Origin of the sequence: Aliidiomarina sp. (assembly GCF_022565475.1) — a bacterium.
Lineage (GTDB): Bacteria > Pseudomonadota > Gammaproteobacteria > Enterobacterales > Alteromonadaceae > Aliidiomarina.
On sequence record NZ_JAIUMR010000002.1, the window covers coordinates 230,686 to 287,282 of the forward strand.

Here is a 56,597-nt window from a genome sequence, read left to right on the forward strand (position 1 = left end):
ACAGTAACTTTGCCGCGCATGCGGACTTGTTTCCCAAAGAGAAAGTGGTGGAGTTGCAACATGGCGGTCCACAGCTGCCGCTGGCAGCCGTACTGGAGGAGCTAAGCATACAACTAGCGTCTGCTTTGTTGGCGCCATATGAAGTACGTTTATTGCAGGCACAATCAACGGACGAGGCTGCAGCATTAAGCTTAACCGCGACTTCAGTGGTGCAAGAGCTTGACCGGGTATTAAGTGACGGCCAGCAACTGGTTCCCTTTGTTTCTGACGTGGGTGATTGCTTGTTTGCGTCGTTACATGCGAAACCGTCGCTGCTGCTTGCGCCGGCATTTTATGCGTCAATGGGCTATGCGGTACCTGCTGCGCTTGGTGTGCAAGCAGTGACTGGCCTGCGGCCTGTGGTTTTGGTGGGCGATGGTGCGTTTCTGATGACAGGTTTAGAGCTCGGCCACTGTCGGCGTTATGGTTTTGCGCCCGTAGTCGTGCTGTTTAATAACAAGCGCTGGGACATGATCAATGCGTTTGCACCGGATTTGAACTGTACCGAGCTGAACGACTGGGACTATGTGGCTTTGGCTAAAGGTATGGGCGGAGCAGCCTATCGCGTGACGTCGCTGGACCAGTTTGCCCCGGCGTTGGAGCTAGCCTTGCAAGATGAATCGCGATTTAGCTTGATCGAAGTGATGCTCGACGCAAGCGGGCGTACTGCACGATTAAACAATTTTGCCCAAGGTTTTTTGCAAGCGGGAGCGTCGTGTTAAATAACTGGTGTTTTTTCGGAATGGGTAGTAAAGATAATACATTACGTATTCTTTGGTGCTCTCATCCATGCAGTTTCAACCGATTGTCAGGCCGAATGTAGATCCGAAGCGTCATCAACGCACGCTACTGCGTATTGTGTTAGTGGTGATGTTTGTGTTTTCTGTCTTGATTGGTAGTCTGAATGTTTTTCTGTTTCAGGCTTACCAAGTCGGCACTTATAATTTCATCAGTGCTGCTGCAAGTGTGATTATTTGGTTTTACTATCAAGCCACGCGTAACTTAAAGTTCGCATCTTGGTTATTAACGTTCGCTGTTATCTTTAATTTAAGTGCATTCATTGTTTCAGCAAAAGGGGCTGCCTATTCAATTATTTGGGTGACGGTCCTTCCGCCACTTGCATTCTTTTTACTGGGGCGCCGAGCCGGCTCTTGGGTCACTGGAATTGCATTTGTAGCAACGATCGCTTTTCTTATAATTAATTTGCCCGACTTACCGGTTCTCGCCTTTACAACCGGAACCATCCTCAATATTACAGAAGTGTTGATTATTCTTTGGCTGATCTTTCGATTTTATGAGGGGTCGCGGCAGTCTGCCTATCAAGAGTTAGAGCGACTTTCGGTGGTTGATAAACTGACGGGATTATATAATCGCGCAAAGTTAGATGACCTTCTCGAAGCAAACATTCACTTAAGCTCGCGCACCTCACTACCTTTGGTGGTGATGCTCTTGGACATTGATCATTTTAAGCGGATAAATGACCAGTATGGACACGTTGAAGGTGATGCGGTCTTGCAACAAGTTGCGGTGACATTGAGTAAGCGCGTTCGGTCGACGGACGTTCTTGGGCGTTGGGGTGGCGAAGAATTTCTTCTGATCTGCCCGGCAACGCGTTTATCTGAGGGACTGCAGCTAGCAGACATGTTACGGCAACATGTCGCGGACGATATAAAACGGGCGACAGACCCGCTCACTTTAAGTATCGGTGTGACCGAAGTATGTCGTCAGATACAGCCTAACGATGTGATTCGTCAGGCCGATTCTGCGTTATATAAGGCCAAAAATAGTGGGCGCAATCGCGTTGTTCATTTTACAGAAGAACGTCCAGTTACTTAGTGGGCTTGTAAAATCCGATCAAGATGGTTGGCAAATCGCTGTCGATCGGCTTGATTTAGGGGCGGTGGCCCGCCGCTTTGAATGCCACTTGAACGCATGGTGTCCATAAAGTCGCGAATATTCAAACGTTCACCGATATTTTCTTTGCTAAATAACTCACCACGCGGGCTCAGGGCTTGTGCGCCTTTTTCGATCACTTCTGCTGCGAGTGGAATATCACTGGTAATGACTAAGTCATTTGGTTGTGCTAGGCGAACAATTTCGTTATCGGCGACATCAAAACCAGCACTGACTTGAATGCTGGTAATCAGACCGCCAGGTGGTGTTTTTATGCGTTGATTAGCCACCATGGTTAGGGGAATTTGTTTACGCTGCGCAGCACGAAAAAGAATATCGCGAATAACCACAGGGCATGCGTCGGCGTCGACCCAGATGGTGATGCTCATGAACTTTGCTCGCGAAAGTAGATAGCAGGTGCCCACAGGTCATGCGCATTTTTCATCATGAGCTTAATCATGATCGGGATAATTTGGCCGAGGATTTCTGTCGCATTTTTCAATTGCTTGCGATTTAGGCTGCTGCCATAGGTCGCACCGCCATGAATAAGTTGATTACGAAGTGTGTACATGCGGTCGAGTAAAATACTCAGTGAGACGGTGATTTCTTGCTGCGCAAGTGCTTGGTTTGCGCGCTGCTTGGCCTTTTCAAAGGGCTCCTTCCACGCTTCTGGGTCTGTGCGTCCGTTGATGGAGTCCCAATACGGTTGATAGACAAACTCATTATTCATAAAGCTGCGAATGGCGGCTGGATAGTGTGTCCAAATCACATTATAGAGTTCGCGATCTTGGTCATAGGTGACTAAGCGATTGATAAATTGTTGAAACGTATCGCGTGCGCCCGATCGTATTTCATTGGCGTAGTCGTTCGCATAAGCGGCATTGAAGGCGATCCACAGGGCGATAAACTCACCGTCGAGATCTTTGTTTTCACGCTCCTTTTCGGCCTTTTGCAGCCAGCTTAGTGCACGATGAACCCGTAGATTAATGCCCTGAGCCCAGTTGTCTCGATAGCCCCGTTGATAGGCTTTTAACTGCTTAAAATTTTGCATGCTGCCTCCATGCCAAGTTGCTTTCCGACACTATAGCAGAATTCTGGCTCGGAGCCGCAATAGCCATTCCGGCTCCGAGCCAGAATTCTATGTGCATGATATTGTAGATGTAATTTTGCGGTGGCATTTGTTTTTTGGCGGTGGTAGGTTTTGTCAGAAAAGGAGGAATTGTGCGCAAGATAATTTTGACGGCATTGTCCTGTGCGTTATTGGCTGTCTTTTTTGGTTGGCTGGTAACTGCACAAGCAAACGCGAGTTCGTCCAACGACAGTGCATCGCTGTTGATTGCGTTGGTTTCGATTCCGCTCGTGTTGGCGTCGGCGGTGTTTTCTGTTGGCGCAGGATGGGTATTGCGCACATCGGAACGTCGTCATGAGCACAAAATCAACTCGCCTATGTGGTTGTTGGCCTATGTGTTAAATGTGCTCCTGGCCGTGGGTTACATCCTTGGGTTGCTATATATCATTATTCTGATTGTTCGCTAGCGCGCTGCCGTTGGGCTTCTAATCGGGCTAAATAGGACTCAATGTCACTATATGCGGAGCTCCAGAAACGTAGCGGACTGGCGAGGCTAGCGACCATATCGACATGGCGAATTCGTGGGTAAAAGTGTGTTTCCACGGCGACACCGAGCTCTTGCAAGCGTTCGGCATAGCGTTCGCTGTGCGCGGGCTTTGCTACTGTATCGGCTTGTCCATGAAGGAGTAGGGTCGGTGGATGTGAAGCGCTTGCCAGCTCGATGGGGTTCGCTTCGTTACCTTCAACACGGCTAAACTTCTCGCCCACGCGCTCATGTTCAAGCGGCAAGTCATAAGGGCCGGAAAGACCGATGAGTGCAATGATTTGTTCTTGCAGATTGCCAAGATAACGATTATCCGTTGCGAGCATTGCGGCACTGTGGGCACCTGCCGAATGACCAACCAAAATCAAGTCAACAGCGCTGTCGTAACGTGATGAAAAGGTCGTCATGGCAACCGCAACATCGTCAATAAAGTCCGGAAACTCAACCTCGGGAAACACCCGGTAATCGGGGATTAGTGTGGTGTAACCCAAGCGAGTAAACGCTTGGCCAATGAATTCAAAGTCTTTTTTATCACCTTCTTCCCACGCGCCACCGTAAACAAATACAACCACGGCGCTATGTTGCTTGTCTGTCGGATGGTAGATGTCGAAACGTTGTCGCGAGCTTTCTCCATAGGCCACATCGCGCTCAAGTGTGTATGCCCCACTTGGCGTCACAGCATTCAGTACGCGAGTAGGCTGGCATCCCGTCATGACGACAAGAGCACCGAGAAGTAAAGCAACAAGATAAAAATTCATCATTTTCCGTTTTATAGTTTCATTATTTCTTTTACTCGTTTTCACCATAAATAGTTTATTTCTGTTTTAAATTCCGTTTTTCGTCTGGAAAACGATGGATACTCAGCGTAAATTGAACACAAATAATGTGATTTTGTGCCAGTTTGGAGGCATGCATGAATATTTCTCGGTTGCTGGTCATCGTGCTGTTTATGAGTGTCTTATCCGGTTGTGTGATTCAGTATAATTCAGGCCGATACTATACAATCTCGACGATTGTTGGTGGTTCTGGAGAAATCACGCCCCGTTCTGCAACGGTCGCTGAAGGCGAACGCCTGACCATGACACTCAGACCAAATTCAGGCTGGACGATCGGGAATATTAGTGGCTGTGATGGCCAACTTGATCAACTGACTTATCGCACTGGGCGAATTCGAGCGGATTGCACAGTGCGCGTTGAGTTCGTTGAAATCGTCGGTGTAGCCTATGAAGCGCGCAGTTGGACCGAATCAAATGGTCATACGGTGACAATAATACAGCCTGTTAGTTACTGACTTTTGACTTTACTTGAGGCCAAGGTTGTTGCCATGGCTGCTGCAGCCCGTCGATTAATCGCCAGTCATAATCGATGAAACCTTGGTCGCTTGCTGGTAACGCGATGAAACTGAATGACTCATTATGCCAGTGAAAGCGCAAAGCCATGGCATGCAGCATCAAGCGTGGTGCAGCGTCGCCACCGTAACGACTATCCCCCCAAATGGGTGCACTTAAACTCTTTAATGCAACGCGCAGCTGATGGGTTTTACCTGACAGCGGTCGCAGTAAATACACGCGAAAGCCCAGTCCTGTGCCATAGCTGAAAAACTGCGTGGTGGCTGGGTTGTGCATGGTTTTACACAACATCCAGCTACCATTGCGACTTTTGGTCATGTCACCCTGAATGAGCCCCTGTTTCTTTTTCGGTTTATTACCGCCGATGGCCAGGTAGTACTTGTCAATCGCATGAGCCTCAAATAGCCGACCGAAATCGCGAGCTGCGGACTTATTCCGAGCAACGATCAACAGCCCACTGGTTTCCTTGTCGAGCCGATGCACCGGAAACAGCGATTCACCGATTTGGCGTTCCAGCAACACGATGACTCCCGCTGTATCACCCTCCGAATGCATCCCGAGCCCCGATGGCTTATTGACCACATAGAAGTCCGGATGACTTTTCAGAATCTCAATCATATCAATAAGCTACCTTTCCGGCTCGGAGCCGCAATTCATTTCCTATCTGGCTCGGAGCCGGAATGTTTGTCGTTGTTAATTTAACGCACTAAGTGCCACTGGGTTTGGCGGCCGGCGAGGTAAATGACCCGTTCACCGTTGAAGTACGCGCTTTGTTCCAGCTTGACTTGGACGAGTTGGTTATCCCACTCCGGCACGGCTTGCTTGATGTAACCTTCGATGGCATAACCGGTATTGGCATAAAGCGGCCAGTCACCTTGAATCGGGGTTGGACCTTGGTTGTCCCACATGCCGATGGTGGGACCCGGTGCGTGGCCGAAGAACCCAAGTGGGTGGGTGTAGGTGCTACTCAAAATACCCTCCGCGCGCGCTTTTTCCTGAGTCGCAGCAAGAATTTCGTTGCCGGTTCTACCGGTCACAAACTCACCCGTGAGAATGTCCTGCCAACGATTACCAGTGGCTAATGCAGATTTGAACGACTCTGGGATATCGTCTTCGTCAGCACGCAACACATACGCCATTTCCTGCGTGTCGGTGCACAATTTGAAATAGCAAATGCCAACATCCGTATGCAGCACGTCGCCGCGCTGAATTACGCCACTTTCACCGCAGAACGGCGTGTCTTCTTCACAGGTAATACCTGGGCGCTGGTAGGTCACATATGGCATAAACCAAATTGGCAATTCGAGTTCACTGAAACGCTCGCGAATGTACCAAGCGACGTCGTCTGTAGTAGTGACACCTGGGGTAATTACGCGAGAACTAAAGGCTTCGCTAATCACGCCGCGGGCAATTCCAACCACGTGCGGATACACCTCGAGTTCTTGCTCGGTGCGCTGTTCGATCCAACGCACGACGAGATTTTCGGCTGAAACTAACCGGCTTTCGAACTCGCTGGGTAAGACTTCGAGCAAGCGCGCATGCATACCTTGCGTTAGACCGTCGGCCACTGACCAGTCGCGAGAAACGTTAATACCAATGCGCTGCGGATTCTTCGCCACAATTAGCTCGCCTAGCGCTTGCCACTGTTCATCGAGGCTGCCGCCTTGCCAAGCTGCGTCATATGGACCGCCAAGTGGATAGGTATTTACAGTTTCGCGAGTAACCGAGCCGTCCGCTTGGCGATGAAACACCAGCATGGTGGTGCGGCGGGCGGCAAATGTCGGTTGTGGGACTAAAGTAAAGTACACCGGATCTTCCGCTTTTTCGCGATTAATCACTAACCACATGTCGAGATCTTGCTCAGCCATGAGGGCTGGTAGCAGGTTGTCGAGGCGGTCGGTCAGCATGCTGTTTTCAGGTCCAATGCGTTCGCGGTGCGGCACGATGGAAAAGTCGGTGGCATTCTCGATGACGCGGCCTTGGTCGAATTCTGTCGCCTGTACAGCGGTGAGTGCCGGCAGTGCAAGCCCGGCTAATATTGCTAAAGTGAGTCGCTTCATAATTATTGTCGTGACGCCTTCGCGCCCGTCCTTTGTTTTTGTCCGAATTAACGGAATTATCCTACCGCAATTCGGCGCGGAAGGGGAATGCATGATATTCTGCAGAAAGGAAACGGGAGCAATGAGACGAACATGGCAATTTTAATTTCCCAACGGGTGGAAATTCCAGAGCAAGAAATTGAGTGGCAATTTATTCGCTCCAGCGGGGCTGGTGGTCAGAATGTAAATAAAGTTGCTACCGCAGCGCAACTGATCTTTGACATTCAAGCGTCGTCACTGCCTGACTTTTATAAGGAACGTTTGCTGAAACTCAGTGATCATCGAATTACTGCAAGTGGCAAAATTATTATTAAGTGCCAAGAAACGCGCAGTCAGTTGCAGAACCGTGAGTTGGCACTGGAGCAGTTTATTGCTTTGGTGCGTAGCGTCAATAAAGTCGTGAAAAAACGTATCGCGACAAGGCCCACCCGGGCGGCAAAAGAGCGACGTTTGCAGAGCAAAAAGCAACACAGCGCCAAGAAAGCGCTGCGTAAGAGTAAAGACTTTTAAGCGAGCTTGAGTCAGTCCGCAGCGGTAGTGGCGTTCCAGTTCACCGCTTGCCAGCGCTCTTCACGAAACACCAATACGCCGGTATTGAAGTGCCGGCCGATCACGTCACCGTCGGTATTCTTGCTAATCAGCGTGAAATTAATCACCACGGTTTCACCATAGTTTTTCAATTCAACGTCTTCGGCACTAAACCAAGTTGTCACTGCATCTTCGGCGATGGGCGTACTGCCCTGCATGCCCGCCATGAGTTCGGCGCGACCAAAGCGAGTGCCTCGCGAACTTGTATAGGTCAGGTCGTCAGCCCAAAATGAGCCATGAATTTCGGCATCATTGATGGAAGCACCATATAGAAAATGATCGACGGCGGCTTTCGCAGCGGCCGTATCGGGCGCTTGAGCAATGGCTGACGTTGACATGGTGGCGATAACAAAAAATATTCCAATGACCTTGCGCATAGACTAAACCCTATTGGTGAACGAGAAAGACTCATAGTAGTCATGCTGACGTCGAATTTGCAATTCTGCGCAGCTGTCCTAGGCTTACCCCGACGACAACAAGGAGGAAACAATGGATAACAAATCGCAGATTCAAGCGGTCTATCTGGCGTTTGCGCATGTTTGGACATTAGCGGACGGTAAACTTAAACGCTTTCAGCAATTTGTCGACACTCATCTGCATAACCAAGTGTTACCCTAGCTGCTCAGCCGCTTGAGCTTGGGTTAATAACAATAACTCGGCAGCGGCTCGAGCGTCATCAAGTGCGCGGTGATGGTTGGTAAGCTGAATGTCGAAGGACTTACATAACGCACCTAACGAGTAGGAGTCGCAGCCGGGGAAATAGTGCCTCATGCGCTGCACCGTACAGATTTTCGGTAAGCGAAACACGTGACCTAAACGCTCATATTCGCTGCGGAAAAAGCTGTAATCAAAATTAACGTTGTGGGCGACGAAAATCGCGTCAGCAAAAAAGCGCTCTAAATCAGGCATCACCTCATGAAACCTTGGCGCATTCGCAACCATGTCATTATTAATGCCGGTAAGCTCGGTGATAAATCGCGGAATATGCCGCTCTGGGTTAATCAGCGACTGCCATTCCTCGATAATCGCACCCTTACAGACCTTCACTAAGCCAATTTCGATAATGCGATGATAACCTTGGGCGCCGCCGGTCGTTTCAACGTCAACGACAATATAGGGTTGCTCAGGGTCGACTTGCCATTGCACGGTTTGCACGACAACATTGAAACCGGCTTGTTGTAAACGGCGCATACTCATCAGCTGGTTGCGTCGCAAACTGTCCCCGGGTGCTTTGATCTCTTCAAACCGCAGCTGACCCTTGTCGATAACCAGTAAGTCAGGATAACCATCGTTGCGCTGCAAGAAATCTTGGCTCATGTCCATGAGAACCTGCGCCAAGTCGTCCACGGGTGTGTATTGCAGCAGGTGGGAGAAAATTTCGAGCAAAGCGCTGTGCCAACGAAATACGCCATTGGCGGTTCCATAAAACTGAGCGGCGATCGCCATAAGATGTCGCAACCACTTTCCCGGCGTATCCAACTCTGCGAATAAAGCGCGGATTTCAGTTTCATTGTCGCGCCAGAAACTTTGTTCGCGCAACGCCAAGGGTAAGCGGTCAAACTCATTACAAAAGCCATTCCCTTCACGAAATAGAATAGGCCAGTACGTCATGCCAAATAATGCGCGCCATAAGCGGTTTTCAGTTCTCCATACGAGTGCACCACGCCGCTGATAATGCTGCTGGATGCCTTTCTCTACTTGGTCTTTGTGCGCTTCATCGAGAATAACCGGTGTGTCACAACTGCGAAGAATGTCGGTCAGGATACTGGTACGTTTTTTCTCAAATTTTCGTTGGAGGAAATCCAAGGCGAAATAAAGTAAGTGCTCACTTTCAGGGTTTTCGACTATCTCGTTGAGCTTCTCTTCGACTATCGCGGTATTACCCGCTTGATAGAGTAAGCGTAAATACTTTTCAATAGCACGTGGATCGGGCGAACGTTGCAATAACTGAAGTGCTAAATCGCCTTCTGTTTCGTTCAATGCAAACTTTCCGAGCTGGTACAGCAAGGCACCATACTCTTGTTCCGCCAAATAACCGGTCGGCCGTTGCAGGGTCAAGCAATGTTCAGCAAAGGCGAGCCGCTGCGCTGTGCTACTATTTTTAAACGCGGCTAGCTCGGACGCCCAAAACCACGCGTCTTTGCCATCCGTCAATTGTTGAAAGCGAGCTTGGAGGTTCGAAAAATCATCATCATTGCCCTTCAGCAACGCTTGGCGCGTATTCATGACGCCTAAGTCCCGCATGGAAAACTGGTTCAACGTACCGCGCACATGACCGAAGTAGAGGTAGCGAAAATAATGGAAGGTTCGATGCTCCGCGACATAGAGCCACGACGCTAGACTCGGCGCTGATGACCATGACGCCAGAGCGGCAGAATTGCCCGCTAGGTCTTGAGCGGGCTCTGCGAATGAGGTACTTGCTAACACGGGCTCAAAAGCTTGCAACCAAGCCGCTTTGGTCGCTGATTTATTCGGTTGCTGCGGTAGCTCAAGTTCCGCGGCTAGCTGTTGTAACTGCGGCTTAGTGAGTTGGTTTAAAAAGAGTGCTTTTAGCGGCGTCTGCAAACTCGTCGGTTCGGGGCGTTGTAAGACTTGTGCCATAGGTAAGGCAAAACCAACCCGTTCAAGCTCGATGAGTGCCGCGGAAATATCACTGATTTCTGAATAATTCAGGGTGTCCAAAGCGACACATGGCCACTTGCGGTTCAGCATACGCACTAACAAACACAAGCCGTCTTCGGACAGCGCGTGAATTTTCTTTACGATCGCGTTATCGTGCGGATCGAGTAGGTGCGCACAAACCTCTTCAACGTAGCGAAGAAATTCGAGAAAATGATCACGATAATATTTTTCGGGAAGCGTCTTCATAGCGAACCAGTCGATTTCGATTTCTTTATACTGTTCTTTTATACAGTATTTGGCAAATAATTTTTAACGAAAATTGTAAGAAAATCGATCGACAGCCACAGGAATTAAGCATGATACAATTAAAAGCTGGGATTTATCGGCACTACAAAGGCAATGAATATCAGGTCATCGATATTGCGCGGCACTCGGAAACCGAAGAGTTATTGGTCGTGTACCGACCTTTGTATGGTGAGCGGGCACTTTGGGTGCGCCCGCTCGATATGTTTGCCGAAGAAGTCGAAGTGAATGGTGAACTACAACCGCGTTTTAGCTTCCTCCGCGACTCGTGATGGTTTCCAAACCATGCGCATTCGGGCCAGTTTCGCTGCGCCATAGTTTATAGGCGAAGACCAAACCAAAGGCGGCTAAACCGGTATAAAACCACATACTCGGTGCATAGCCGGCGATATTCTCTGGCCCTGCACTGTTGATGTCATTTAAACGACCGACGATAAAAGGCACTACCGCCCAACCGAGTTGCTGACACATGGTCATGAGTGCAAACGCGGAGCCTAGACGGCGCGCGTCGACGATGTAAGCGACGGAGGGCCACATGACCGCAGGTATCAAGGAAAAGACTGCGCCGAGCATGAAAATCACCACGAACAAGGTCAGCGGCACCATAGCGCTGCCGATGAAGGGGATGACCAGCGGCACATCGGGGCCGGCAGGTAAGTAGGTTACCGCTAAAAACAGGGGTAACATCACCAGTGCGCCGACAGCCATAAACAATGAGCGCCGCCCCACGCGATCAACCCAAAAGCCAAATAACGGCGTGAGAATGATCGCGGCAACAGGCAATAAGCTGCTGAGCAAACCAGCCGCTTCGCGTGTGATGCCGTGCGCTTGTTGAAAGTAATCAATTGCAAACGTGCGGAATGGGAAAACGACTGCGTAAAACACCACGCAAAGCGCGACGATATACCAATAAGAAGCGGAAAATTTATAAAGTGACTTAAGTTCGATTTTCTCCGCAGCTTGGCTACTACCTATCTGATAGCGGCCTTCCGCACGCTTTTCCATCATCCAGTACAGCAAGGCAGCGGAGACGGAAATACCCGCCACTGCGGTTGCTAACCAGAGGGGATCTTGCCAATTCATATACAGCGGGCTTGCGAACGACGTTGACCAATCTGCCGACGCTGAGCCGAGGCGTGAAATGGATAAGTTAATCCCAAAGGCGAAGCTGAGCTCCTTGCCTTTAAACCACTTCGCCAACACGGTTGTCGCCGCAACAATGAGCGGCTCGGCACCGATCCCTAATAAGAAACGTCCAGCAAAAATCATTTCGTAATGTGGCGTCGCCGCGGTCAGGAAGGCAGCGAAAAGACAAATCAGCGCAAAAACGGTGATGGCCTTTTTGGTGCCGAAGCGATCGATGATGTAACCGCCTATAAGCAGGACACACAGCGCCGCGACGTTATATGCGGTGGAGAGCAAGCCAATTTGTTGGTAACTGAAGCCCAAATCGGTGCGCATCAGATCGATGACCGGCCACATCGAGTCATAGACATAATAGTTACCGAACATGGCGAGACTGACAAACAGCAAAACAGCCCAGCGATAAAACGGTGTGGGTTCCGGTAGTGCTTGAAAATCCTGAGATTGCGACATGAATAGACTCTTTCTTGTTATTGTTATTCCGCCCTGTGAACGACTGCGCTGACTACCAGCAATCATTCACCGCATCAGCAAAACATTATGCCCGACCCCGCAAAGAGATGGAATGTTAAATGACATTCCGGCTCCGAGCCGAATGCAAAAACAATTCCGGCTCCGAGCCGGTAAGGTAACTCTTTAAGTTTGTGACAGTTTTGTGAAAGCTTACGTTTGCGGTAAACTGTAAAGATTGGGCTTTGATGAGGTGTAGCGATGAAAAAGGTGGTTTGGTTAGGCGCGGTTGTCGCACTATTAATGGGGTGTAGTGAGCGTCCTGACCCAAGTGTGGTCCCGGAGCCGTTCGAGCTGATCATTGCCCATATTAACGACACCCACTCTGCTTTTGATCCGGTGCCCGCAAGCTTTCGGGCCAACGAACTCACGGTTTATAATGAGTTTGGCGGCCATCCACGCTTACTTGAACAGGCCAACGCATACCGTGCTATCGCGACGGAAGAGAATACCGCCCTATTATTTTTACACGGTGGTGACGCATGGCAGGGCTCCGCTTATTTTAAGATCAACGAAGGGCGTATGAATGCGGATATTCTGAGTCGTATGAATATCGACGCCATGGCCTTGGGAAATCATGAGTTTGACCTAACGAATGCGCATCTCAATGAGTTTCTTAACCGCATTAACTTCCCGTTGCTCGCAGCCAATATTGATACCAGCCGGGATCCGGATTTAAAAGACCAAGAAAACCTTCGCCCCTTCACGCTTTTTGCTTTCGATGGTTATCACAAGCAACGCGTAGACGATTTTACTGAGCTCCAGCATGTCCCTGAACATTATCAAATTGTCGGGGTTTTTGGCCTCGCCTTAGATGATATGCCGAATATTTCTCCTCATGTTGGTGAGGTTGAGTTTTTCGATGTGGTGACCAGTGCACAGGCTATGGTTGATGAGTTTCATGCGCATGGTGTGTACAACATTGTGGCAGTCACGCACTTAGGTCATTCGGTTGACGTCGCGATTGCTGAGCAAGTGAACGGCATCGACGTGATTGTCGGCGGCCATTCGCATACATTGCTCGGCGACTTTACGGATTTAGGCCTAGGTCATGCGGGTGATTATGCGCAATGGATACAGAACCCCAACGGTATCGACGCGACCTGCATCGTTCAAGCCGGTGAATACGCCCAAGCGATGGGTAAGGTCCGCGTGCACTTCGCCAGCGATGGACGCTTGACCAATTGTGCGGGACAAAATGTGTTGCTGAGTAATGACGACTTCTATCAAAGTTCGTCTCGTCACGCGGACTCTCGTATGACCGAATCGCAAAGCCAGCGTGTTCTCGATTTTATTCATGGCCATCCAGCTATTCAGGTGACACATGAACACGCGGATCTGCGCGCACATATTGATGCGGTGTATAAACCGGCCGTTGAACAGGCCTATGGCCAAGTGGTTGGGATGCTGCCTGACACCCTCGTGCATGTGCGTCGTCCGGGTGACAGCGACAGTGATCAACATGGCTCGCAAGTTGCGCCGCTCATTGCACTGGCGCAATTTGAATGGGCAAATAGCCCAGCCGTGCAGGACGTGACGGGCATCCACGTCGACTTTTCGTTGTTAGGTGCGGGTGGTATTCGACAAAATCTGGCGGAAGGTGAATTGCGCGAAGGTGATATTACTCTCGAGCTTTTACCTTTCTCTAATTTCCTGTCGATCTTGCCACTCACTGGAGCGGAAGTGAAAGCGTTATTGGAAGAAACGATTATTGCAACACTCCCCCCAGGTTCTCATGCGGGTAAATTCCCCTATGGCGGTAACTTGCGATTTACCTTTGAGGAAACCGAACGTCATCGCGATGGTGAGATTACCCAACTCGAAGTAAATCGAGGCACATGGCAGGAGCCAGATTGGCAGCCGTTGGATTTAGACGCGCGTTATCAAGTACTCATGAATAGTTATAGCGCAACTGGCAATGATGGTTGGACAACGGTGTTTCGCAGTCAGCAGCAACGCAGTGAACGTCTCGACCTTGCATACATGAACGGACAACTGACAACGTATCCGGTTGCTCGCCTCAGTCAGCAAGACAACCGCCTTGTTATTCACTACGCTGACGAGGCGCTACAATGTGACCTCGCGACTGTGCAATGCAATACCGACGCTCTTGCTGTCGTTGAGTTTCTTCGCGATACATACATGCCTGCGCGTGGCGCCATTCTGCCTATACCTTATCCGGTAGTGACTTTAAAAAGATTGGAATAAATCCGAACCGCCGCCGTTTATTCTGTAGACGAGGACGATGACAGAAGGGCCAACAGGTGACAACGAACACGCATCCCTACTTGCAGTGGTACAACGGCGGATTAGCCCTAGCTCGGAGCATCTTGCGCTGTAATCAAGCTGCGCAAGATATATTGCAAACCGCGTTTACGAAAACGCTCACCGGTAGCCGCTTACCCACGGATGAAGCCGCTCAGCGGGTGTGGTTTTTTAAAGTCATTCGCAATGCGTGTATTGATAGTTTGCGCTTTCAACAACGCTTTCAAGCGGAAGAAAGTGCAGAACTCTTTGCCACGACCATTGATGAAATCGACCCGATTGAGCAATCCGAACGCCAACAATGGGTGCGTCAAGCGCTGTTGCAATTGACCTCGGAGCAACGAGAAATTCTCGTTCTGCGCGACGTCAATGAACTTAGCTATGCAGATATCGCCCAAGTCTTGCAGCTGAATAGTGGTACGGTCATGTCCCGCTTACACAGGGCTCGATTAGCCATGCGCGAGCAACTGCTCAATCTCGACCGTCAGTCCTCATTAGTTCAACGTTAACGCGGAGGTTACTATGAATTCGAATCAATCCCCTTGCCTAGATGTACAGGAAAAACTGTCCGCATACCTTGATGACGAGTTGACGCAACAAGAGCAACAGCGTATTTATTTGCATCTACAAAATTGCCCGAATTGCAAAGCATTAGCGGATGATCTTCTGCAAATGCGTGGTGATTTGAAGTCAGCTGTATTGACCTCGGTCGACACAGAACATTTACCCAGGGTATTGGCTGACCGTCCAGCGCGGCGACTCGCGTTTGTGGGTTGGGCATTAGTGATTGCGGCCGTACTGTTATTGGGCGGTATTGTCAGCTGGCAATTTATCCGTGAAGTTTTTAGTGAGTCGGGGGTTGGCCGCTGGCTCGGTATCGGTGTGATTGCTTTTTACGGTGGTTTATTTTTACTTTTCCTCAGTGTTCTACGACAACGATTGATTGCCCGTAAAACCGATAAATATAAGAAGGTACAACTATGAAACCCATGCCCGTTGTGACAACAGAAACGATTGCTGGTGAAGAGATTGTCGCTAGTTTAGGACTGGTGCGCGGTAATACCATACGCGCCCGCCATTTAGGCCGCGATGTGTTGGCAGGTCTGCGCAACCTTGTCGGTGGAGAACTACACGACTACACCAAGCTCATGGCTGAGTCTCGCGAACAATCGATTGACCGCATGATTGACGAAGCGCGATCGCTTGGCGCCGACGCGATTGTCGGTGTCCGCTTTTCGACATCGGTCGTCGCCCAAAGCGCTGCAGAAATCTTGGTATTTGGTACTGCAGTAAAACTTGCACCTAAGTAAACAAAGTGCGACAAATAAGGTGTTGGTGAAAACACCTTATTTGAAGGACTTAGGTCATGTTGGAAAAAAATCGGATTGAAGTGAAGTGGGGCATCGTGTTCACGTTGGCGATGTTAGTTTGGATGTTGCTCGAGCGTTTTTCGGGGTTACATTCGACACATATCGCTTATCATCCATTACTCACAAACTTATTTGCGATCGTCGCGATTGCGATTTACGTGTTTGCTTTGCGAGAAAAGCGCGAGCAGCATTTCGCAGGTAAAATGAATTGGACGCAAGGCTTTTTCACTGGCTTGTATTTAACCATGGTGATTGCCATTTTGAGCCCTTTCGCTCAGGTCTTGATTCACTTTGTCATCACGCCAGAATTCTTCACGAACGCGGCGACCCATGCCGTGGAGGCCGGGGCGATGAGTGTTGAAGAGGCTGTCGCCTATTTCAACTTCCGCTCGTATGTGGTGCAGGCCTTTATTGGTGCAATTCTACTCGGTATTGTGACCAGTGCGGTGGTTGCAACCTTTGTCCGCCGTGCCTAACTAAACAGGGGCTCAACGCTTCCGGCGTTTTTCAAGTTAGTTGAGCCCCTGCTTTCACCCAGAATTAAAACGGTAACACCTCAAATGTGGCGGTATAGCTACCAACTCGCTGTGTAGCTGGCGCTTTCGCACGGTCATCACGATAGCTCGCATTGAGCCAGTAAAGTCCGGCTTGTGGCCAGGTGATGGTAAAATGACCTTGATCATCAGTTGCGAGCTCAATCTCTTCTTGGTTGTCGCGAAAGCGAGTATGCGCGCGAATGATAACAATCTCGGCACCAACCGCGGGTTCACCGTCAATCAGCAGCTGAAACTCGGCCATTTCACCCGCGAATAGATCATTGGGGTGGGTGATGGGGTGTAACTCTAACCCAACACCACTCGGTGTAAGTGCTTGCAAACTTGGTGCACCAGCAGTGACAAAGGTTTCGATACGCCGCGAAGACTCGCTGATGGTGAGCTCTTGAGCGTTAGCTGGGAGTGCCGCTTGTAAGCCTGCTACTGTTGCTTGTTGCCCTCGAGGAGGATACATCCCGCGTTGGCCGTCGGCATCGACCCAGCGTGCAGTCAGCGCATGCGAGGCAGTATAGATCCTGTAGGTACCTGCGTCACTTAATTGCAAGTCAGCTTGGCCACGTAACTCACCTAGCGCGTGGTTGACGAGCGTGTAATTCGAACCAGTCGGCCCAATGACCTGAAAATTCTCGATGCTCATTGGCCGATAGTCGAAGTGAAATATCTCGTTGGATACGGCAGCGTCAAACGTCACCCAGCTGTCCTCAGTCGCTAGCACAGTGCTGGACGGCACCAACCAAGCACGATGCGCCTCTGCGCTTGGAATTGTGGCAAGTAGTGCCAAAGGCAGCGCGGCAAGCAGTAATTTTTTCATCAAAAATCTCCTTCGTTCTGGATCGTGAGTTGGACTTTGCCCAGCTCGTGTTGACCTTGTTGGCTATAGGTGTTTGTCGATAGTGGGAAGGTCACAGGGAAACTCAGCATTTCGCGGCCGCCGACTTCGCGAACCGCCTCCACGTGAATGAAATATTGTCCCGGTGGTAACTGTGCAAACACAGTTCCATCGCCGGCCATTTGTGTAAATGAAACCTGATGCACACCGGGTGCTCGAGTCGCGCCGCTAACGCCATCCACCGGTAGGTCCAATGTACGCCCTGACCGCCGCCACCATTGCCGCAAATCTTTTAGCCAGGTTTCACCTTCTTGATTAGCCATGCTGATGTCATACCAAACATTGAGATTCGCAACGGCCTGATGACGCTCATCGGCGAGCCAAATGGCAACATAAGGTCGATGATATTCGGCAACTGCGAGACGCGGTATTTCAATATCAAGCGTCATGCTGGGTATAGCCTCGGCACTAGCGCTTAAACTCAGTGTACCCACGAAAGCCGCTAAACACGCTTGGTGTGTCAGCCTCACCATGTGATGTTACTCCTCTTTTCTAAATATAAATGAGAATTATTCTCAAAATCTCTAGACAATATAAATGAGAATCAATATCATTTGCAACGAGTTTTTAATTCACTTTGGGGAAAGAGAATGAAATCAGGTCACTTCACGCTGGTAGCAAGCGCGATTCTTAGCGCATTAAGCGCCAGCGCCGCAGCAAATACCGAAACTTTAGAAACAGCGCCACAAAGTCAGCAGTTAGAACATGGTGCGGTAATGGAACGCATTGTCGTCACCGCCAGCGGTTTTCAGCGGAACTTGGTCGATGCGCCGGCAAGCGTCACCATCGTTACACGAGACGATCTGCAGCGTCGACCGTATGCCGGAATCGCTGATGCACTGCGGGATATTGAAGGCATCGATGTCGGCTCTGGGCAGGATAAAAACGGCAACATAAGTATCACCATGCGTGGTTTACCGGCTAATTACACCTTGATTCTTATCGACGGAAGACGGCAGAGCGATATTGGCGATATTGGCCCGAACAATTTTGGTAATAGTCAGTTTATGTACATGCCACCACTCGAAGCAATTGAACGTATTGAAGTCGTGCGCGGCCCAATGTCGACCCTGTATGGTGCCGACGCAATTGGCGGTGTTATCAATATTATCACGCGTAACAATCTCGACAGTTGGCACGGCAGTGTAACGCTTGGAGCGACGCTTCAGGAAGACCGGCAGTACGGTAACGACGATAAAACCGACCTGTATGTGACTGGCCCACTGACCGATAACCTCACACTTGCGCTCTATGGTTCCTTATTTACGCGGGGCACGACCGAACCTTCTTATCAAACGTCATTACCACTGCCGGATGGTACGTTATGGGAAGATTCAGGGAGCTTCGGTGACCGTAAAATTGTCGCCGCAAAAAACTGGAATGGCGGAGCGCGTCTTAACTGGCTCGTTAATGAAGGACATACCTTTGCGCTCGGCTATGACAGTGCCAAGCAGCGCTATGATAATCGCCTCGGTCAAGTTGGTACGCTCGATCAACCGGAAAGTCTATGGCGGGCGAGTAACGGGCAAGTACAGCCGCGCGTCGGCTATTCCGAGCATCAACGTGTTGAACGTGAACAGTGGGTGTTGTCGCATCGGCTCGAGCTAGCCGCGGGTACATGGAGTTCTGATCTGACTCAAAGCCGCAGTGCTAATTTGGGGCGTTCATTGCCGCTGACTGTGAGTGAACGGCAAGCGTTACAGACGATTTGGGATCGCGAAGTGGAACAACAGAACAGCACCCGGCCAGCCCTTACTGACCCTATTCGAGCAGAGCTCGATGCACTGTTTTTACCGCGACAGATGCGTGTCCTGGAGATTGACAACCTCATCATTGATACCCGTTTTGAGTCGATGATCGGTGACCATGCGTTTATTCTTGGTGGCCAGTGGTTTGATGCCGAAATGGAAGATGGTGTGTTTGGCATGTACGGCGATGACTATGCGACGGGAACGACACAAAATCACCGGCAATGGGCCTTATTTGCCGAGGACAACTGGGACCTAACACCGCAGTTAATTCTGACTTATGGTGCGCGTTTCGATGACCACTCGGTTTTTGGTTCGCAGTGGAGTCCGCGCGTTTACCTAAACTGGCGAGCGCACAGTGACTGGACGTTTAAGGGCGGTGTCAGCACTGGCTACAAAGCACCTGAACCCAATCAATTGTTTCCTGGCATTGTCGGCTTTGGTGGCCAAGGCGTGATCCCGATGGTCGGTTCTCCGCATTTGCAGCCGGAAACCAGTGTGAATTATGAAGTCGCCGCCTATTACGATAATGGCGATAATTTGAGTGCTAACCTAACACTGTTTATTAATGATTTCCGCGACAAAATCATTCGTCAAGACAACTTACCACATTGCGAGGTCGCCATTGGCAATGAGCCCTGTGTCGATATTGGTGAAGGCTGGGCCGAGCTTGGCTTTCAGCGCTTCGCACAGATGCAAAACGTTGATAAAGCGGAAACCCGAGGTGTGGAAATTGCCGCACGTTATCAATTACTGGATTACTGGACACTCAGTGGCAACTATACTTATACCGACAGTGAAGTGAAGAATGGCATCGACCGCGGCTTGCCACTGGTGAATACACCGAAGCACATGGCCAATGGTCGGCTAAGTTGGCAAGCAACATCAGCCTTAGATCTCGCGCTCATCGCCGAAATTCGTGGTGAACGTTATCGCGGAGTCGCGAACGTCAGTGGCCCGAGCGGACCAGAAACACAGAAGCTTTATTATAAAGCCTATGAACTCATGCACTTGAGCGCTAGTTATCAAATTAATGAGCAGTTACGAATCAACGCACGGGTGAATAATTTACTCGATAAGGATTTAACCAGCCGCTCATGTTACTTGGCGGAAACGCAAACTGAGTATGTCTGTTCACCCGATTTCAATACCGCTGAACGTGCCCGCAGTTTTTGGGTGTCAGTGAGCTATCAATTTTAATGTTCGTCAATCTAAATGACTAAGGATATACCTATGTTGAAAAAGCTAATGACCATCACGATCTTCAGTGCGTTATTTTCGATGGCTGTGTTTGCTGATCAAGAGCGGATTGATCACTACAAAGGGGAGCCGTCACCCACACTTGCGGTGGCGATGAAGAATTTTGTTGAATACAACCAGCGTTTACAGGCGGTCCTCGCTAAAAACGAATTAACGGTTGAGGATATGGTGTTAATTCATGAGCTAACCTACACCTTAGAAAATGCTTTGGAGCGTATTCGTGAGGACTTGGAAGAACTTGCTGAAACTTTAGAAGATGTACATGTGGCCTCGGAAACGATGGATTATGACACCGCTCAGAAGGCTGGAGCATTGTACTTAGAGACCGCTAAAATTGTCACTTCTGGTCAATAACAGACCAAGACGTTTAGCAGGGTAAAATTACAGTAAGTAGGCTTTGGTTTTATCCTGCTTTCGCCGACAATAGCGGCTCTATATGGTAAGGAGTGATGGTGATGAATAAATGTCTTGGTTTACCCATTCTGGCGTTTGCCGGCTTCAGTTTGATGGCGTGTTCGGCAATGAACGAGAACGACAGCGCCACAACGAACGAACCGGTTGAGCGTTTTGCTGCGCCGGGTGAGCAACAATTGCGAGCTTCAGGGAATGAGCCTTTCTGGTCACTTCAGGTGTTTGCTGAGCAGATCCACTTTCACCGCATGGGTGAAGAAGCCGAGGTATTTGCGCTGACGTCGCAAACGCAGTCGCCAGAAACGAGCCGCTATCGCTTTAGCAGTAATGCCTACGCCGGCACACTCGTGGTTCAAGCCGAAACTTGTCATGACAGCATGACCGGCATGCCTTATCCCTATACGGCATCGGTGCAAATACCGGGCGAGACGCTGCACGGCTGCGCAGGTGATCCTAGCCAATTATTACAGGTCAACCCATGGCAGTTTTATCAGCTCGATACCCATGCAGTCGCGGATCTGGTGTTAGTTACCCTGTATTTTGACGGTGAGCGAGTGAGTGGCAGTACGGGCTGTAATCGTTACTTTGGCGGTTATGAACTGACCGGTGAAAACCTCGTTTTCGGTAACCTAGGGGTGACCAAAATGGCCTGCGATGGCCCGCGCAATGAGGCCGAACAAGCGTTTTTAGCTGTCATTAACGACGTTCACCGTTTCGACATTGACGCTGAGGGTCATTTAATTCTGCACAGTTCGCATGGGCAAACCCTCAAAGCAAAACCGTATACGCCAGAAAAATAGCAAAAGGGCTCAATGTGAATTGAGCCTTTTTTTATAACCTGCTCAATTTAAGCGGTGTGTAAGGCAATCTTCATCATATGGGTAAAGGCTTGCTCACGGTCCTCGGCGCTTGCGGCTTCATGTGTTACCAAATGGTCGGAGACTGTCAAAATACAGGCCGCTCGTTTACCCAATACTTGCGCATTGTGAAAAAGCGCAAATGACTCCATTTCCACAGCGATTGTTGCTTGCTCGCGAAAGAGGCGTTCGTGAGCATCGACTTCGGCACGGTAGAACACATCACTGGAATGCACAGTGCCGACAGTCAAAGGTATATCGAGTTGTTTCGCGGCAAGCGTTAATGCTTCATTCAAGCTTGCGCTCGGGTGCGTGACTGGACTGACATAACCATTTTGTGTCCGTGCATAACTCGACTCGCTCCAAGCAGCTTGCGCTAAAACGACGTCATAGAGTTTAAGGTCGGAGGTATAGGCACCACAAGATCCAACCCGGATAATGGACTGCACACCGAAATGGGTAAACAATTCCCATGAATAAATTCCGATACTCGCCATGCCCATACCACTACCCATCACGGACACCGGTTTGCCTTGATAGGTGCCTGTGTAGGCGAGCATGTTGCGAACATGATTCACTTCACGGACATCTTGCAGAAACGTTTCGGCAATAAACTTGGCGCGCAGCGGGTCGCCGGGCATTAAGACCGTTTCAGCAAAATCACCGGGTTCAGCATGGATATGTGGGGTCATGGATACTCTCTAGGTTATTCGTGAAGCGCTCAGTATAACGAATGGGTCACACAAGTGCCTTGATCTGCGTCACTTTGCGTACGAGCGAATTTCGCTTACGAGTAATTCTAAAGGTTTTAGATCGGCCGCAATCTCTAACTGTTGTTGGGCGTGCTCGAGCGCAACCAACGCGCTTTGAATGGCGGCATCGCGTAAGTCTTGTTGTGGAAATTGAGCCAACGCCAGTAATGCTTTCTGCAAGCGCAGTTGTACTTCAGCGAGTGCCGCCCCATCGCGCGCAATGGGCCGATAGAGATCCGCCATGAGATCGCTAATTTGCAGTCGTTTGACATACAGCCGAGTGCATTGACAGTCAGCCGTATCCACTTCTTCGGTTGTCGCCCAAAGGCTAAGAATACGCACACCACGACCGATGATATCAATTGCCGTGCCAGGATCATTGACCGCCGGCGATAACGCTCGAGAGGCAATTTCCGCTAAAACACAGAGTCCAAATCGAGGATCTTGTTCATAGCTGCGCTCCTGGTCAATGGTAAAACAGGCCAATAATTTGTTTGTGTCTTCATCGCTCAGCGCTTCAGCGTCGTCTTTCTCGCTCATAACCCAAAGAATGGTCGTGTGCTCATGAACGAAGGCACCGGGTATCGCTGGTAAAAAGAGCTTTAACGATAACGATTCTGCGAGGTTTTGTAAGGCCGGTGAATCGATATGTTGAATGTAGCCGATTTCACGGCTGGTCAAGGCCGCTGCGTTGGCAGGTGGTTCTTCAAAGCTATCAATTCCGATTCCGCCCAAACAAGGTGTTTGCAAATAATGGCGTAGCGCTTGACTGGCTTCTTGCTCAACGCGATTAGTCGTGGCTCCAACTCGTCCTAACAGCGACAGGTGTTCAATCCAGCGTAAAATTGTAATGACGATCAGCGCAATCACAACCAGTGTGGCAATAAACAAAACAAACCGACCGTTGTGCCCATAACTGTCCGTTTGCACGGCGATAATGCCAACGAGACTGAAGAGGAACGAGCCGATGAACGTCGCTAACACATTCTGCGTGGTGGTGTCTTGGCGAATTAACTTTGTGGCGCGCGGGGTAACATTACTCGTGGCAGCGCTGTAAGCGGAAACCATCACCGTCAGCGAGAATGTGGTAACCGCCAGCATACTTGAGGCTAGGATATTGAGAATGTTATCCAGCGTATTCTGTTCGGCTTCAAACGGCAGTTCAAATGGCAGCAGGCGGTCGGCCAACATGGCAGTGAAAACGACAACGATGGCTAACAGTGCCATCAGTGTTGCACGCAACCAAAGTGCGCGGGTGAGGTGACCGAGAATCCATTGCCATTTTGAAAACATCCTGATTCCCTCAGTGACTAAACTAAACGTTTATGAGCAGACTAATACGCCATTACTGGGTTCGTTAACGATGCGCGGACGCTTCAACACCAGCTCAGCGGCTGGTTCTGGCCAGCGCTCATGGAATGACATCCGGCCCCGTATGGGACAGGTGCTGACGCGGTAGGTTTGGCCATCGACACTTTTGATTTCTACATCGAATAGCACCGGCCGTGTCAGCGGATTTCGTAACGACATGAGCATGCCATAGTTGCCACGGATTTGCGTGAAGTAAAACTCGAAAGTGCGTTCGGGATTTGTACGCTCGGTGACGTGACGCATGTGTTGTACTTGTTGGAATTCATCAAACTCAATCTCAACCAACACGCGTTCACCGGGCAGAATGGTGATCTCATTGTCGTAGACGACCGGCCAATATTGGTCATAGTCGAAAGACACTTCACCGCTTGGTGTTGCTAAGAGCACCTGCGTTGAAGTACGACAGTTGCGCTGCGTGTCACAAACTTCCTCGATAGTCGGTTCAGGTGCTTGGACCTCTGCAACTTGGCTAGGCGTTTGCTCTTCAGACGTCGACATACAGCCCGATAACACGAGCAAAGCGAGCGTGGTGCCAAGAAAAGACTTAGTCGATACGTTCATTGGTTATTCCATATTCGGTTAGAGTTCACGGGCTAGACCGGTCTGACTTTGACTACGGACAAACTGTTTAAGTGTATCAGTCGCCGCAGGTAGATTGCTGACAAACGCACTTAACTCACTCACATTCATTGGTTTCGCCATGAGAAATCCTTGGACTTCATGGCAACCATGCTTGAGCAAAAACTTCAACTGCTCGGTGTTTTCGACGCCTTCGCCGACAACTTTTAAGTCAAGCGAGTGTGCCATGGCTAATATCGTTCTGACAATTGTCCGGTCATCGTCATCGTGCTCAATGTCGCGAATGAAAGAACGATCGATTTTCACTTCATGAATGGGCAAACGACGGAGAATATTCAAGGACGAATAGCCAGTTCCAAAGTCGTCGATAGACAGGTGGATCTTTGCTTGCCTCAGTGCTGATAGAGCTCTCAATGTTTCTTCAAAATTATTGATCACCGCGGTCTCCGTCAGTTCCAACGTCAAAAGTGACCAGTCGTTGAGGTGAGCAAGGCGTTGATAGAAGCGCTCAACCGAATTGGCTTCGGCAAAGTCGATCGCTGATACATTGATGGACAGCTGTGGCACTTGGGTCCCTAAAAGGTCGGATGCGGTGAGCTCAGCGATTGCATGTTCAAAGACGTAGTCCGTAATTCGGCTAATCAAGCCTTGTTGTTCAGCCAGCGCAATAAATGTATCAGGACGGATCGGGCCCAAGTGGGGATGATTCCAGCGTAGTAGAGCCTCAACACCCGTTAACTGCATGGAGTGTGTTGCAAACATGGGTTGGTAGGCAACAGTCAGCCCCTTATTTTCAATGGCGTGGCGAAGATCTGCGGTTAACTGTAAGCGCGAGTGGATGCTTTCACCAAAGAAATGGTCATACAGTCGCAACTGCCCGGGGCCAAGGTTCTTTGCTTCTTCTTGGGCGAGGTTCGCGCACGCAAGCAGGTCCTTCAAGTTATCGGCGTCGCTCGGGAACATTGCCAACCCGGCGCCTATCATCAATTCACTTTGGTAGCCCTCGACTTTGAGTTTTTTAAAGTCTTCTTGCAACTCGCGAACAAGTAACACGGCATTCTCGGTATTTTTTACATTCAGCAGCGCAACTGCAAACTCATCGGCACCGATGCGAGCGATTAAGTTTGGCTGTTCGGCAAAAAAGTCATGCATAAGATTAGCAAAGTCGGTCAGTAATTGATCACCGACGGCGTGGCTACAGACATGATTGATACGACGAAAATCGTCAATGTTAAATGTAATTAGGGCTACTTTTTGTTGGTTTTCGCTGGCAAAAGCCAACTCACTTGCTAATTCACGCCGAAACATGTGTTGATTAAGGAGTTGGGTCAGCTCATCACGGGAAGACAGCGTTCGTTCCTTTTGTAAGCCATGATAAAGCAATACGTATAGAAGCACGGCGGTAATTGCTACATAGCTCCAGCCTTTATAGGTTTGTAGTTGGGTGAGTGTTTGCACATCATCAACAATAGTTTCGAGGAATCGGTCGGAATAAAGAATCCAAACAACCCCAAAAACCAAGTAAATCATTGTTCGCCAAAATGCGCTATGTCGAGGAGACTGCAAGAGATTAACCCTTTTTATTGGACGTTAATGTAAAGATAGCAGCGGTTTGGTAGAAAGGAAATTATCTTCTGCGATTCCGGTGGCTATATTTTAGTAGGCAAGCTAGGTTAGAATATCCGCCCCAAAATGAGGTGAAAAACATGTCTGACGTCGAATTATTTGTGCCTGGCCAAACCCCAGCGAAAGCATCCGCTGACCGAGTCGCTGCAGATGGCAAAGCGACCATTGGTTTTGTGAGTCTTGGCTGCCCGAAAAACCTCGTCGATTCTGAGCGAATTCTAACTCAGTTGCGGACCGAGGGGTACGACATTGTGCCAAACTACGACAACGCAGACATGGTGATTGTGAACACCTGTGGGTTTATTGATTCTGCGGTTCAAGAGTCACTCGATGCCATTGGTGAAGCGCTCAAAGAGAATGGCAAAGTATTGGTCACTGGCTGTTTAGGCGCTCGCGATGATGAGATTCGTGAAGTGCACCCGAACGTGTTGGCCATTACCGGGCCGCATGCCTATGAAGAAGTCATGAGCCAAGTGCATGAGCACTTACCAAAACCGGAATTCATTCCATTTGAGCAGCTCGTTCCAGAAACTGGCGTTAAACTAACGCCGAAACATTTCGCCTATTTAAAGATTTCAGAAGGCTGTAATCACCGCTGCACATTCTGCATCATTCCGTCGATGCGCGGTGACTTAGTCAGTCGCCCAGTCGGCAATGTCTTGGATGAAGCAAAGCGTTTGGCCAATGCTGGGGTGAAAGAGTTACTGGTGATTTCGCAAGACACCAGTGCGTATGGTGTTGATGTGAAACACAAGCTCGGGTTTTGGGATGGTCGCCCAGTAAAAACACGCATGCTTGAGCTGTGTGAAGCGTTAGCTGATTTAGGTGTTTGGGTGCGACTCCATTACGTTTACCCGTATCCTTCCGTTGACGATGTGATTCCGCTGATGGCCAGTGGCAAAATTTTGCCCTACTTAGATATTCCGTTTCAGCACGCCAGCAAACGAATTTTGAAATTGATGAAGCGACCTGGTTCTTCTGACCGCGTGCTTGAGCGGGTGAAGAAATGGCGCGAAATGTGTCCAGACTTGGTTATTCGCAGCACCTTTATTGTTGGTTTCCCGGGTGAAACGGAAGAAGATTTTGAAGAATTGCTGGAGTTCTTGCGTGAGGCACAACTCGACCGTGTCGGTTGCTTTACCTATTCACCGGTCGAGGGAGCGAAAGCCAACGAACTTCCAGATCCAGTGCCGGAAGCGATTAAGCAAGAGCGTTATGAACGGTTTATGGCCGTCGCCCAAGAAATTAGTGCTGCAAAATTACAGGCGCGAGTCGGCCAAGAAATGTTGGTTCTGATTGACGAAGTCGGTCCTGACGGAGCTGTGGGGCGGAGCTATGCTGACGCGCCAGAAATTGATGGTGTCGTCTTTTTAACCGACGAAACAGACGTCAAGCCAGGGGACAAAATCTGGGTTGAAATTATTCATACCGATGAATATGACTTGTGGGGCGTTCGCGTCGACGACGACCCAGAGGCTTAACTAAATGAATCCCGCTCGGTTTGCCTAGCGGGATTTTTTAAAAGTGAAAGCTTAAACCAATCCGGCCGCTACGGTCGTTCGCATAAATGCCGACAGCGGCATAGATATCCAACCGACGCCACGCACGGTAGCGCCCCTCGCCGTGCCAGCTGGTCGTACTCATACCGCCATTTTTCTGCCATTGAAAATAGCTGGTAATATCGACGTTCGGTGTCAACATCCCGCGCATACCAAACTGAGTGATGATTCCGTGGCGATTGAGATTATAGTCGTTCGTTTCAAACTCGACGCGTGTCACGCCACCGAGTAAAAAGATGTCAGCCTGCGGACTGGCAGCATAACGAACACCACCCATAAACGACTGTTGATAGCCATTGTAATCGCGCTTCACGCCATTGATGCGATTCTTAATCGAGCCACCGTTGGTTTCAATTCGAAAAAGACCATGCTCACGGACATTGGAGCTAGCACGAATACCCAAAAAATCGGCTTCGCGGTTATCGTGTCGATTGAATTCATGGTGATAATAAAGATCGACGATACGCCAGTTTGGACCCGCGTCTGAGTCTTGGGCGCCAGCGGTCATCGAAACGGATGCCATGAGAAGAGCGATGAAAAGCCAGCTGCCGATAGTGTTCCTGTTCAATGTCCCGCACCTATGGATTGCTTATTACCAAGTTGGTCTCTTGCGATTGTAGCAAAAAATGAGATCTAGTTTGTATTAGTTTCGAACATGACCACCCGGTTGCGTCCTGCTCGTTTTGCCTCGTACATCGACTGATCGGCAAAGCGTAATAACTCATCGACGGATTGCGAATGCTGAGGATAAAGTGCAATGCCAATACAGGCGGCAATCTGAATACGGTGTTCCTGGACGAGGATGGGTTCACAGACGGCTTGTCGAATTTTATCAGCGACGCGAAGAGCGGTTGATTCCGCGGCTTGATGATCATAAAAGCCGGGCAAAGCGATAACGAATTCGTCACCACCAATGCGTGCAATGAGGTCCGACTGACGCAAGTTTAACTGCAGTCGCCGCGCAACTTCTTGCAAGACTTGGTCGCCAATGGCGTGGCCGTAGCTATCGTTGACGGGTTTAAAATAGTCGAGATCGACAAAGAGTAAGGCAAGACAGTAATTCTCGCGCTGACTAATTTTCAGTTGCTGATGCAATAACTGAGTAAACAATGTGCGATTAGGCAGCTGGGTTAGGACGTCATAATGGGCGAGTTGCTGAATGTACTCTTGATGTAGCTTCTTGTTGGTGATATCTAACGCATAGCCATGGAAAAGGATGCTGCCGTCGGGGAGCTTTTCGAAGACGTCGAACGCTTCGACCCAAACAAGACTGCCGTCGGGCTTCACAATTCGAAACTCTTGGCTCCACGCGGTGTTCTCTCCTATGGCTTGTTGACTGGTCGCAAACACTCGTTCGCGGTCATCTTTGTGAATGCGGTTTAACAAAGCGTCACTGCTTGCAAGCACTTCTTCGGGGGCAATACCGAGGACTTTTTTGGAGTTCTCAGATGCATACAGGTACTGAAAAGTCCCATCGGGATCTTGCTTCAAGGTGTAAAGAAAATAGGGCAAGTGCTGCGCGAGTGCATGCAGCAGTCCGAATTCACGTTGGTTCGATTGTGCTGGCGTCATGTGTCGTTTACTCTTCGGGTCCGTGAAGCCCTTGGTCTAAGCCCAGCATATCGGATTACAAAGTAAACGCAAAGTATAGGATTGATACAGAATAAAAAAAGCCGGAATAAATTATTCCGGCTCTTCAATCTGTCGGTGATTAAGCGCTCAACGACGCGATTTCTTGACTCGCAACTTCAATTGCTTGCGTCCGTGCTTCCGGGCTTAAATTTACACCTTCGGCGCGAATAATGGTGATATCGTCAACACCAATAAAGCCAAGAATGGTTTTTAAGTAGCTTTCCTGATATTCCATCGCTGCTGCTGCGCCTTCCGAATAGATACCGCCGCGTGCAGATGCAATATACACCTTCTTGCCCTTGACTAGGCCTTCTGGACCGTTTTCAGTGTAACGGAATGTGCGACCGGCTTGAGCAATGCGATCGAGCCAAGCTTTTAACTGGCTTGGAATCGAAAAGTTATACATTGGTGCGCCGATGACCAAGACATCAGCAGCAAACAGTTCTTCTAACAGCGTTTCGGTTAGCGCTAGTTCAACCTGTTGCTTCTCGGTGCGCTGTTCTGCTTCTGCACCACCGGCCAGCAGAATTTCTGCATCGAGGTGGCTAATCGGCGTATTAATCAAATCACGATCAATCACGGTTGCCGCTGGGTTTTCTTGCTGCAAGCGGGCAACAATTTTATCGCTCAGTTGACGACTGACAGACTGGTCACCGAAGAGACCTGTTTGTAAATGTAAAATGTTCATACTTCACCTCGTTGGGGGGAATCGGTTTAACAATTTTGATGATGGACTGATTATAAAGTTGTTCCATTTAACTAACTAGATGGCTAATATGAAAACTGTCGTTCCAAAAATGGAACAATGACGAGGTTATCATGAAAGACATCACCAATTTGGCGCTGTTTGCTCACGTCATTGAAGCGGGCAGCTTCAGCGCGGCGGCACGGCAATTACAGATGCCTAAATCTACGTTAAGTCGGCGTATTTCAGATCTCGAAGAAGAGTTGGGTGTGCGGCTATTGAATCGGACGACACGGAAATTATACCTGACGGATGTCGGACGAGAGTTTCTCGTCCATTGTCAAACTGTCGTTGCTGCCGCAAACGCTGCGGAGCAGATTACCCAGTTCGTACAAGAAAAGCCGCGCGGAAAAGTGCGCATTAGTAGTCCCTACCCAATTAGTCAGTCGTTGTTGGTGCAAATACTTCCTGCCTTTATGGAGCGCTATCCGGACGTCACCTTAGATTTAGTGATGACCAACAATCCAGTGAATTTGATTGAGCAACAAGTGGATATCGCTTTACGAGTGCGCCCAGAAATCGAAGAGTCATCGCTGATTGCTCGTGAGCTGTTGCCGTCAGCAAGTGCTTTGTATGCGAGCCCAGCTTTGATTGCTGAATACGGCGCCCCGAAAGAACCCACTGATTTGATGAACTGGCCCGCATTATCGATGCACTTCTCGTCAGGCCGGTATGCATGGCAATTCAGTGGGCCTGCGAATGAAACCATCTCATTAAGTTTGCAGCCGCGATTGATTACCGACGACTTATGGATGCTGCGCGAAGCGGCTCGCCATGGTCAAGGGGTGGTGGCATTGCCGACTTACCTTTGTCATGAGTACCAAGCGCTTGGGTACTTGCAACGCGTGCTGCCGGCTTGGAAGCTTCCGGTTGGAAAACTGCACATGGTGTACCCTTATCGTCGCGGTTTATTACCTGCGGTTCGTGTGTTGATCGATTTTCTTGTAGCGGAAATGCCGAAAGCAGCGGGAATCGCTGGGATTGGACGTGAAAGTGATGGCTAGCAAAAAGCGACGAGCACGGTGGCTCGCCGCTGTAGCGGCTTAAAGATGTTTCAAAACGTGTTCAGCGCTACTGACGTCAAATTGTTTTTCTGATTCGACGAACAAATTGGCCACCACACCGTCTTTGATAATCATGGCGAAGCGTTTGCTGCGGACGCCACCAAACGCACCTGTGTCCATACTCAGGCCAAGCTGCTCAACCCAGACGCCATTGCCATCGGAGAGCATGGTTACTTTGCCCTCTGCACCTTGTTCTTTGGCCCACGATGCCATAACAAAAGCGTCGTTAACGGCGAGGCAATAAATACCTTTGACACCTTTGCCCATAAACGTGTCAAAGTGCTCGATATAGCCCGGCAAGTGCTGCTCTGAACAGGTTGGCGTGAATGCTCCGGGGACGGCGAAAAGTACGTAGGTGCCTGATTTAAAAGTTTCTGCAGGATTCAGTTGATCCATGCCAATTTGACCTTTCGTGGTTAATACGCCTTCGGGAATCTGTTGTTGTTCAGTAATCATGTCAATTTCTCGCATTTAAGTATGAAGTCATCAAGTGAGTATAGATAATTTCTAGGGTTCTGCAGCGAATCCGCGTCGATGAATACGCCCGTCGTGCTAGTCCGGTTTAAATTGCCAAACTTTCTCTTCAAGGAGTTGCAGGTAAGGAACTTCTCCGGGGTGATTTTCAAACCAACGTAAGAGGCTTTTAAGAAAGCGCGGGTCACGTCGAATGGTGTCGATATGCGCGTTTATCTGTTCGGTCATTTGCTGCCCCCATGCATTGTTGGTGCAACCAATTGCTCCGAGCACGTGAGTTCCGGCGGTTTCTTTGATTTCCAGAAAGACCAATGACGAGTCACCTTGTTCGACGTTGACCTGATGAAGAATCTGATAGTCAATGGTGTAATCAATACGATTGGCTTTAATCATGGCCAGAATCGCTAGCGTCGCATTCTCGCCCGTATGAATGAGCCGATAGCCGCCAATCGACGATTGTGCGTCAATAATGTGCTGCAGCGCTGGATACTGCCGCCCGGCTGGAAAACCAAAACGCCATTCTGGATCTTGCATCAAAGCTGCTAATTCGATCGGTTGGCCATAACGCTCGGTCATTCGTCGCGCGTTTTCAGTCGAGGTTATAATCCCGTGAGGAAAATAAAAGTGGGTCGGCAAGGTGAACACTGCCGTGTTGTTTTCAGGACGATAAATCATACATGGAAAACATTGATTCCGCTGCTCGAACTGCTGGGTAATCCGCGTTTGCGCAAACACCGATCGGGTTTTTTGCACAAAGGGTAATTGCTCGTCGACCACGTCAATGAGCACATCACAAATACCTTGGCCTTGATAGTCACCAGAGACGAAATGAAAAGGGGGAGCGGCGTTAATGACCCAGGGTAAAACATCGCTGCGCTCTGTATCTGATGCATTTGTGAAAGGCGTAAAAAAGAGCAACAACAGGCCTAACAAGGCAACAAAGCCGAGTGCTGGAGAACGAAAACGAATCACGTTCAACGTGTGTGCCATTGTTGCTCCTGACTGCGAAAGAAACCACATTTAGAGTCGCAGTATAATGGAAAAGCAGAGGTAACGAGTTGAATTTTTTCGTACTCAGCAATCTGAATTTACAATACAGGGCAGAATTCAAGGGTGAAACGGCTGTACAGCGTGAATAGTTCACGTATGATTTCGTTAACAAATAACAATAAATATTGATAGGTGTTCCATGGAAGATTCGAATCGCTGGCAACAGGTCGCAAAAAATTATGTGTGGTATTTGCGTTTCGACAATACAGTTTTGATTGTGTTGTTGGGCATTTTCGTCGGTCTGTCCTGGTTTTGGGACCGCATTCCAAATTGGCTAACGTATTCCGCTGCTGGCGTTTTGCTGGCGATTTGGTTAATTCTGGTGCTCTTTTGGGCACCACGTCGCTATCGAGTCACACGCTATCGCTTGGATGCTGATCGCGTGCACTTTCAATTGGGGGCGTGGTGGCGAAAGGAAATTTCGGTAACCCATAATCGCTTACAGCACATCGAGATTCAGCAAGGACCGGTTGAACGAATATTGAAGATTTCTCGTGTGATTCTCTACACCGCAGGCGGCACCGGTGCTGATCTCGTGATTCCGGGATTGCCGCTAGCGACGAGTGAAGCGATTCGTAACGATCTGATGCAGGAGATCGCCGACGAGGTGGTCAGCGATGAGTCGATTACCAGTGCCGTGCGCGACAATGACGAAGCATTGCCGTCTGCTGATTTGCCCGAAGACGCTCAGGAGCGCCCGCATGACCGCTAAAAACGCAGGCTGGAGTCGGCTGCCGTTGATTGCGTTGTTGGCGTTTTTCATCAGTAGCATCCGTTTATTCATTCGTTTTCTCTATCAAGCGGTTCCCGCTTTTTTAGGCGTGTACATTGCCTTTCGCAATCAGTTGCATTTACTGCCGTATGTCATCGCTGGGCTCGTCTTGCTCTTGTTGATCGCCACCTTCTTGCGTTATCGCCGTTTCTTGTGGCAATTCGATGAACAACGCATTCGGGTCAAGCAAGGCGTGTTTAAAGTGACTGAATTGAATTTAGGGTATGAGCGCATTCAGCAAGCCGATATTCGCAAGCCGATTTGGTTGCGACCGTTTAAGCTGACAGTACTTGTTTTGCAAAGCGCTGGGAGTAAAGGCAAGGAAGTTGAACTGCCGGCCTTGCAGGAAGAAACGGCGGTATTGTTGCAGCAACGTGTCTTGGCCAAAAGTGACGACGCCAGCAGTGCAGACGAAGTGTCGGGCGAAGCCAATCCAAACACGCCTGCCAATTTTGAAATTCAGTTAGAAAACAGTGAAGTATGGCGGATTGGCGTTATGCAGAATGTGTTGATTGTTGTCGGTGCGTTACTTGCGTTTGTCTTCGCCAACCAAACCTTCTCGTCCTATGTCACCGAACAAGTCGAGTTGTTTGTTGCCGGATTTGACTCAACGTATGAAGCCGTGATCGTCATCGTCGCCATGATTTTAATGGTGTTAGCTGTGATTGTCGCGCTGGCAACGCTCTATTTCTTTAACTTGTTTTATGGCTACCATCTGCAACGCCATGGTGAGCGAGTGCATTATCGAGCGGGCTTGCTTAGCTCCTTGTCGCGCAGTTTCCGCATGCCAAAATTACAACTGGTCGATATTCGCCAAGGCATGGTCGGCCGCTTGCTGAAGCGATTTAGTATGCGCATCCTGCAAGCGGGTGCAATTAATGAGAAGGCGGAAGGGCGATTCACTGTGCCTATTCTCGATGAGCAGCGGTTTGCCGACTTGACCAATGACTTAAACTTCACCCAAGCGACGTGGCAGCGCGTGCACGTTGGCTTTCTGTTTCGACTCTGGTTAGTTGCTGGTGTTGTCGCTACGGCGACCTTAGGCTGGATTGCCGGCATTGTTGCCGTTGTGGTGGTTTTGCTTTGGCGTTTGGTTTGGTGGCGGCGTTTCGGTTGGCATGCAGATCAACATTGGGTTGCCGTTCGGACTGCTTGGATTGGTCAACGACAGCGTTGGGTACCCGCCGCGAAAATGCAACGTGTCGCCATTAAGCAAGCGCCTTGGCAGCGCTGGTTGGGGTGTTGTAACTTACTCATTGATACAGCGGGTGGACGTTTGACTATACCGTGGTTAAAACAAGAAAAAGCCGAGCAGCTTAAGCAGCAGTTATTGGATTTAACCGCAACGAATCAGCGCCGCTGGATGTAATTTCAGTGTCACTCTTTCCAGTACTGTTCAACCGTGACATGACCGGGTTTGCGCCGTAGATTTTTGTCGAGACCTTTAGCCAGCAAGGCGGCTTTGGCATCGGTAATCATCTGCGGATTGCCGCACAACATGACTTGTGCGGCTTGATTGAGCGGCACACCGACCTGTTGTTCAAGCTCGCCACTGGCAATTAACGCGGGAATTCGCGCTTGCAACGCACCGAAATGCACTTCGCGAGTGACGACCGGCTGGTAAATAAGTTGATTCGGGTGCTCATGTTGCCAGCGCTGAATGTGTTCTTGATAGCACAAGTCCTGCACGTGGCGGACGCCATGGACAAGGATGATTTTGCCAAACCGCTGCCACGGCAATTCGGTACCGAGCATGGATAAATAGGGCCCGATACCAGTGCCAGTGCTTATTAACCAAAGTGTCTCGCCATCGGGAATTTCATTGAGGACAAAAAAGCCGGATGGTGGCTGGCTCACCTCGACGGTGTCGCCCGGTTGCAGCAAATCAAGGCGGGGCGAAAGTTCGCCTTCTAACACCGCTGTTACGAGAAAATCAAGAATAGGGTCGTCAGGACTATTGACCAACGAATAGGCGCGTTGAATACGTTTTTCTGCGCCGGGTAGGCCCAGTCGAACAAACTGTCCGGCGATGAAGTCGAATGGTGGCGCTTCGACCCGGATACTGAATAGCTGGTCATTCCAACGCTTATTTTCAATCACGGTGCCAGTTAACCATTGCGCCATTGCCGTCTCCTGTCATCACCTTTATATTACGTTAATTCGTATAATGCGGTGTTTTGGATTTTTTTCAACCGATAGAGTGTAGGGGTATAACGATGGAAGTTATCGGTGGGATTGATTGGTTACGCTGGCAGTATCGAGCCCCAGAAGGGTTTCTGCTAAGAGGGCTGCGAACCCGTCCGCGCGGTTTACCTGTGTTGCATTTTATTCATGGTAATAGCTACTCGGGACTGACATATTTACCCCTTTGGCAGCAACTCGCAGCGGACTATGATATTTTCTTGCATGACGCCCAAGGCCATGGCGATAGCGAGCATGGCGGTCGTTTTGTCGGCTGGCAGCGTAGCTCAGAACTTGCCGAAGCAGTCTGGCAGCAGTATCAACCCGAGTATGCGTCGGTCACTAAAATCGGCGTCGGGCATAGCTTCGGTGGCATTCTAACTAGCTTATACGGGGCGCGTGACGCTCAGGCGTTTGACCGCCTGCTGCTGCTCGATCCAATTATTTTCCCTCGTCACCTACTGCGCTGGGCTTCATCCTTGCGTTTGACCGGCCTCTATCGTTTTAATCCGCATGCGCGCAAAGCACAGAAACGTCGGTCGGTTTGGGAAAATCCTAACGCGGCGTTCGCATCATTGCATCAGCGCGGTATGTTTCGCGGATGGACTGACGAAGCACTAAAAGCCTATGTGGAGCATGCCATGGAAGCGTCAAGCGACGGTTTGTGGCAATTAAAATGCGCACCTGAGCGCGAAGCGGAGGTGTTTAGTAGTTATGCCATTAACCTTTGGCAGCAACTGCCGAAACTCGACGTGCCGCTACAAATTTTGGTCGGCGACCAAACCTACCCGTTTGTCCATCAAGCCTTGGCGCAATGGCGGCAACAAAGGCCGGATTTGGCCGTAACGGAAACCACTGGAGGGCATTGTTTTATGCAGGAGCGCCCGGAAGACATTGCCATGCAAATTCGGCAGTTGTTACAGACACCAGTGTGAGCAATAAGCGCGAAGCGACGTCCACTTCGCGCTTTTAATCAGAACTCGAGATCAGGCAAAGGTTCACCGATGCACGCGCAGAGCGTAAGCAATAATTTCTGCTCAACAACGGTGATTTCGCCGTCATGGCGCACACACATAATCCAAGCTTTAACGATGCGTTCTTTGTCTCCGACCGACCAAACGTTAATCCGATCAAGACAGTCACCAAGTTCAGCGAAACTATACGGCTGCTGGCGGAATGGCTGTAGGCGTTTGCCATAAATCGCGGCTGCGGCTTGGAAAGCTTGCAGTGCGGCTTCGTCAGAATCATGGCCAAACCATGCTAAAACCGACAAGGTGAACTCCGCATCACTTTGCCGACGTACATCCACTTTCTTCACCTTCCGATTAGGCTCAAACTCAGCGCGCACATAACGGGTCACAATCTGGGCAAGGCACCATTCATAAAGGGATGTCTGTTGATCAGCTGCAATCACCGTGTTGAGTGAGTCGATGAGCGCATAGGCAGTCGTTTTATCGAGCGTTTTCAACGCAGGAATCGCGCGTTCTACCAGTGCTAAACGCGATTCTAATGAGAGCGACTCCAGCTTGCCATAATCGGCTAAGGTTCGGGTCGCAAGATCATCACCGTGTTGTTGTTTAATGTGGGCGAGTTGTTTGGCTTGAATATCCGCTTCAGCGCTTAATGCCATGGCCAAAACGAGGGCTTCGGCACCAACTTGGTCACGGGCTTCAGCAATGAGATGCACATCATCCGCTGAATTCGCAGCGTCTGTTTCGGTTGCCGCTGGCTCTGTCGCCTGCGCTTTACTGTGTTCAGTTTCGCCAAGTGCGGCTTCAATCGCTGCTGATGCAGCTAATACGCCGACCATCCCTGTGCCGCTTCGGCTTCCTGGAGTCAGAATCCCGAAACCATCGCGCGCCAAAGCAGCTGGGCCGCGCTGGGCTTCTTCAGCAAGTTCTTCTTTTAACTGCTGTGGCGGGTTAGCGCGAAATTGACCGTCCCAACTCGGACGAATTCGTTTAATTCGCTTTTCCAGAGGCGGGTGCGTGGCAAAAATCGACATGGCTTTACTAATGGCTTGACCAAAAAACAAATGCGCAGCTTCGTCAGCATTTTTGTTCTCGACCTTACTGCCACTCTGGAGCGCACCAATTTGTTCGAGCGCGCCACCAATGCCATTTGGATCGCGGGTAAACTGCACTGCTGACGCGTCTGCAAGGTACTCGCGTTGGCGACTGACCGCGGCTTTGATGATGTTGCCAAATAACACGCCAATGGCGCCAATAATGAGTAAGCCAATACCGAGAATCGGTAACGGATTTTTGTCATTACGTCGACTGTACATCCCGGTTCGCAACAGCAAGTAACCGGCGTGGGAGATAAACAAAATACCGTTGAGAATCGCGATGATACGAATATTTAGGCGCATGTCGCCATTCAGAATATGGGCAATTTCGTGAGCAACCACACCCTGAAGTTGATCTCTCGTTAGATTTTCAACACAACCTCGGGTAATGCCAATGACCGCGTCTTGCGGTGAGTACCCCGCAGCAAAGGCATTAATTCCCTGTTCGTTCTCAAGCAAATAAACCGGCGGAACGGGCATATTTGCAGCGATTGCCATCTCCTCAACCACATTCAGGATCTTGCGTTCAATGGGTTCGCGACTGTCTGGGCTGAGTCGTCTTCCACCGAGGCTTTCAGCGATCACTTTCCCGCCACCCTTAAGTGTCATCCATTTATATAAAACGGCCAAACTAATAGCCGACAAAGCCATACCGATTGAGGCTAAAATAATGTCCCAATGCCATAGAAATTCGGTTTGGCCAGAGGTCGTTTCGGCGTCGCTCACGAGCCCGCCGCTGAAAGCAGCGACGAGCAATCCAGTTAAAGTCAGTAAGCAAAGTACTGCTGCACCAAACAAAATGACCAAAAGACGGGTATTCCGTTTGGCAACGGCTTGGTGTTCAAAAAAATCCATAGCTGCCATGCAGCACCCCTTAGAACTTCACTTGTGGTGCTTGCTGAATCGCTTCACGATCTTCAAATTCAAGCAATGATGCATCTTGGCTATGACCAAACATATTGGCAAAGAACACCGGCGGGAACGACTGGCGATAGGTATTGTATTGCATCACCGAGTCATTGAACGCTTGCCGCGAGAACGCGACTTTGTTTTCGGTGCTGGTCAATTCTTCCGACAACTGAGCCATCGTTTGATTGGCTTTCAAATCCGGATACGCTTCCATGACAACGTTCAGACGGCCTAAGGCACTCCCAAGCGCACCTTCAGCTCCTGCCAGTTGACCCATAGCTTGGGCGCTACCCGGATTAGCTGAGGCGCCTTTTAACGCTGCAGCTGCTTGATTGCGCGCTTCAACGACGGCAGTGAGTGTTTCGCTTTCGTGCTTCAAATAAGCTTTTGCGGTTTCGACAAGATTTGGAATTAAGTCGTAGCGGCGTTTCAGTTGCACATCGATCTGTGCAAAAGCGTTTTCAAAGCGATTGCGCAAGGCGACGAGCTTGTTATAAATCCCAACGACGTAGAAGACGACAAGGATTGCGATAATAATTAAAATCCAGAATGACATACTCATAGTTGTATCCTCAAAAGATAACCTTGGTTCCATGTTATAGCACGGTTCTGCCTAACGTAGCAGCAACCCGGCAGGAAACTTCTTAAAAGTGGCGTTTTGGGCGACTTCAGTGTACTTTATACTGCACTTCTCATTAGCTAACAAAATTCTTTTATGTCGAATGTCAGCGGAAACCTGTTTGTTATAGCAGCGCCTAGCGGAGCTGGAAAGTCTAGTTTAATCAAAGCCTTGTTAGATCGACACCGCGACGGATCGATGCAGGTTTCGGTGAGTACAACGACCCGAGCTCCGCGTCCGGGTGAAATTGATGGGGTGCACTATCACTTTGTCTCAGAAGACGAGTTTTTGCGCCAGGTCGACAACCATGAATTTTATGAATGGGCGAAAGTTTTCAATCATTATTACGGGACCTCGCGGACCGTTATTGAAGACACGCTTGCGAGTGGAATTGACGTCTTTCTCGACATCGATTGGCAGGGAACGCGGCAAGTGAAAGCGGCCTATCCGGGCGTTCACACCATTTTTATCCTGCCGCCGTCGAACGAGGAACTTGAACGTCGGTTGCGTAAACGCGGACAAGACAGTGACGAGGTGATTGCTGGCCGTATGGCAAAAGCACAGGCGGAAATGTCGCATTACGCTGAGTTTAGCTACTTGCTGGTCAACGAGGATTTTGACGAATCCGTTGCCAATTTAGAACACATCGTGATGTCTCAGCGTTTACGTCGTTCCAAACAACAAATTCGCCACCGTGAGACCTTGCAAGCACTGCTTGATGAGCAATAAACACTTAAAAGCAAATAAAAATCCATATAAAACAAAGGCTCAGCGAATAAAACTTGGCTAAATCGGCTAGTTAAAGTACAATTTATGCCCTTTGAAAAACAGTCGTGTAAGAATTTAAGCGGAGTGACGAAATGGCACGGGTAACAGTTGAAGAAGCAGTAGCTCGGATTGGTAATCGGTTCGACCTCGTACTAGTTGCAGCGCGTCGTGCGCGTCAAATTGCGAACGGTAAAGAAGCCTTGGTGAACACCACAAACGAAAAACCGACCGTTGTTGCGTTGCGTGAAATTGAAGCAGGTTTAATCGACGCCAGCCGTCTTGATAGAGAAGACCAAGCGGCACAATACGCTCAAGATGAAGCAGAAGTAGCAGCAATGGCTGCACTGAAATCGAGTGAAATCGACGAGTAATCGTTTTCTTCGGCAGCAGCAATCGACTGCTGCCGGCATTTCTTCCGTTGGCAAAACGCAATTTTCCCCTTATTCTCTCTGTTAGAACTTATTTTTTATCTGGACGTATGCTCGTTATGAGCAGAAATGCGCATCAAACCGAATGATGTTTGTCCACCAGCAGAAGTGAGAGTGCTGCCGTGTATCTATTTGAAGGATTGCGCACATTAACCGAACATTATTTGCCTGCCGAGCATGTTGACAAAATAGAGCAGGCTTTTCATGTTGCCTTCGACGCACATAGCGAACAGAAACGGCAAAGCGGTGAACCCTATATTACGCATCCCGTCGCCGTGTCTTGCATGCTGGCGGAAATGCGCCTCGACCATGAAACTTTGATGGCGGCGCTCTTGCATGATGTGATCGAAGACACCCCCGTGACCAAAGAAGACTTAGCCGAGCAATTTGGCCCAACCGTGGCCGAGCTCGTTGAGGGCGTATCGAAACTCGATAAGCTGCAATTCGACAGTAAAGAAGAAGCGCAAATAGAGAACTATCGCAAAATGATTATGGCGATGGTGCAGGACATCCGTGTCATTCTTATCAAACTCGCCGACCGCACGCACAATATGCGCACGATTGGTTCCTTGCGTCCGGACAAGCGTCGCCGCATCGCTCGGGAAACCCTCGAAATTTATGCACCGCTCGCGCACCGCCTTGGTATTCACAATATTAAAAACGAGCTTGAGACCCTTGGTTTTCATGCCCAGTATCCGTGGCGGGCGAAGCTTTTAGAGAGCCAAGTTCGCAAAGCACGCGGCAATCGTAAGGCGCTGCTTGAACGTTCGCATAACGAAATTATTGCACGCTTGCAGGAGCAGGGTATCAAGGCGCGGGTGTATGGCCGTGAAAAGCACCTGTACAGCATTTACAAAAAAATGCTGCACAAAGAGTTAAAGTTTGATCAGGTGATGGATATCTACGCTTTCCGTGTCGTCGTGGATAGTGTCGACACCTGCTATCGCGTGCTCGGCGCGGTACATAACTTATATAAGCCGATTGAAACCCGCTTTAAAGACTATATTGCCATTCCGAAAAGTAATGGTTATCAGTCATTGCATACCTCATTGAAAGGCCCGCATGGCGTTCCGGTCGAAATTCAAATTCGTACCGAAGAAATGGATTTAATGGCAGATCGCGGGGTTGCCGCGCATTGGTTATACAAAGATATCGAGGACAATAACACCACCGCTCAAGTGCGGGCGCAGAAATGGATGCAAAGTCTGATTGAATTGCAGCAAAGCGCAGGGAATTCGTTTGAATTTATTGAAAATGTGAAGTCAGATCTATTCCCAGACGAAATCTATGTGTTTACACCGGAAGGGCGAATTATTGAGTTACCTCAAGGTGCAACGCCGGTGGACTTCGCTTATGCGGTGCATACCGACATCGGTAATTCCTGCATCGGCGCTCGCGTCAATCACAAAGCGTACTCGCTGAGTAAACCACTCGAAACCGGGCAAACCGTGGAAATTCGTACGGCGCCGGGTTCGCGGCCGAATATTGCTTGGCTAAATTTCGTTGTGACCGGCAAGGCGCGCCTGAAGATTCGTCAGTACCTGAAAAATCAAGAACAAGACGAAGCGCTGCTTCTCGGCGAACGACTTTTACGAGCGGCTTTAGGCTCGTTAAGTATGGACGATTTGCCTGAGGAAGATTTCGCTAAGGTTGCGGTTGAACTGAAACGTGCCGACAAACACGAACTGCTGCGTGATATTGGCTTGGGTAACTTAATGGGTGTGGCGGTTGCACGACGCTTGGTCGGTGACGAACAACGTCTCAAAGCGGCTAATGGTGATGATGAACGCGGTCGTAGTTTAGCGATCAAAGGCGCTGACGGGCTGCTCTTGAGCTTTGCCAAGTGCTGTCGGCCGATTCCTGGCGACGATATTATTGCCCACGTTAGTCCGGGCAAGGGGCTTGTGATTCATCGCCGTGAATGTAAGAACGTGCGCGGTCATGAAGATGAGCCGGGGCGTTATTTCCCAGTGCAGTGGGACAACAAACCAGACGCACAATTCACCTCTGAAGTGCGGGTAGAAATCGTCAATCATCAAGGTGCACTCGCACGACTAACCTCGGCGATTGCGAAGACCGGATGTAATATTCAAGGTCTGAAAACAGAGGAAATTGACACGACAATTTACTATATTGACGTTGTGTTAACCATTAGTAACCGAAAACATCTGGCTGATGTCATGCGCCAGATTCGAAAAATGCCCCATGTTCAGCGGGTATCTCGTTTAAGGAAGTAATATGTCAAAAGTAATCATTGCTACTGATCAAGCACCAGCAGCAATCGGAACCTATTCGCAGGCCATCAAGATTGGCACCACCGTCTATTTGTCGGGTCAAATCCCTTTAGTGCCAAGCACCATGGAAATGGTTTCTGATGATTTCCGTGCGCAAGCGGTACAAGTGTTTGAAAACCTCAGTGCAGTGTGTGAGGCAGCTGGCGGCGAGCTTCAGAATATGATCAAAGTTCAAATCTATTTGACGGACTTAAGCCATTTTGCGGTGGTGAACGAGGTGATGGCGGAATATTTCCAAAGCCCGTATCCAGCGCGTGCTGCTATCGAAGTTAAAGGTCTCCCCAAAGGCGCGCAGATTGAGATTGATGGTGTCATGGAGTTGCCGTCCACCAACTAACCTACATTGCTCGGGTAGTGTAAGACTGCCCGAGTTTCCTCATCGAGCTTTTCCATGCATCGCTTCCACTATAAATAGTTCATTTGATGTTGACTTTTTGTTGAGTCGCGGTAGGATTTAGCCTGCCTTGATTCAGGCAACCAACCTTTTGCTCAACGGAACTGAGGAAATACCGATGCAAAATAAAAATATCTCTCTCGCTATGCGAGCGGGCACTCTATTGCCTGCAACTTTACTTCTTGCCGCCTGTGGCGGCGGTTCGAGCGAACCGACACCACCGCCACCGCCACCACCGCCGGTCAATTACGTTGTCAGCACCACAACCACCGATGGTGGGCAGTTGTCGCCGACAAGTTTGACGGTGCAAGCGGGGCAGCGAGGAACGTTCAATATCTCGATTGATGACGGCTACGAAATAGAATCTATTTCAGGCTGTAACGGTGCGATCGAAGGTGAGCAATATATTACCGGCACCATCAATGCGAACTGTACGGTTGATGCCGTGTTCACGAAGTTAACTTATACCGTGTCGACCGAAACCACCGCTGGGGGTCAAATCAGCCCCGAGTCGGCAACGGTTGCTTTCGAAGACACTGCGACTTTTTCGCTCACGGCTGATGAGGGTTACCAACTTGCTTCCGCAACAGGCTGTGAGGGTCACTTAGAGGGGAGCGACTATGTCACTGGGCCGATTACTGCCGACTGTCAAGTCAGTGCTGCATTTGAACGACTGCAGTTTAGTGTTACTGCAGAGGCTTCTGAAGGCGGATCGGTTGCACCAGCGAGTCAGCAAGTTTACTTTGGTGAGTCGGCGCAAGTACAACTGACGCTTAATGAAGGTTATCAGTTGTCGACTATCGAAGGTTGCGATGGTCACCTCGATGGCCTGATCTACACCACGTCATCAATTACTCAGGATTGTCATGTCTATGCACAATTTGAATTGATGAGCTATCTGGTCAGCGTCACGATTGTCGGTGAGGGTGAATCGTCCCCAGCCGAAGCAGAAGTGACTCATGGTGCGCAGGCTCAGTTTGAGTTTACTGCCGCTGACGGTCACTTGCTGGCCGGTGCGGAAGGTTGTAATGGTGTATTAAGCGAAAATGAATATACCACGGCAAGCATTACCGAAGCCTGTGACATTAAAGTCCTCTTCGTGCCGCACTTAACCACACCAACAGACTTTGCGTTGCGCAATCACAATCAAGCAGTGACATTCAGTTGGTCCCCCGTAGCAGATGCTGAAACCTATGCGGTGTATATCGCTGAAGAGCGAGGTGTGAACCCGGAGTCATACGCAAATTTGCAAAACGGTCGCCGTTTAGTGACGAGCCAAACTTCACTAGAAATCGATGATCTCGAGAATGGCTCGGTGTATTACGCAGTGGTTACCGCATTCAATGCTGGTTTCGAGACGTCGCCAACACGCGAGATTTTTGCCACACCGGCAGCACCGTATGCGCCGATTGGTGTCTTAAATGATACCGGCGCAGTTGCCTGTGCCGATCGTAATTACGGCAATTTGCCCTGTCCAGTTGAAGGCTTTCCAAATCAAGATGCTGAACACGGTCGTGATGCGCAAGCACGAGCTGGCGAGCTAGAAAAAATCGGTACCGGCATGCAAGGGTTTGATTTCACCAAGCTCAGTGAGTTTGGTTCGGTCTTACCTAATCAGTCGCTAACGTATCAGAGCAATGGTGATGCAATCGATGGTAATCATTGGAGCTGTGTGCGGGATAATGTAACGGGATTGATTTGGGAAATCCGTTCACATGACCCTGAGCATTATCGCTACAACGACAAAACCTATCGTTGGCAGGACTCTAACCCAGATACCAACGGTGGTGTCGAAGGTTATGACCGCTGTCTTTCAGGCTTGTGCACGACAGAAGAATATATCGCTGAAGCAAATGCCGAAATGATGTGTGGTTATGACGATTGGCGCATGCCAACGTCCGAAGAGCTGTTCGGGATTGTTCATGTGGGTCGCGAAAATATTGTGCTAGATACAACTATTTTTCCCGATATGTCGAGTTCAAGTAATCAAAACTTTTGGACCAGCGAAACGAACAATCGGACACCCTCACAAGCGGTTTTTGTCGATTTCCGAAGCGTAAATATCAACTTCCGAACTAAAACCAACGCAGCCCGTGTGCGTCTAGTTCGTGGAGATGCTCCATCAGCGGTTAATCATTCAATCGAAAAGGATGTTGAATAATGAACAATACACTCTCTTTAACTTTGGCGGCCATTGTGGCGATGGCTGCGCCAATGAGCGCACTTGCTAATGATGCGGTTGAATGTAATGTGCGAAACACACAAACGGTCGCAACAACACCTGCAACTGATTTTGAATTTCATGACGACGGTACAATCACCCATCTTCGCACCGGTTTGATGTGGACACAGTGCTTAGTTGGTGAGACTTACAGTAATGGCGCATGTTTTGGAAGTCCGCAAGGAAGTAGCTTTGAAACGGCACTCAATTATGCGCAAGAAAGCGATTATGCAGGCTATACGGACTGGCGACTGCCGAATATCAAGGAGGCGATGTCACTGATTGAACGTCAATGCGCAATGCCAGCGATGAACCTCGCGGTATTTCCAAGCATGGCGTCATTAGATCGCTTGATTACGAGCACGACTTCACATGGTAATTCGCGCACGGTTCGTTTGCATACTGAAGCTGGTGCAGTGCTGACACTGACCAGTGGGACAACCACGAATTTCTTGATGGTTCGTGAACCTGAATAGGTCGCGTTGATGCATAGCAAGCCACTCTAGCCTGAGCTAGAGTGGCTTTTTTTTTAAACTTGGGCTTCTTCCAAGACTTCGTCGCTGCGAATGGGACCGAGGATAAAGATACTAGTAATAGCAACCACCGCAAGAATAAAACAGTAGAAGGTGTTTACACTGACGGCGAGTGGCGAAATCCCGAAACTCGCGCCCATTAGAAGCGCTTGGGCACCGTAAGGTAGAACCCCTTGCACCACACAAGCAAATATATCCAGATAGCTGGCGCTTTGTTTGGGCGCAACGCCACCTTCTTTCGCTAGGCGCTTACTGACTTCACCCGAAAGCAAAATGGTTACGGTATTGTTTGCCACGGCAAGGTTGGTTAAGGCAGTCAGGCCAGAAATACCGAAGGCGGCGGAGCGCTCTTTGCGCTTGCTTAATTTCGCTGCAACACGTTCAACACTGTTGGATAAAAATGCTAAGCCGCCCTGTTGCCGAATTAAGGCTGATAGACCACCGATGAGTAATGACAGCAAGAAAATTTCTTGCATGCTGGTAAAGCCTTCATAAATATCTTGGCTAAAAGCGACGACGGCGTAGTCAACCGCAACGAAACCGAACACGGCAGCCAAAATGATGCCGAGCGTCAATACGACAAACACGTTGAGGCCACTGACTGCCAGCGCAATAATAAAGAAATAGGGCAAGGCTAACCAATAGTTGGCTTCAGGGACTGAAATAGGTGCGCTACCAACGTCGATAAAGGCGAGGGCAATGACCGTCAGAACCGCTGCCGGTACCGCAATGCGCAAGTTGGCGCGAAATTTGTCTTTCATCGCGCAGCCTTGTGTCCGGGTTGCTGCAATCGTGGTGTCGGAAATAAACGACAAGTTGTCGCCGAACATGGCACCGCTGACCAAGACACCTGCCATGAGTGCTGGATTAATGCCTGCTGCTTGGCTGAGACCCAGAGCGACGGGTGCTAACGCTGCAAGCGTTCCCATCGAGGTGCCCATGGCAGTCGAAACGACTGCGGCAATCAAGAAAATACCCGGTAACAAAAATGCAGGTGGGATAATACTCAGCCCCAAAGCGACCATGGCATCGACACCGCCGGTGGCTGCGGCAACGGTTGAGAATGCGCCCGCTAACAAGTAGATCAAACACATGGTGATGATATTGTTGTGGCCAACACCCGCGACGAAGGTTTGAATTCGATCGTTAAGCGCCTCTTTACTCAGGATCACTGCGAGGATAATTGCCGGCAAGATCGCCACTGGACTGGCGAGCTGATAAAACGCCATTTCCACACCAGCAAGGTGGAAATAGATCCCCGTACCCAGAAATAACGACAGAAAAAGAGCGAGTGGTAGTAGTGCGATTGCACTTGCTTTAGGAGTATTCAGTTCATGTGCCATAGTGATTCCAAATTTACGTTTAGACGTCCAGAAGCATAAACATCTTCAATTGTGCTGACAAGGTTTTTTTCCATAGCGTTCACCAAGCTTGCGGTTTCGGTGTACACTGCAATGAAGCAATACATTGACGACAACGAGGTATCCGGATGAGCCCAGAAGACTTACATTTGCAGTTACGTAACTTACGCGATGACGATTACCCACAGTTAAAAGCTTTGATGGACCGGGTGTATAACGACATTGGCGGTGCGTGGGAAGAGCACACTATTCTGCGTTTGATCCGTGACTTTCCCGAGGGGCAAATTTGTCTTGAAGACAATGGGCAAATCGTTGGCGTCGCGTTAACGGTTCGCGTGGTCTATGACAAGTTTAGCAACCCGCATCAGTATGACGATTTACTGGGTAAAAAAGACACGATTTTAAATGATGCGAATGGCGACGCCTTGTATGGCTTGGACGTCCTTATTCATCCTGACTATCGCGGGTATCGTTTAGGTCGGCGTTTATATGACGCGCGTAAAGAGTTATGTATTCAGAGCAACCTGAAAGCAATTTTGGCTGGTGGCCGTATCGTCAACTATCACAAATATGCGGATGACATTACCGCCAGCCAGTACCTAGAAAAAGTGCGTCGGCGCGAAGTGTATGACCCAATTTTGAGCTTTCAGCTCGCCAATGACTTTGTCGTCAAACGGCTGTTGTATAAATACCTGCCTGAAGATCTGCGTTCGAAGGGCTACGCGACCCTCTTGGAGTGGAGCAACTTCCTCTACGAACCGGCCGAAACTGTAATTAAGGCGCGTTCGCGTAATGTCCGTGTGGGCGCAATTCAATGGCAGATGCGTGCAGTTGACTCAGTTGAGGAGCTGTTGCGCCAAGTGGAGTACTTTGTCGATGCGGTTTCCAGTTATAAAAGTGACTTTGCGCTCTTCCCGGAGTTTTTCAACGCACCATTGATGGGGCTGACGGATCAAACCCATCAAATGGAAGCGATTCGCTTTTTGGCCAGCTATACCGAACGTTTTCGCAAGGAAATGTCGCAGATGGCAGTGAGTTATAACGTCAACATTATTACCGGTTCGATGCCGTTGCTCGAAGACGAATCGCTCTATAACGTGACCTATTTGTGTCGGCGCGATGGCTCGGTTGAAGAGCAGCGTAAAATTCACATTACACCGCACGAAAAGCGTGACTGGGTCATTGAGGGCGGCGATAAAGTGCAGGTCTTTGAAACCGATGCAGGTCGCGTGGGTATTCTGATTTGTTATGACGTCGAGTTCCCCGAACTTGGCCGATTAATGGCGGAAGACGGCCTTGAAATCCTCTTTGTACCGTTCTGGACAGATACGCGGAATGCCTATTTGCGTGTGCGCCACTGTGCACAAGCGCGAGCGGTCGAAAATGAATGTTATGTGGTGATTTGTGGCAGCGTCGGCAACCTCCCCGAAGTCGAAAGTTTAGATGTGCAGTACGCACAGTCGAGCGTATTTTCGCCCTCTGATTTTGCCTTCCCCCACGACGCGGTTATGTCGGAAACAACGCCGAACACGGAAATGTTGATGTTTTCCGACCTGAATCTGGACGAACTTCGTTACTTGCATCACGAAGGTTCGGTCACCAACCTTAAAGATCGGCGCACAGACCTATATGATGTCGTGCGCAAATGGAACGGATAATTGATTAAGCATGGGACTTGCAGACACGACACTAACCACGTCTCAGTTAGCGCAAATTCCAGTCACTAACCTCAAAGGCGTCGGCCCGAAAATGGCCGAACGTCTTGAGCGTCTGGGTCTGCGTTCGGTCCAAGATGTTTTGCTGCATCTGCCTTCACGTTATCAAGATCGCACCAAAGTTACTCCCATTGCAGCTTTGCGAACGCAAGAATATGCCACTGTGGTTGCCGAAGTGGTCGACAACCGCGTTCATTTTGGCAAGCGCAGAGCCTTGTTAGTGCGTGTCAGCGACCGCAGTGGCAGTTTGACCTTGCGTTTCTTTCGTTTTACCGCGGCGCAACAGCAGCAGTTGAGCCGTGGTGAAACGGTCCACTTATATGGCGAAGTGCGTCCAGGGCCGACCGGGCCCGAAATGGTCCACCCAGAATGGAAAATACTGCAAGATGGCGCTGCGGCGCCGATAGCCGAAGCATTGACACCGGTGTATCCGACAACCGAGGGTGTGCATCAATTGACCTTGCGTCATTTGCTCGAACAAGCCTTAACCTATTTAAATGAAAAAAGTCTACCTGAGCTCCTGCCGCAGTCGTTACGCAATGATTTACCCGATTTAGCAAGTTCGATTCGCATGTTGCACCAACCGCCGACGGATGCAGATCAAACTTTATTACTTTCTGGATTACACCCTGCTCAACGCCGTTTGGCGCTAGAGGAACTCCTTGCCCATCAACTCAGTATGCTGCAAGTACGCCAGCAAGCACAGGCGGTTAAAGCTGTTGCTTTAACACCGTCCAAGCAACTCAAGCCCGCGTTCTTAAAACAGTTGCCATTCCATCCGACAGGCGCTCAACAACGTGTGGTGGCAGAGGTGGAAGCAGACTTAGCACAACCCTATCCGATGTTACGGCTAGTGCAAGGTGACGTCGGCTCCGGTAAGACGTTAGTGGCTGCTTTGGTTGCCTTAGCGGCAATAGAAGCGGGCTACCAAGTTGCCTTGATGGCACCGACTGAATTGTTGGCTGAACAACACGCGCAAAGCTTTGCGATGTGGTTTGAACCCTTGGGTATAGCCGTCGGCTGGTTGGCGGGCAAGAGCAAGGGCAAAGCGCGCAGTGCAACACTCGAGGCGCTTGCAAGTGGTGAATTACAGCTCGTCGTCGGTACCCATGCATTATTCCAAGAATCCGTGCAGTTTCATAACCTAGCGTTGGTCATTATTGACGAGCAACACCGCTTCGGTGTCCACCAACGTTTAGCCCTTCGCGAGAAAGGTGAGCAACAAGGGCAACATCCTCACCAATTGGTGATGACCGCTACGCCAATCCCACGAACGCTCGCCATGACCGCCTATGCCGATTTAGCGACATCGATCATTGACGAATTACCGCCAGGACGCACACCGGTTCAGACGGTTGCGATTCCTGATACGCGTCGCGACCAAGTCATTGAGCGTTTACGTGCATCGGTGCACGATGAAGGGCGACAAGTCTACTGGGTGTGTACCTTGATTGAAGAGTCTGAGTCACTGCAGTGCCAAGCCGCTGAAGACACCGCAAAGTATCTGCAGGAGACATTACCTTCGGTGCGCATTGGACTGGTTCATGGTCGCCTAAAAGGACCCGAAAAAGAGGCCGTGATGCAGCAGTTTAAAGCCCATGAGCTGGATTTACTGGTGGCGACCACAGTCATTGAAGTCGGGGTGGATGTGCCGAATGCGAGTTTGATGATTATCGAAAATCCGGAACGCCTAGGACTGGCGCAGTTGCATCAGTTGCGCGGCCGGGTAGGTCGCGGCTCAGTCGCGAGTCATTGTGTGCTTTTGTACAAGTCACCGTTGTCGAAACAAGCGGCAGAACGGCTCAGTGTGTTGCGTGACAGTAACGACGGTTTTGTTATCGCCGAGAAAGACTTGGAACTGCGCGGGCCCGGTGAGTTGCTGGGTGCACGGCAAACCGGTCTGGTACAAATGAAGGTGGCTGATTTAACCCGCGATGGTGATTTACTGCCACAGATTCGCCAGCTTGCCCAACAGCTATTTCGTGACTATCCGCTGCACAGTACAGCGTTGATGCAGCGCTGGTTGCCTGAGCGTGAGCGCTACGCACAAGTCTAATTCCAACAGATAAGCTTCAGATCAAGCATACCCCGGAAAAGTCGGGTATGATATTGGGCAATTCGCTCCCATCGTTTACACTAGACACGAATTTGACGTAGTAGGCATTTCCCATGGAAAAAGACATAAATAAAGCGCACGACGACAGCACGCATTTCGGTTTTAAAACCGTCGCGAAAAACGAGAAAGCTAAGATGGTTGCTGGCGTGTTTCACTCGGTGGCGGGTAAGTACGATTTAATGAACGATGTCATGTCGTTTGGTATTCATCGACTGTGGAAACGCTACACGATTGATTGCAGTGGTGTACGCCCTGGTCAAAAGGTTCTTGATCTCGCTGGTGGTACCGGTGATTTGGCGGCCAAATTTGCCCGCATCGTCGGCCCAACGGGGGAAGTCGTTCTCGCGGATATTAATGATTCAATGTTACGCGTCGGTCGCGATAAATTGCGCGATATGGGAATTGTCAGCAATGTAAGCTATGTCCAAGCTGATGCGGAAAAACTACCCTTCGAAGACAATACTTTTGATTTAATTACGATCGCGTTTGGTTTACGCAATGTCACCGATAAAGATGCTGCGCTGCGCTCTATGCTGCGGGTTCTGAAGCCGGGTGGACGTTTGTTAGTCTTGGAGTTCTCAAAACCGGAAGTGGAAATGTTGTCGAAAGCGTATGACTTGTATTCGTTTCATGTTATGCCGCGTATGGGCGAATTTATTGCCCGCGATAAGGACAGTTATCAGTATTTAGCGGAGTCGATTCGCATGCACCCGGATCAAGAAACATTGAAGGGTATGATGGAAGAGGCCGGTTTTGAGAATGTCGAATATCATAATTTAACCGGCGGTATCGTCGCATTGCACCGCGGATTTAAGTTTTAATGACCGTGATGCAAGTTGTCCGCGCTGGAGCGGAGCGCAGTTTGAATCTGGCATTAGCGAATGACGCTGATGCGGTTCAACGGTTGCGTCCGATTCAGGGGAAATGCTTCCGCTTAATCGCCAAAGGGTTACCTGAGCCGGTGACGATAGTGTTTCTCGCCGATCGTGTGCAACTCATGGGACCAGCCTATGAAGTGGTGGATTGTGCGGTGACTACCTCGTTGAGCGATTTGCCGACCCTGAGTGACAGCAGTCAGGTCACTAAAATGTTGGCCAGTGGTCAAATCGAGATTGTCGGTGACCCGGTATTGGCGCAACAAGCGGCGCAGGTATTTTTGCAGCTCAATGTCGATTGGGAAGAGCTATTTGCCCGTTACTTGGGTGATGTTCCTGGCTACCTTGCGGGGCAGTTGGTGAGTAAACTCAATGCCTTGCGACCGCAACCCGAGGCGATCAAAACACGACTACAAGCCTTTTTAACGACAGAATATCGCGTCGCCGCTCATCCGCTGGAACTGGCGATAGTGGCCGATGAATTGCGGCAGCTTGAACGTCAATTAAAGCAACTAGAAACGCGCTTACAACAGCGCGAACAACAGGAGTGAGCAGCACGGTGCGCGGCTTTCGCTTTTACAAAATACTCAGCACATTGATGCGCTATGGCTTGGATGACATGATCCCGCGTCGGTGGTTGCCCTGGTATGTGCGTCTTGCGCGACGGTCTGCTTTTTGGTTGCGCAATCGCCATCGTGACAAGTCGCTTGGGCAGCGCTTGCGTATGGCTCTTGAAGAGCTTGGTCCGGTGTATGTCAAGCTCGGGCAAATGCTGTCGACGCGACAAGACTTACTCGATCCGGAGATGATTCTACAGCTGTCGATGTTGCAGGATCGGGTACCGCCATTTCCCGGTAAACAAGCACAAGCACTGATCGAGGAAGCCCTTGAATTAAACAGTATTGACGAGGTGTTTAGCGACTTCGCGATTCAACCGCTTGCATCCGCATCGATTGCCCAGGTTCATACCGCAACCTTGAAGCACCCAGAGCCAGTTGAAGTCGTGATTAAGGTACTGCGGCCGGGGATTAATAAAACGATCGACGCAGATCTTGAACTCATGGAATCCGTTGCTCGACTTGCGGCACGTTATTTACCGGATGGCCGGCGCCTAAAACCGGTGGAAGTGATTAAAGAGTATCGCAAAACTTTATACAATGAATTGAGCCTCGATCGCGAAGCGGCCAATGCCATTCAATTGCGGCGTAATTTCACCGATTCCGAGCTGTTGTACATACCCGAGGTCTTCAGCGCCTATACACGTGCGAATGTGATGGTTATGGAACGCATCTACGGCATTCCGGTGAATGATGTCGAACGTCTTAAAGCACATTCAATCGACTTGAAAGTTTTGGCGGAACGGGGTGTTGAAGTATTTTTCACGCAAGTTTTCCGCGACAGCTTTTTTCATGCGGACATGCATCCTGGCAATATTTTCGTCGATCCAGATTCCGGCGTGAGTCCCCGTTATTTTGCCGTCGACTTCGGCATTGTCGGCACTCTCAACCGAGAAGATAAGCGTTACCTGGCCGCCAATTTCATTGCCTTTTTTAACCGTGACTACCGTAAAGTTGCGGAACTTCACATTGACTCCGGTTGGGTACCCGACCATGTCAATGTCGAAGAGTTTGAATCTGCTATCCGCACCGTGTGCGAACCGATTTTTGAAAAACCGCTGGCAGATATTTCGTTTGCGCATGTCTTACTGAATTTATTCAATACAGCCCGTCGCTTTGAAATGGAAGTGCAGCCGCAGTTGGTACTGTTGCAGAAGACACTCCTGTATGTGGAGGGGTTAGGACGGCAGCTTTATCCGCAGCTGGATCTGTGGAAAACGGCAAAGCCTTATCTCGAGCGCTGGATGCAAGAGCAAATTGGCTGGCGCGCTTTATTGCGCAATGTCAAAGAGCAGGCACCTTATTGGGCTGAAAAGCTGCCAGAAATGCCGGGCTTGTTATACGATACGTTACAGCAAATGCAAAAAGGTGGTCGTAAACAGCGCGAGTGGGCGCAGCAGTTCTTGCAGCATCAGCGCAAGGCTGCGGTCAGTCGTTGGTGGAGTTTGCTCGCCGCAAGTTTATCGGTGTCGGCTGCCGCCTTTGTGGTCGCCGACGTTCAGCCTTGGTTGACCATTCCGGTCGCCGCTGGGGCATTATTAAGTTGGTTACAGGCGTGGTGGTCACGGCCGTAACTCAGTGTATTACATTGGTTAATGGTGGAGTGAAATTATGGGCGGCATCGGTGTTTGGCAAGTTTTAATTGTCCTTTTAATTATTGTCATTTTGTTTGGCGGCAAGCGCCTGCGCAATTTGGGTTCTGACTTAGGCACAGCGATTAAGGGCTTTAAGAAAGAAATGAATGACGAAGACAGCAAGAAGGAAGGTGACGTCATTGAGCATAAGCGTGAAGACGCAGCAGCAAAAGACGCTGAAAAACAAAAAGAAAAACAATAAGTTGTTGATACATGTTTGATATTGGCTTTTGGGAGCTGCTGGTTATCGCCGTGATTGGCTTGGTCGTCCTCGGACCGGAGCGGCTACCCGGTGCCATTCGCTCAGTGCAACGCACCATGGAAAAAGTTCGTGCGTTTGGCAGCAAAATGGAAGCCGAACTGAACCATGAGCTGCGCGTGAAGGAGTTGCACGAGCACTTGAAGCAAATCGAAGCAACGGACGATATCGAAAAGCTGTCACCGGAATTGAAACGTTCGCTACAAGAACTCAAAGATGCGGCAGCGTCCGTGCAGCATCCTTATGCGAAACCGGCAGCTGGGAAGTCGTCGAGTGAAGCTGCAGCAGATGGCGATGCCGATAACGATGCCGGTGGCCTTGAGCAACAAAATGCGGCCGACTCGCAAACCTCCTCACCGACACCTTCGTCGCCTGCGGGAAAGTCTGAGGATCGTCATTAATGCAAAGTGAAACCGGTTTACTCGATCATCTCGCTGAGTTACGCAGCACGCTCTTGCGCAGTGTTACTGCGGTTCTACTTATTTTCTTGAGTCTAATTTACTTTGCTCGTGATTTATATCGTTGGCTTGCAGACCCGTTGATGGCGCACTTGCCTGAAGGTACGAGCATGATTGCAACGGACGTTGGCGCGCCTTTTTTTGCCCCATTTAAACTGACTCTTGTCGTCGCTGTGCTGATTGCGATTCCGTTTTTGTTGCATCAAATTTGGCGATTTATTGCCCCTGGGCTGTATCAGCATGAAAAGCGTTTGGTTGCTCCGTTACTGATTAGTAGTAGCTTATTGTTCTATGGCGGCATCGCCTTTGCTTATTATGTCGTATTGCCGCTTGCGTTTGCGTTTTTCACCAGTATGGCACCGGAAGGCATCACTATTGCCACCGACATATCGAGTTATCTCGATTTTGTTCTAAAAATATTTTTTGCTTTTGGCATCGCTTTTGAAATTCCTGTCGCAATTTTATTGCTGACGTGGAGTGGCGTGGTCACTGCGGAGCAGTTACGCAAGAAGCGCCCGTATATCATTGTTGCGGTGTTTATTGTCGGTATGTTACTGACACCACCAGATGTTATTTCCCAGACCCTCCTTGCGATACCGATGTGGTTGTTGTATGAGTTAGGTATTGTGCTCTCGCGGTTCTACACGAAAAAACAACCTGAAGAGGATTCACAGGCATGAAAACAATACTAACAACGGGCCTTGCAACCATTCTTCTTATCGCCAGCAGCGCGGCTTCAGCGCAGAGTGATGACAATGAGCAGCAACTTGCGGCGCAGCTGCGAGCGTGTGCAACGATCAATAATGCGTTAGAACGATTGGTCTGTTTTGACGATGTTGTCGAAAGCTTAGCAACGCGCACGCCTGCTGCCGCTGCACAAGGCCAGGCACGTGCTGAACAAGCACGACAAGCAGCAGAACGACGCGAACAGCCGCGTATTACTGGGCAGGAACGAGCGGAGCAAGCGCGGCAACAAGGTGAAGAATCGGACTTAGCACGAGCACAGGCCCGTGCAGCGGAGGCGGAAGCGCGCGCCCGGGCCGCTGAAGCTCGCGAGGCAGAGCGTGAGGCACGTCTGCGAGCTGAAGAAGAGCAACGGCAACGTCGTGAGCCACCGAGTAATAAAACCTATTATGAAGTGCTTGAAGTCTGGCAAGGCCCTACCGGCTTGTTGCGTATGCGCTTAGATAACGATCAAGTGTGGGCGCAAGTCAGTTCTGGCGACCGTATGCAAATTCGTGAAGGACAGCGTTACTTTATCGAGCCGGGGCGCATGAGTAATAGTTTCTTTATCGGCGCAGACAATAGTAACCGACGTATGCGAGTGCAACTGCAGCGTTAATGATGATGCACTGGACGGATGTCGGCGTTAATTTAACCGCAGCCTCACTGGCAATGAAAGCCGCTGAGGTTGTGGCTGGTGCGCACGCTGCTGGTGTGACACGACTGGTGTTAATTGGCACGTCGGTGGCGGAAAGTGAAAAGGCTGCCGAACTGGCACATCGATTCTCAGGCTGTGTCAGCACCGCAGGGATTCACCCCCACGATGCAGCGCAAGCTGATGACAACTTCCAAAGCCAGCTCGTTCAATTACTGACCCATGAGCAGGTGCGCGCGATAGGCGAATGCGGACTCGATTATAATCGTAACTATTCACCGCCAGACGTCCAGCGGAAAATTTTTGCCGCCCAGCTTGAATTGGCTGCTGAATTGCAACTACCCGTCTATTTACACGAACGCGAGGCGATTCGCGATCAACTCGACATTCTCGACCGTTACCTCGATAAAATTCCTGCAGCGGTGGCCCATTGTTTTACCGGCACAGCATATGAACTGGCGGCCTACCAAGAGCGCGGTTTATATATCGGTGTGACCGGTTGGGTCTGTGACGAGCGCCGCGGCCAAGCGTTGCAAGCGGCCGTGCCGGATATCGCCGCGGATCGCTTGTTATTAGAAACCGATGCGCCCTACTTAATGCCACGCACGATTCGTCCGCGTCCGAAATCTCGT

General features: G+C 49.8%; 59 protein-coding genes (2 of these 59 only partly in view). 36 read left to right on the forward strand and 23 right to left on the reverse strand.

The window, feature by feature from the left end:
* Both LAT77_RS02785 and LAT77_RS02790 read left to right on the forward strand, forming a co-directional pair.
* Positions 1-761, forward strand: partial view of a thiamine pyrophosphate-binding protein gene (locus LAT77_RS02785; RefSeq protein WP_290563021.1) — the final stretch only. Its footprint begins 841 nt before the window's first position; only the last 761 of its 1,602 coding nucleotides appear in the window; the start codon falls outside the window, past its left edge; the stop codon is at positions 759-761.
* Between the two features lie 67 nt (positions 762-828).
* Positions 829-1,875, forward strand: a complete 1,047-nt coding sequence (locus LAT77_RS02790) for a GGDEF domain-containing protein (RefSeq protein WP_290563022.1) — start codon at positions 829-831, stop codon at positions 1,873-1,875.
* On the opposite strand, the gene LAT77_RS02795 is transcribed toward LAT77_RS02790, so the two are convergent.
* On the reverse strand, positions 1,872-2,315 hold the full coding sequence (locus tag LAT77_RS02795; protein WP_290563125.1) for a YaiI/YqxD family protein: 444 nt from the start codon (positions 2,313-2,315) through the stop codon (positions 1,872-1,874). The genes LAT77_RS02790 and LAT77_RS02795 overlap by 4 nt on opposite strands.
* Positions 2,316-2,317: 2 nt before the next feature.
* A complete protein-coding gene (locus LAT77_RS02800; RefSeq protein ID WP_290563023.1) occupies positions 2,318-2,983 on the reverse strand; it encodes a HEPN domain-containing protein in 666 nt (221 codons plus the stop codon).
* Between the two features lie 170 nt (positions 2,984-3,153).
* On the opposite strand from LAT77_RS02800, the gene LAT77_RS02805 reads away from it, so the two are divergent.
* Entirely contained in the window at positions 3,154-3,468 is a 315-nt protein-coding gene (locus LAT77_RS02805) for a hypothetical protein (RefSeq protein WP_290563024.1), read from the forward strand.
* Here LAT77_RS02805 and LAT77_RS02810 read toward each other — a convergent pair.
* Positions 3,449-4,303, reverse strand: a complete 855-nt coding sequence (locus LAT77_RS02810; RefSeq protein ID WP_290563025.1) for an alpha/beta hydrolase — start codon at positions 4,301-4,303, stop codon at positions 3,449-3,451. The two genes, LAT77_RS02805 and LAT77_RS02810, sit on opposite strands and share 20 nt — an antisense overlap.
* A gap of 155 nt (positions 4,304-4,458) precedes the next feature.
* On the opposite strand from LAT77_RS02810, the gene LAT77_RS02815 reads away from it, so the two are divergent.
* Complete coding sequence (locus LAT77_RS02815; protein ID WP_290563026.1) at positions 4,459-4,836, forward strand: hypothetical protein; 378 nt, start codon at positions 4,459-4,461, stop codon at positions 4,834-4,836.
* Here LAT77_RS02815 and LAT77_RS02820 read toward each other — a convergent pair.
* Together LAT77_RS02820 and LAT77_RS02825 are read right to left on the reverse strand one after the other, a co-directional pair.
* Positions 4,826-5,512, reverse strand: a complete 687-nt coding sequence (locus LAT77_RS02820; RefSeq protein WP_290563027.1) for a pseudouridine synthase — start codon at positions 5,510-5,512, stop codon at positions 4,826-4,828. The genes LAT77_RS02815 and LAT77_RS02820 overlap by 11 nt on opposite strands.
* 80 nt (positions 5,513-5,592) lie before the next feature.
* On the reverse strand, positions 5,593-6,954 hold the full coding sequence (locus tag LAT77_RS02825; protein WP_290563028.1) for a M24 family metallopeptidase: 1,362 nt from the start codon (positions 6,952-6,954) through the stop codon (positions 5,593-5,595).
* 132 nt (positions 6,955-7,086) lie between these two features.
* Here LAT77_RS02825 and arfB point away from each other — a divergent pair, with 132 nt between their 5' ends.
* Positions 7,087-7,503, forward strand: coding sequence for an alternative ribosome rescue aminoacyl-tRNA hydrolase ArfB (gene arfB, locus LAT77_RS02830; protein ID WP_290563029.1), 417 nt, complete (start codon positions 7,087-7,089; stop codon positions 7,501-7,503).
* Between the two features lie 11 nt (positions 7,504-7,514).
* Here arfB and LAT77_RS02835 read toward each other — a convergent pair whose 3' ends face one another.
* Positions 7,515-7,958, reverse strand: a complete 444-nt coding sequence (locus LAT77_RS02835) for a nuclear transport factor 2 family protein (protein WP_290563030.1) — start codon at positions 7,956-7,958, stop codon at positions 7,515-7,517.
* A gap of 112 nt (positions 7,959-8,070) precedes the next feature.
* Here LAT77_RS02835 and LAT77_RS02840 point away from each other — a divergent pair, with 112 nt between their 5' ends.
* On the forward strand, positions 8,071-8,199 hold the full coding sequence (locus LAT77_RS02840) for a hypothetical protein (RefSeq protein ID WP_290563031.1): 129 nt from the start codon (positions 8,071-8,073) through the stop codon (positions 8,197-8,199).
* Here the strand turns inward: LAT77_RS02840 and LAT77_RS02845 are convergent.
* Entirely contained in the window at positions 8,191-10,449 is a 2,259-nt protein-coding gene (locus LAT77_RS02845) for an exonuclease domain-containing protein (RefSeq protein ID WP_290563032.1), read from the reverse strand. The genes LAT77_RS02840 and LAT77_RS02845 overlap by 9 nt on opposite strands.
* A gap of 113 nt (positions 10,450-10,562) precedes the next feature.
* Here LAT77_RS02845 and LAT77_RS02850 point away from each other — a divergent pair, with 113 nt between their 5' ends.
* The gene (locus LAT77_RS02850) at positions 10,563-10,778 is read left to right on the forward strand and encodes a DUF1653 domain-containing protein (protein ID WP_290563126.1); all 216 of its coding nucleotides are present in this window, start codon (positions 10,563-10,565) and stop codon (positions 10,776-10,778) included.
* On the opposite strand, the gene LAT77_RS02855 is transcribed toward LAT77_RS02850, so the two are convergent.
* On the reverse strand, positions 10,756-12,102 hold the full coding sequence (locus LAT77_RS02855; protein WP_290563033.1) for an MFS transporter: 1,347 nt from the start codon (positions 12,100-12,102) through the stop codon (positions 10,756-10,758). The two genes, LAT77_RS02850 and LAT77_RS02855, sit on opposite strands and share 23 nt — an antisense overlap.
* Before the next feature lie 258 nt (positions 12,103-12,360).
* Between LAT77_RS02855 and LAT77_RS02860 the strand changes: the two genes are divergently transcribed.
* The 5 genes from LAT77_RS02860 to LAT77_RS02880 are packed head-to-tail and all read left to right on the forward strand — an operon-like array spanning position 12,361 to position 16,270.
* Entirely contained in the window at positions 12,361-14,367 is a 2,007-nt protein-coding gene (locus tag LAT77_RS02860; RefSeq protein ID WP_290563034.1) for a bifunctional metallophosphatase/5'-nucleotidase, read from the forward strand.
* A 56-nt stretch (positions 14,368-14,423) separates the two neighbouring features.
* The gene (locus LAT77_RS02865) at positions 14,424-14,933 is read left to right on the forward strand and encodes an RNA polymerase sigma factor (protein WP_290563035.1); all 510 of its coding nucleotides are present in this window, start codon (positions 14,424-14,426) and stop codon (positions 14,931-14,933) included.
* A gap of 13 nt (positions 14,934-14,946) precedes the next feature.
* Positions 14,947-15,408, forward strand: coding sequence for an anti-sigma factor (locus tag LAT77_RS02870; RefSeq protein WP_290563036.1), 462 nt, complete (start codon positions 14,947-14,949; stop codon positions 15,406-15,408).
* Entirely contained in the window at positions 15,405-15,734 is a 330-nt protein-coding gene (locus LAT77_RS02875; RefSeq protein WP_367118126.1) for a YbjQ family protein, read from the forward strand. Before LAT77_RS02870 ends, LAT77_RS02875 begins: the two co-directional genes overlap by 4 nt.
* A gap of 56 nt (positions 15,735-15,790) precedes the next feature.
* Positions 15,791-16,270 (forward strand): DUF4199 domain-containing protein, encoded by a 480-nt coding sequence (locus LAT77_RS02880; RefSeq protein ID WP_290563037.1) that lies wholly within the window; start codon positions 15,791-15,793, stop codon positions 16,268-16,270.
* A gap of 64 nt (positions 16,271-16,334) precedes the next feature.
* On the opposite strand, the gene LAT77_RS02885 is transcribed toward LAT77_RS02880, so the two are convergent.
* Together LAT77_RS02885 and LAT77_RS02890 are read right to left on the reverse strand one after the other, a co-directional pair.
* Positions 16,335-17,159 carry a DUF4198 domain-containing protein gene (locus tag LAT77_RS02885; protein ID WP_290563038.1) on the reverse strand — a complete coding sequence of 275 codons (825 nt, stop codon included), beginning with the start codon at positions 17,157-17,159 and terminating at the stop codon, positions 16,335-16,337.
* Complete coding sequence (locus LAT77_RS02890) at positions 17,159-17,710, reverse strand: DUF2271 domain-containing protein (RefSeq protein ID WP_290563039.1); 552 nt, start codon at positions 17,708-17,710, stop codon at positions 17,159-17,161. The genes LAT77_RS02885 and LAT77_RS02890 overlap by 1 nt, the downstream gene beginning before the upstream one ends.
* Before the next feature lie 117 nt (positions 17,711-17,827).
* Here LAT77_RS02890 and LAT77_RS02895 point away from each other — a divergent pair, with 117 nt between their 5' ends.
* The 3 genes from LAT77_RS02895 to LAT77_RS02905 all read left to right on the forward strand — a co-directional run bounded on the left by LAT77_RS02895 (position 17,828) and on the right by LAT77_RS02905 (position 21,456).
* Complete coding sequence (locus LAT77_RS02895) at positions 17,828-20,185, forward strand: TonB-dependent receptor (protein ID WP_290563040.1); 2,358 nt, start codon at positions 17,828-17,830, stop codon at positions 20,183-20,185.
* 33 nt (positions 20,186-20,218) lie between these two features.
* On the forward strand, positions 20,219-20,599 hold the full coding sequence (locus LAT77_RS02900) for a DUF6746 family protein (RefSeq protein ID WP_290563041.1): 381 nt from the start codon (positions 20,219-20,221) through the stop codon (positions 20,597-20,599).
* Between the two features lie 101 nt (positions 20,600-20,700).
* Positions 20,701-21,456, forward strand: a complete 756-nt coding sequence (locus tag LAT77_RS02905) for an META domain-containing protein (RefSeq protein ID WP_290563042.1) — start codon at positions 20,701-20,703, stop codon at positions 21,454-21,456.
* 47 nt (positions 21,457-21,503) lie between these two features.
* Here LAT77_RS02905 and deoD read toward each other — a convergent pair whose 3' ends face one another.
* The 4 genes from deoD to LAT77_RS02925 all read right to left on the reverse strand — a co-directional run bounded on the left by deoD (position 21,504) and on the right by LAT77_RS02925 (position 25,745).
* Complete coding sequence (gene deoD / locus LAT77_RS02910; RefSeq protein ID WP_290563043.1) at positions 21,504-22,205, reverse strand: purine-nucleoside phosphorylase; 702 nt, start codon at positions 22,203-22,205, stop codon at positions 21,504-21,506.
* 69 nt (positions 22,206-22,274) lie between these two features.
* The gene (locus LAT77_RS02915) at positions 22,275-23,558 is read right to left on the reverse strand and encodes a DUF2254 domain-containing protein (RefSeq protein WP_290563044.1); all 1,284 of its coding nucleotides are present in this window, start codon (positions 23,556-23,558) and stop codon (positions 22,275-22,277) included.
* Between the two features lie 30 nt (positions 23,559-23,588).
* Entirely contained in the window at positions 23,589-24,197 is a 609-nt protein-coding gene (locus LAT77_RS02920; RefSeq protein WP_290563045.1) for a hypothetical protein, read from the reverse strand.
* 18 nt (positions 24,198-24,215) lie between these two features.
* Positions 24,216-25,745, reverse strand: coding sequence for a bifunctional diguanylate cyclase/phosphodiesterase (locus LAT77_RS02925; protein ID WP_290563046.1), 1,530 nt, complete (start codon positions 25,743-25,745; stop codon positions 24,216-24,218).
* A 176-nt stretch (positions 25,746-25,921) separates the two neighbouring features.
* Here LAT77_RS02925 and rimO point away from each other — a divergent pair, with 176 nt between their 5' ends.
* Positions 25,922-27,322 (forward strand): 30S ribosomal protein S12 methylthiotransferase RimO, encoded by a 1,401-nt coding sequence (gene rimO, locus LAT77_RS02930; RefSeq protein ID WP_290563047.1) that lies wholly within the window; start codon positions 25,922-25,924, stop codon positions 27,320-27,322.
* Positions 27,323-27,359: 37 nt separating this feature from the next.
* Here the strand turns inward: rimO and LAT77_RS02935 are convergent, their stop codons facing one another.
* The 3 genes from LAT77_RS02935 to LAT77_RS02945 form a co-directional block, all read right to left on the reverse strand.
* The gene (locus tag LAT77_RS02935) at positions 27,360-27,923 is read right to left on the reverse strand and encodes a hypothetical protein (protein WP_290563048.1); all 564 of its coding nucleotides are present in this window, start codon (positions 27,921-27,923) and stop codon (positions 27,360-27,362) included.
* A gap of 110 nt (positions 27,924-28,033) precedes the next feature.
* The gene (locus LAT77_RS02940) at positions 28,034-28,972 is read right to left on the reverse strand and encodes a sensor domain-containing diguanylate cyclase (RefSeq protein WP_290563049.1); all 939 of its coding nucleotides are present in this window, start codon (positions 28,970-28,972) and stop codon (positions 28,034-28,036) included.
* A 139-nt stretch (positions 28,973-29,111) separates the two neighbouring features.
* The gene (locus tag LAT77_RS02945) at positions 29,112-29,720 is read right to left on the reverse strand and encodes an FMN-dependent NADH-azoreductase (protein ID WP_290563050.1); all 609 of its coding nucleotides are present in this window, start codon (positions 29,718-29,720) and stop codon (positions 29,112-29,114) included.
* 131 nt (positions 29,721-29,851) lie between these two features.
* Here LAT77_RS02945 and LAT77_RS02950 point away from each other — a divergent pair, with 131 nt between their 5' ends.
* Positions 29,852-30,781, forward strand: a complete 930-nt coding sequence (locus tag LAT77_RS02950; protein ID WP_290563051.1) for a LysR substrate-binding domain-containing protein — start codon at positions 29,852-29,854, stop codon at positions 30,779-30,781.
* Positions 30,782-30,820: 39 nt separating this feature from the next.
* On the opposite strand, the gene LAT77_RS02955 is transcribed toward LAT77_RS02950, so the two are convergent.
* Entirely contained in the window at positions 30,821-31,297 is a 477-nt protein-coding gene (locus LAT77_RS02955; protein ID WP_290563052.1) for a peroxiredoxin, read from the reverse strand.
* A gap of 96 nt (positions 31,298-31,393) precedes the next feature.
* Complete coding sequence (locus LAT77_RS02960; RefSeq protein ID WP_290563053.1) at positions 31,394-32,305, reverse strand: hypothetical protein; 912 nt, start codon at positions 32,303-32,305, stop codon at positions 31,394-31,396.
* Between the two features lie 199 nt (positions 32,306-32,504).
* On the opposite strand from LAT77_RS02960, the gene LAT77_RS02965 reads away from it, so the two are divergent.
* Positions 32,505-33,077 carry a PH domain-containing protein gene (locus LAT77_RS02965; protein ID WP_290563054.1) on the forward strand — a complete coding sequence of 191 codons (573 nt, stop codon included), beginning with the start codon at positions 32,505-32,507 and terminating at the stop codon, positions 33,075-33,077.
* Positions 33,067-34,506, forward strand: coding sequence for a PH domain-containing protein (locus tag LAT77_RS02970; RefSeq protein ID WP_290563055.1), 1,440 nt, complete (start codon positions 33,067-33,069; stop codon positions 34,504-34,506). The genes LAT77_RS02965 and LAT77_RS02970 overlap by 11 nt, the downstream gene beginning before the upstream one ends.
* Before the next feature lie 8 nt (positions 34,507-34,514).
* On the opposite strand, the gene LAT77_RS02975 is transcribed toward LAT77_RS02970, so the two are convergent.
* The gene (locus tag LAT77_RS02975; RefSeq protein ID WP_290563056.1) at positions 34,515-35,261 is read right to left on the reverse strand and encodes a ferredoxin--NADP reductase; all 747 of its coding nucleotides are present in this window, start codon (positions 35,259-35,261) and stop codon (positions 34,515-34,517) included.
* Between the two features lie 92 nt (positions 35,262-35,353).
* On the opposite strand from LAT77_RS02975, the gene LAT77_RS02980 reads away from it, so the two are divergent.
* Positions 35,354-36,253 carry an alpha/beta hydrolase gene (locus tag LAT77_RS02980; protein ID WP_290563057.1) on the forward strand — a complete coding sequence of 300 codons (900 nt, stop codon included), beginning with the start codon at positions 35,354-35,356 and terminating at the stop codon, positions 36,251-36,253.
* A gap of 38 nt (positions 36,254-36,291) precedes the next feature.
* Here the strand turns inward: LAT77_RS02980 and LAT77_RS02985 are convergent, their stop codons facing one another.
* Complete coding sequence (locus LAT77_RS02985) at positions 36,292-38,250, reverse strand: M48 family metallopeptidase (protein WP_290563058.1); 1,959 nt, start codon at positions 38,248-38,250, stop codon at positions 36,292-36,294.
* Between the two features lie 10 nt (positions 38,251-38,260).
* Positions 38,261-38,857, reverse strand: a complete 597-nt coding sequence (locus LAT77_RS02990; RefSeq protein WP_290563059.1) for a LemA family protein — start codon at positions 38,855-38,857, stop codon at positions 38,261-38,263.
* A 153-nt stretch (positions 38,858-39,010) separates the two neighbouring features.
* On the opposite strand from LAT77_RS02990, the gene gmk reads away from it, so the two are divergent.
* From gmk to LAT77_RS03020, 6 genes are all read left to right on the forward strand, one after another.
* Complete coding sequence (gene gmk, locus LAT77_RS02995) at positions 39,011-39,643, forward strand: guanylate kinase (protein ID WP_290563060.1); 633 nt, start codon at positions 39,011-39,013, stop codon at positions 39,641-39,643.
* A 131-nt stretch (positions 39,644-39,774) separates the two neighbouring features.
* Entirely contained in the window at positions 39,775-40,053 is a 279-nt protein-coding gene (gene rpoZ, locus LAT77_RS03000; protein ID WP_290563061.1) for a DNA-directed RNA polymerase subunit omega, read from the forward strand.
* A 179-nt stretch (positions 40,054-40,232) separates the two neighbouring features.
* Complete coding sequence (gene spoT, locus LAT77_RS03005) at positions 40,233-42,347, forward strand: bifunctional GTP diphosphokinase/guanosine-3',5'-bis pyrophosphate 3'-pyrophosphohydrolase (protein ID WP_290563128.1); 2,115 nt, start codon at positions 40,233-40,235, stop codon at positions 42,345-42,347.
* Position 42,348: 1 nt separating this feature from the next.
* Positions 42,349-42,741: a RidA family protein gene (locus LAT77_RS03010; RefSeq protein WP_290563062.1), complete on the forward strand. Its 393-nt coding sequence runs from the start codon at positions 42,349-42,351 to the stop codon at positions 42,739-42,741.
* Between the two features lie 175 nt (positions 42,742-42,916).
* Complete coding sequence (locus tag LAT77_RS03015; protein WP_290563063.1) at positions 42,917-44,959, forward strand: DUF1566 domain-containing protein; 2,043 nt, start codon at positions 42,917-42,919, stop codon at positions 44,957-44,959.
* Positions 44,959-45,495, forward strand: coding sequence for a DUF1566 domain-containing protein (locus LAT77_RS03020; RefSeq protein ID WP_290563064.1), 537 nt, complete (start codon positions 44,959-44,961; stop codon positions 45,493-45,495). Before LAT77_RS03015 ends, LAT77_RS03020 begins: the two co-directional genes overlap by 1 nt.
* Positions 45,496-45,548: 53 nt before the next feature.
* Here LAT77_RS03020 and LAT77_RS03025 read toward each other — a convergent pair whose 3' ends face one another.
* Positions 45,549-46,895 (reverse strand): Na+/H+ antiporter NhaC family protein, encoded by a 1,347-nt coding sequence (locus LAT77_RS03025; RefSeq protein ID WP_290563065.1) that lies wholly within the window; start codon positions 46,893-46,895, stop codon positions 45,549-45,551.
* 146 nt (positions 46,896-47,041) lie between these two features.
* Here LAT77_RS03025 and LAT77_RS03030 point away from each other — a divergent pair, with 146 nt between their 5' ends.
* The 10 genes from LAT77_RS03030 to LAT77_RS03075 all read left to right on the forward strand — a co-directional run.
* Complete coding sequence (locus LAT77_RS03030) at positions 47,042-48,571, forward strand: carbon-nitrogen hydrolase family protein (RefSeq protein ID WP_290563066.1); 1,530 nt, start codon at positions 47,042-47,044, stop codon at positions 48,569-48,571.
* 10 nt (positions 48,572-48,581) lie between these two features.
* A complete protein-coding gene (gene recG, locus LAT77_RS03035; RefSeq protein ID WP_290563067.1) occupies positions 48,582-50,684 on the forward strand; it encodes an ATP-dependent DNA helicase RecG in 2,103 nt (700 codons plus the stop codon).
* A gap of 113 nt (positions 50,685-50,797) precedes the next feature.
* Positions 50,798-51,565 (forward strand): bifunctional demethylmenaquinone methyltransferase/2-methoxy-6-polyprenyl-1,4-benzoquinol methylase UbiE, encoded by a 768-nt coding sequence (ubiE, locus tag LAT77_RS03040; protein WP_290563068.1) that lies wholly within the window; start codon positions 50,798-50,800, stop codon positions 51,563-51,565.
* Positions 51,565-52,170, forward strand: a complete 606-nt coding sequence (locus LAT77_RS03045) for an SCP2 sterol-binding domain-containing protein (RefSeq protein WP_290563069.1) — start codon at positions 51,565-51,567, stop codon at positions 52,168-52,170. The genes ubiE and LAT77_RS03045 overlap by 1 nt, the downstream gene beginning before the upstream one ends.
* 8 nt (positions 52,171-52,178) lie before the next feature.
* A complete protein-coding gene (gene ubiB, locus LAT77_RS03050) occupies positions 52,179-53,810 on the forward strand; it encodes a ubiquinone biosynthesis regulatory protein kinase UbiB (protein ID WP_290563129.1) in 1,632 nt (543 codons plus the stop codon).
* A gap of 37 nt (positions 53,811-53,847) precedes the next feature.
* Positions 53,848-54,072, forward strand: a complete 225-nt coding sequence (gene tatA, locus LAT77_RS03055; protein ID WP_290563070.1) for a twin-arginine translocase TatA/TatE family subunit — start codon at positions 53,848-53,850, stop codon at positions 54,070-54,072.
* Positions 54,073-54,083: 11 nt separating this feature from the next.
* A complete protein-coding gene (gene tatB, locus LAT77_RS03060; protein WP_290563071.1) occupies positions 54,084-54,530 on the forward strand; it encodes a Sec-independent protein translocase protein TatB in 447 nt (148 codons plus the stop codon).
* Entirely contained in the window at positions 54,530-55,267 is a 738-nt protein-coding gene (gene tatC / locus LAT77_RS03065) for a twin-arginine translocase subunit TatC (RefSeq protein ID WP_290563072.1), read from the forward strand. Before tatB ends, tatC begins: the two co-directional genes overlap by 1 nt.
* Positions 55,264-55,929, forward strand: a complete 666-nt coding sequence (locus LAT77_RS03070; RefSeq protein ID WP_290563073.1) for a hypothetical protein — start codon at positions 55,264-55,266, stop codon at positions 55,927-55,929. Before tatC ends, LAT77_RS03070 begins: the two co-directional genes overlap by 4 nt.
* Positions 55,929-56,597 carry the 5' portion of a TatD family hydrolase gene (locus tag LAT77_RS03075; RefSeq protein ID WP_367118127.1) on the forward strand. 138 nt of this gene lie beyond the right edge of the window, so 669 of the gene's 807 nt are visible here — the first part of the coding sequence; the start codon lies at positions 55,929-55,931; its stop codon lies off the right edge, out of view. The genes LAT77_RS03070 and LAT77_RS03075 overlap by 1 nt, the downstream gene beginning before the upstream one ends.

Coding starts and splice junctions, on each gene's coding strand:
- LAT77_RS02790 (WP_290563022.1), top strand. CDS start 829: ATGCAGTTTCAACCGATTGTCAGGCCGAATGTAGATCCGAAGCGTCAT.
- LAT77_RS02800 (WP_290563023.1), bottom strand. CDS start 2,983: ATGCAAAATTTTAAGCAGTTAAAAGCCTATCAACGGGGCTATCGAGAC.
- LAT77_RS02810 (WP_290563025.1), bottom strand. CDS start 4,303: ATGAATTTTTATCTTGTTGCTTTACTTCTCGGTGCTCTTGTCGTCATG.
- LAT77_RS02815 (WP_290563026.1), top strand. CDS start 4,459: ATGAATATTTCTCGGTTGCTGGTCATCGTGCTGTTTATGAGTGTCTTA.
- LAT77_RS02820 (WP_290563027.1), bottom strand. CDS start 5,512: ATGATTGAGATTCTGAAAAGTCATCCGGACTTCTATGTGGTCAATAAG.
- LAT77_RS02825 (WP_290563028.1), bottom strand. CDS start 6,954: ATGAAGCGACTCACTTTAGCAATATTAGCCGGGCTTGCACTGCCGGCA.
- arfB (WP_290563029.1), top strand. CDS start 7,087: ATGGCAATTTTAATTTCCCAACGGGTGGAAATTCCAGAGCAAGAAATT.
- LAT77_RS02835 (WP_290563030.1), bottom strand. CDS start 7,958: ATGCGCAAGGTCATTGGAATATTTTTTGTTATCGCCACCATGTCAACG.
- LAT77_RS02840 (WP_290563031.1), top strand. CDS start 8,071: ATGGATAACAAATCGCAGATTCAAGCGGTCTATCTGGCGTTTGCGCAT.
- LAT77_RS02845 (WP_290563032.1), bottom strand. CDS start 10,449: ATGAAGACGCTTCCCGAAAAATATTATCGTGATCATTTTCTCGAATTT.
- LAT77_RS02855 (WP_290563033.1), bottom strand. CDS start 12,102: ATGTCGCAATCTCAGGATTTTCAAGCACTACCGGAACCCACACCGTTT.
- LAT77_RS02860 (WP_290563034.1), top strand. CDS start 12,361: ATGAAAAAGGTGGTTTGGTTAGGCGCGGTTGTCGCACTATTAATGGGG.
- LAT77_RS02870 (WP_290563036.1), top strand. CDS start 14,947: ATGAATTCGAATCAATCCCCTTGCCTAGATGTACAGGAAAAACTGTCC.
- LAT77_RS02875 (WP_367118126.1), top strand. CDS start 15,405: ATGAAACCCATGCCCGTTGTGACAACAGAAACGATTGCTGGTGAAGAG.
- LAT77_RS02880 (WP_290563037.1), top strand. CDS start 15,791: ATGTTGGAAAAAAATCGGATTGAAGTGAAGTGGGGCATCGTGTTCACG.
- LAT77_RS02885 (WP_290563038.1), bottom strand. CDS start 17,159: ATGAAAAAATTACTGCTTGCCGCGCTGCCTTTGGCACTACTTGCCACA.
- LAT77_RS02890 (WP_290563039.1), bottom strand. CDS start 17,710: ATGGTGAGGCTGACACACCAAGCGTGTTTAGCGGCTTTCGTGGGTACA.
- LAT77_RS02895 (WP_290563040.1), top strand. CDS start 17,828: ATGAAATCAGGTCACTTCACGCTGGTAGCAAGCGCGATTCTTAGCGCA.
- LAT77_RS02900 (WP_290563041.1), top strand. CDS start 20,219: ATGTTGAAAAAGCTAATGACCATCACGATCTTCAGTGCGTTATTTTCG.
- LAT77_RS02905 (WP_290563042.1), top strand. CDS start 20,701: ATGAATAAATGTCTTGGTTTACCCATTCTGGCGTTTGCCGGCTTCAGT.
- deoD (WP_290563043.1), bottom strand. CDS start 22,205: ATGACCCCACATATCCATGCTGAACCCGGTGATTTTGCTGAAACGGTC.
- LAT77_RS02915 (WP_290563044.1), bottom strand. CDS start 23,558: ATGTTTTCAAAATGGCAATGGATTCTCGGTCACCTCACCCGCGCACTT.
- LAT77_RS02920 (WP_290563045.1), bottom strand. CDS start 24,197: ATGAACGTATCGACTAAGTCTTTTCTTGGCACCACGCTCGCTTTGCTC.
- LAT77_RS02925 (WP_290563046.1), bottom strand. CDS start 25,745: ATGATTTACTTGGTTTTTGGGGTTGTTTGGATTCTTTATTCCGACCGA.
- rimO (WP_290563047.1), top strand. CDS start 25,922: ATGTCTGACGTCGAATTATTTGTGCCTGGCCAAACCCCAGCGAAAGCA.
- LAT77_RS02935 (WP_290563048.1), bottom strand. CDS start 27,923: ATGGCATCCGTTTCGATGACCGCTGGCGCCCAAGACTCAGACGCGGGT.
- LAT77_RS02940 (WP_290563049.1), bottom strand. CDS start 28,972: ATGACGCCAGCACAATCGAACCAACGTGAATTCGGACTGCTGCATGCA.
- LAT77_RS02945 (WP_290563050.1), bottom strand. CDS start 29,720: ATGAACATTTTACATTTACAAACAGGTCTCTTCGGTGACCAGTCTGTC.
- LAT77_RS02950 (WP_290563051.1), top strand. CDS start 29,852: ATGAAAGACATCACCAATTTGGCGCTGTTTGCTCACGTCATTGAAGCG.
- LAT77_RS02955 (WP_290563052.1), bottom strand. CDS start 31,297: ATGATTACTGAACAACAACAGATTCCCGAAGGCGTATTAACCACGAAA.
- LAT77_RS02960 (WP_290563053.1), bottom strand. CDS start 32,305: ATGGCACACACGTTGAACGTGATTCGTTTTCGTTCTCCAGCACTCGGC.
- LAT77_RS02965 (WP_290563054.1), top strand. CDS start 32,505: ATGGAAGATTCGAATCGCTGGCAACAGGTCGCAAAAAATTATGTGTGG.
- LAT77_RS02970 (WP_290563055.1), top strand. CDS start 33,067: ATGACCGCTAAAAACGCAGGCTGGAGTCGGCTGCCGTTGATTGCGTTG.
- LAT77_RS02975 (WP_290563056.1), bottom strand. CDS start 35,261: ATGGCGCAATGGTTAACTGGCACCGTGATTGAAAATAAGCGTTGGAAT.
- LAT77_RS02980 (WP_290563057.1), top strand. CDS start 35,354: ATGGAAGTTATCGGTGGGATTGATTGGTTACGCTGGCAGTATCGAGCC.
- LAT77_RS02985 (WP_290563058.1), bottom strand. CDS start 38,250: ATGGCAGCTATGGATTTTTTTGAACACCAAGCCGTTGCCAAACGGAAT.
- LAT77_RS02990 (WP_290563059.1), bottom strand. CDS start 38,857: ATGAGTATGTCATTCTGGATTTTAATTATTATCGCAATCCTTGTCGTC.
- gmk (WP_290563060.1), top strand. CDS start 39,011: ATGTCGAATGTCAGCGGAAACCTGTTTGTTATAGCAGCGCCTAGCGGA.
- rpoZ (WP_290563061.1), top strand. CDS start 39,775: ATGGCACGGGTAACAGTTGAAGAAGCAGTAGCTCGGATTGGTAATCGG.
- LAT77_RS03010 (WP_290563062.1), top strand. CDS start 42,349: ATGTCAAAAGTAATCATTGCTACTGATCAAGCACCAGCAGCAATCGGA.
- LAT77_RS03015 (WP_290563063.1), top strand. CDS start 42,917: ATGCAAAATAAAAATATCTCTCTCGCTATGCGAGCGGGCACTCTATTG.
- LAT77_RS03020 (WP_290563064.1), top strand. CDS start 44,959: ATGAACAATACACTCTCTTTAACTTTGGCGGCCATTGTGGCGATGGCT.
- LAT77_RS03025 (WP_290563065.1), bottom strand. CDS start 46,895: ATGGCACATGAACTGAATACTCCTAAAGCAAGTGCAATCGCACTACTA.
- LAT77_RS03030 (WP_290563066.1), top strand. CDS start 47,042: ATGAGCCCAGAAGACTTACATTTGCAGTTACGTAACTTACGCGATGAC.
- recG (WP_290563067.1), top strand. CDS start 48,582: ATGGGACTTGCAGACACGACACTAACCACGTCTCAGTTAGCGCAAATT.
- ubiE (WP_290563068.1), top strand. CDS start 50,798: ATGGAAAAAGACATAAATAAAGCGCACGACGACAGCACGCATTTCGGT.
- LAT77_RS03045 (WP_290563069.1), top strand. CDS start 51,565: ATGACCGTGATGCAAGTTGTCCGCGCTGGAGCGGAGCGCAGTTTGAAT.
- tatA (WP_290563070.1), top strand. CDS start 53,848: ATGGGCGGCATCGGTGTTTGGCAAGTTTTAATTGTCCTTTTAATTATT.
- tatB (WP_290563071.1), top strand. CDS start 54,084: ATGTTTGATATTGGCTTTTGGGAGCTGCTGGTTATCGCCGTGATTGGC.
- tatC (WP_290563072.1), top strand. CDS start 54,530: ATGCAAAGTGAAACCGGTTTACTCGATCATCTCGCTGAGTTACGCAGC.
- LAT77_RS03070 (WP_290563073.1), top strand. CDS start 55,264: ATGAAAACAATACTAACAACGGGCCTTGCAACCATTCTTCTTATCGCC.